Source organism: Mannheimia haemolytica (assembly GCF_004342115.1).
Classification (GTDB): Bacteria; Pseudomonadota; Gammaproteobacteria; order Enterobacterales; family Pasteurellaceae; genus Mannheimia; species Mannheimia haemolytica.
In genome coordinates, this window is sequence record NZ_SMAC01000017.1 from 1 (window position 1) to 57,671 (window position 57,671).

Annotated in this window: 56 protein-coding genes and 4 tRNA genes (1 of these 60 running past the window's edge); 31 read left to right on the forward strand and 29 right to left on the reverse strand. The window is 41.5% G+C overall.

Features of this window, described 5'->3' with window-relative positions:
* Nucleotides 1-141 precede the first annotated feature (141 nt).
* From glyA to EDC41_RS07460, 6 genes are all read right to left on the reverse strand, one after another.
* Complete coding sequence (gene glyA, locus EDC41_RS07435; RefSeq protein WP_006249908.1) at nt 142-1,404, reverse strand: serine hydroxymethyltransferase; 1,263 nt, start codon at nt 1,402-1,404, stop codon at nt 142-144.
* Nucleotides 1,405-1,679: 275 nt separating this feature from the next.
* Nucleotides 1,680-1,901, reverse strand: coding sequence for a hypothetical protein (locus tag EDC41_RS07440; RefSeq protein WP_006249906.1), 222 nt, complete (start codon nt 1,899-1,901; stop codon nt 1,680-1,682).
* 87 nt (nt 1,902-1,988) lie between these two features.
* Entirely contained in the window at nt 1,989-3,020 is a 1,032-nt protein-coding gene (locus EDC41_RS07445; protein WP_006252134.1) for a methionine synthase, read from the reverse strand.
* 87 nt (nt 3,021-3,107) lie between these two features.
* Complete coding sequence (locus EDC41_RS07450) at nt 3,108-4,085, reverse strand: putative oxygenase MesX (protein ID WP_006252133.1); 978 nt, start codon at nt 4,083-4,085, stop codon at nt 3,108-3,110.
* A 138-nt stretch (nt 4,086-4,223) separates the two neighbouring features.
* Nucleotides 4,224-5,108 carry an NAD(+) kinase gene (locus EDC41_RS07455; RefSeq protein ID WP_006252132.1) on the reverse strand — a complete coding sequence of 295 codons (885 nt, stop codon included), beginning with the start codon at nt 5,106-5,108 and terminating at the stop codon, nt 4,224-4,226.
* 9 nt (nt 5,109-5,117) lie between these two features.
* Nucleotides 5,118-6,152, reverse strand: a complete 1,035-nt coding sequence (locus EDC41_RS07460) for a TrmH family RNA methyltransferase (protein ID WP_006252131.1) — start codon at nt 6,150-6,152, stop codon at nt 5,118-5,120.
* A 180-nt stretch (nt 6,153-6,332) separates the two neighbouring features.
* Between EDC41_RS07460 and suhB the strand changes: the two genes are divergently transcribed.
* The 4 genes from suhB (at nt 6,333) to EDC41_RS07480 (ending at nt 11,670) form a co-directional block, all read left to right on the forward strand.
* Nucleotides 6,333-7,145, forward strand: a complete 813-nt coding sequence (suhB, locus tag EDC41_RS07465) for an inositol-1-monophosphatase (RefSeq protein ID WP_006249901.1) — start codon at nt 6,333-6,335, stop codon at nt 7,143-7,145.
* Nucleotides 7,146-7,189: 44 nt separating this feature from the next.
* Nucleotides 7,190-9,043 carry a 1-deoxy-D-xylulose-5-phosphate synthase gene (gene dxs / locus EDC41_RS07470; protein ID WP_115262479.1) on the forward strand — a complete coding sequence of 618 codons (1,854 nt, stop codon included), beginning with the start codon at nt 7,190-7,192 and terminating at the stop codon, nt 9,041-9,043.
* Between the two features lie 185 nt (nt 9,044-9,228).
* Nucleotides 9,229-10,815: a carbon starvation CstA family protein gene (locus EDC41_RS07475; protein ID WP_115262480.1), complete on the forward strand. Its 1,587-nt coding sequence runs from the start codon at nt 9,229-9,231 to the stop codon at nt 10,813-10,815.
* Between the two features lie 60 nt (nt 10,816-10,875).
* The gene (locus tag EDC41_RS07480; protein WP_115262481.1) at nt 10,876-11,670 is read left to right on the forward strand and encodes a TatD family hydrolase; all 795 of its coding nucleotides are present in this window, start codon (nt 10,876-10,878) and stop codon (nt 11,668-11,670) included.
* On the opposite strand, the gene EDC41_RS07485 is transcribed toward EDC41_RS07480, so the two are convergent.
* Complete coding sequence (locus EDC41_RS07485) at nt 11,661-12,419, reverse strand: BPL-N domain-containing protein (RefSeq protein WP_115262482.1); 759 nt, start codon at nt 12,417-12,419, stop codon at nt 11,661-11,663. The two genes, EDC41_RS07480 and EDC41_RS07485, sit on opposite strands and share 10 nt — an antisense overlap.
* Nucleotides 12,420-12,499: 80 nt before the next feature.
* Here EDC41_RS07485 and EDC41_RS07490 point away from each other — a divergent pair, with 80 nt between their 5' ends.
* The 3 genes from EDC41_RS07490 to thrS all read left to right on the forward strand — a co-directional run bounded on the left by EDC41_RS07490 (nt 12,500) and on the right by thrS (nt 16,717).
* Nucleotides 12,500-13,066 (forward strand): biotin transporter BioY, encoded by a 567-nt coding sequence (locus EDC41_RS07490; RefSeq protein WP_006252126.1) that lies wholly within the window; start codon nt 12,500-12,502, stop codon nt 13,064-13,066.
* Nucleotides 13,067-13,269: 203 nt separating this feature from the next.
* A complete protein-coding gene (locus tag EDC41_RS07495) occupies nt 13,270-14,619 on the forward strand; it encodes an MFS transporter (protein WP_020824230.1) in 1,350 nt (449 codons plus the stop codon).
* A gap of 166 nt (nt 14,620-14,785) precedes the next feature.
* Complete coding sequence (gene thrS / locus EDC41_RS07500; RefSeq protein ID WP_006252121.1) at nt 14,786-16,717, forward strand: threonine--tRNA ligase; 1,932 nt, start codon at nt 14,786-14,788, stop codon at nt 16,715-16,717.
* Nucleotides 16,718-16,791: 74 nt separating this feature from the next.
* On the opposite strand, the gene lolE is transcribed toward thrS, so the two are convergent.
* From lolE to EDC41_RS07550, 10 genes are all read right to left on the reverse strand, one after another.
* Nucleotides 16,792-18,057: a lipoprotein-releasing ABC transporter permease subunit LolE gene (lolE, locus tag EDC41_RS07505; protein WP_006252120.1), complete on the reverse strand. Its 1,266-nt coding sequence runs from the start codon at nt 18,055-18,057 to the stop codon at nt 16,792-16,794.
* Entirely contained in the window at nt 18,054-18,737 is a 684-nt protein-coding gene (gene lolD / locus EDC41_RS07510) for a lipoprotein-releasing ABC transporter ATP-binding protein LolD (RefSeq protein ID WP_006252119.1), read from the reverse strand. Before lolD ends, lolE begins: the two co-directional genes overlap by 4 nt.
* A gap of 23 nt (nt 18,738-18,760) precedes the next feature.
* Nucleotides 18,761-19,933, reverse strand: a complete 1,173-nt coding sequence (locus EDC41_RS07515; RefSeq protein ID WP_006252118.1) for a lipoprotein-releasing ABC transporter permease subunit — start codon at nt 19,931-19,933, stop codon at nt 18,761-18,763.
* A gap of 283 nt (nt 19,934-20,216) precedes the next feature.
* Nucleotides 20,217-21,164: a 2-hydroxyacid dehydrogenase gene (locus EDC41_RS07520; protein WP_006252117.1), complete on the reverse strand. Its 948-nt coding sequence runs from the start codon at nt 21,162-21,164 to the stop codon at nt 20,217-20,219.
* A 222-nt stretch (nt 21,165-21,386) separates the two neighbouring features.
* A complete protein-coding gene (kdsA, locus tag EDC41_RS07525; RefSeq protein ID WP_006252116.1) occupies nt 21,387-22,241 on the reverse strand; it encodes a 3-deoxy-8-phosphooctulonate synthase in 855 nt (284 codons plus the stop codon).
* Between the two features lie 90 nt (nt 22,242-22,331).
* Nucleotides 22,332-23,198 (reverse strand): SirB1 family protein, encoded by an 867-nt coding sequence (locus tag EDC41_RS07530; RefSeq protein ID WP_006252115.1) that lies wholly within the window; start codon nt 23,196-23,198, stop codon nt 22,332-22,334.
* Between the two features lie 8 nt (nt 23,199-23,206).
* Nucleotides 23,207-24,460 carry a peptide chain release factor N(5)-glutamine methyltransferase gene (prmC, locus tag EDC41_RS07535; RefSeq protein WP_006252982.1) on the reverse strand — a complete coding sequence of 418 codons (1,254 nt, stop codon included), beginning with the start codon at nt 24,458-24,460 and terminating at the stop codon, nt 23,207-23,209.
* A gap of 87 nt (nt 24,461-24,547) precedes the next feature.
* Nucleotides 24,548-25,630 (reverse strand): peptide chain release factor 1, encoded by a 1,083-nt coding sequence (prfA, locus tag EDC41_RS07540; RefSeq protein WP_006252112.1) that lies wholly within the window; start codon nt 25,628-25,630, stop codon nt 24,548-24,550.
* 96 nt (nt 25,631-25,726) lie between these two features.
* Nucleotides 25,727-26,311: an anthranilate synthase component II gene (locus EDC41_RS07545; RefSeq protein ID WP_006249583.1), complete on the reverse strand. Its 585-nt coding sequence runs from the start codon at nt 26,309-26,311 to the stop codon at nt 25,727-25,729.
* A gap of 138 nt (nt 26,312-26,449) precedes the next feature.
* Nucleotides 26,450-28,069, reverse strand: coding sequence for a DNA recombination protein RmuC (locus EDC41_RS07550; RefSeq protein ID WP_006252111.1), 1,620 nt, complete (start codon nt 28,067-28,069; stop codon nt 26,450-26,452).
* A 97-nt stretch (nt 28,070-28,166) separates the two neighbouring features.
* On the opposite strand from EDC41_RS07550, the gene EDC41_RS07555 reads away from it, so the two are divergent.
* The 12 genes from EDC41_RS07555 to EDC41_RS07610 all read left to right on the forward strand — a co-directional run bounded on the left by EDC41_RS07555 (nt 28,167) and on the right by EDC41_RS07610 (nt 34,268).
* Nucleotides 28,167-29,141, forward strand: a complete 975-nt coding sequence (locus EDC41_RS07555) for an aminodeoxychorismate synthase component I (protein ID WP_032844759.1) — start codon at nt 28,167-28,169, stop codon at nt 29,139-29,141.
* A complete protein-coding gene (locus tag EDC41_RS07560; RefSeq protein ID WP_006249586.1) occupies nt 29,119-29,739 on the forward strand; it encodes an aminotransferase class IV family protein in 621 nt (206 codons plus the stop codon). The genes EDC41_RS07555 and EDC41_RS07560 overlap by 23 nt, the downstream gene beginning before the upstream one ends.
* Nucleotides 29,740-29,839: 100 nt before the next feature.
* Entirely contained in the window at nt 29,840-30,946 is a 1,107-nt protein-coding gene (gene recA, locus EDC41_RS07565; RefSeq protein ID WP_006249587.1) for a recombinase RecA, read from the forward strand.
* Between the two features lie 58 nt (nt 30,947-31,004).
* Nucleotides 31,005-31,481: a recombination regulator RecX gene (recX, locus tag EDC41_RS07570; RefSeq protein ID WP_006249588.1), complete on the forward strand. Its 477-nt coding sequence runs from the start codon at nt 31,005-31,007 to the stop codon at nt 31,479-31,481.
* Complete coding sequence (gene yqfB / locus EDC41_RS07575; RefSeq protein WP_006252109.1) at nt 31,474-31,785, forward strand: N(4)-acetylcytidine aminohydrolase; 312 nt, start codon at nt 31,474-31,476, stop codon at nt 31,783-31,785. The genes recX and yqfB overlap by 8 nt, the downstream gene beginning before the upstream one ends.
* Before the next feature lie 9 nt (nt 31,786-31,794).
* The gene (locus tag EDC41_RS07580) at nt 31,795-32,331 is read left to right on the forward strand and encodes a DNA topoisomerase family protein (RefSeq protein WP_006249590.1); all 537 of its coding nucleotides are present in this window, start codon (nt 31,795-31,797) and stop codon (nt 32,329-32,331) included.
* Nucleotides 32,324-32,878: an L-threonylcarbamoyladenylate synthase type 1 TsaC gene (gene tsaC, locus EDC41_RS07585; RefSeq protein ID WP_006249591.1), complete on the forward strand. Its 555-nt coding sequence runs from the start codon at nt 32,324-32,326 to the stop codon at nt 32,876-32,878. The genes EDC41_RS07580 and tsaC overlap by 8 nt, the downstream gene beginning before the upstream one ends.
* A 6-nt stretch (nt 32,879-32,884) precedes the next feature.
* Complete coding sequence (gene aroE, locus EDC41_RS07590) at nt 32,885-33,709, forward strand: shikimate dehydrogenase (protein ID WP_006252108.1); 825 nt, start codon at nt 32,885-32,887, stop codon at nt 33,707-33,709.
* A 166-nt stretch (nt 33,710-33,875) separates the two neighbouring features.
* Nucleotides 33,876-33,952: transfer RNA gene (locus EDC41_RS07595), tRNA-Met, on the forward strand.
* Between the two features lie 2 nt (nt 33,953-33,954).
* Nucleotides 33,955-34,039: transfer RNA gene (locus tag EDC41_RS07600), tRNA-Leu, on the forward strand.
* Nucleotides 34,040-34,064: 25 nt separating this feature from the next.
* A tRNA-Gln gene (locus tag EDC41_RS07605) sits at nt 34,065-34,139 on the forward strand.
* Nucleotides 34,140-34,193: 54 nt separating this feature from the next.
* A tRNA-Gln gene (locus EDC41_RS07610) sits at nt 34,194-34,268 on the forward strand.
* Between the two features lie 152 nt (nt 34,269-34,420).
* On the opposite strand, the gene uvrD is transcribed toward EDC41_RS07610, so the two are convergent.
* From uvrD to argR, 3 genes are read right to left on the reverse strand one after another with little or no spacing between them, the layout of a single operon-like run.
* Nucleotides 34,421-36,619, reverse strand: coding sequence for a DNA helicase II (uvrD, locus tag EDC41_RS07615; RefSeq protein WP_006252107.1), 2,199 nt, complete (start codon nt 36,617-36,619; stop codon nt 34,421-34,423).
* A gap of 44 nt (nt 36,620-36,663) precedes the next feature.
* Nucleotides 36,664-37,560 carry a TIGR01777 family oxidoreductase gene (locus tag EDC41_RS07620; RefSeq protein WP_006252105.1) on the reverse strand — a complete coding sequence of 299 codons (897 nt, stop codon included), beginning with the start codon at nt 37,558-37,560 and terminating at the stop codon, nt 36,664-36,666.
* 49 nt (nt 37,561-37,609) lie between these two features.
* Nucleotides 37,610-38,071: a transcriptional regulator ArgR gene (argR, locus tag EDC41_RS07625; protein WP_020824233.1), complete on the reverse strand. Its 462-nt coding sequence runs from the start codon at nt 38,069-38,071 to the stop codon at nt 37,610-37,612.
* A 195-nt stretch (nt 38,072-38,266) separates the two neighbouring features.
* Between argR and mdh the strand changes: the two genes are divergently transcribed.
* Together mdh and EDC41_RS07635 are read left to right on the forward strand one after the other, a co-directional pair.
* Entirely contained in the window at nt 38,267-39,235 is a 969-nt protein-coding gene (gene mdh / locus EDC41_RS07630) for a malate dehydrogenase (protein WP_006249596.1), read from the forward strand.
* A 76-nt stretch (nt 39,236-39,311) separates the two neighbouring features.
* On the forward strand, nt 39,312-39,608 hold the full coding sequence (locus EDC41_RS07635) for a hypothetical protein (RefSeq protein ID WP_020824234.1): 297 nt from the start codon (nt 39,312-39,314) through the stop codon (nt 39,606-39,608).
* Between the two features lie 48 nt (nt 39,609-39,656).
* Here the strand turns inward: EDC41_RS07635 and EDC41_RS13520 are convergent, their stop codons facing one another.
* From EDC41_RS13520 to serB, 3 genes are all read right to left on the reverse strand, one after another.
* Nucleotides 39,657-39,833 (reverse strand): DUF5363 domain-containing protein, encoded by a 177-nt coding sequence (locus EDC41_RS13520; protein WP_006252102.1) that lies wholly within the window; start codon nt 39,831-39,833, stop codon nt 39,657-39,659.
* Nucleotides 39,834-39,917: 84 nt separating this feature from the next.
* The gene (locus EDC41_RS07640; RefSeq protein WP_006249599.1) at nt 39,918-40,409 is read right to left on the reverse strand and encodes a YajQ family cyclic di-GMP-binding protein; all 492 of its coding nucleotides are present in this window, start codon (nt 40,407-40,409) and stop codon (nt 39,918-39,920) included.
* A 15-nt stretch (nt 40,410-40,424) separates the two neighbouring features.
* On the reverse strand, nt 40,425-41,288 hold the full coding sequence (gene serB / locus EDC41_RS07645) for a phosphoserine phosphatase SerB (protein ID WP_006252100.1): 864 nt from the start codon (nt 41,286-41,288) through the stop codon (nt 40,425-40,427).
* 85 nt (nt 41,289-41,373) lie between these two features.
* On the opposite strand from serB, the gene EDC41_RS07650 reads away from it, so the two are divergent.
* Together EDC41_RS07650 and infA are read left to right on the forward strand one after the other, a co-directional pair.
* Nucleotides 41,374-42,033: a YtjB family periplasmic protein gene (locus EDC41_RS07650; RefSeq protein ID WP_006249601.1), complete on the forward strand. Its 660-nt coding sequence runs from the start codon at nt 41,374-41,376 to the stop codon at nt 42,031-42,033.
* A gap of 109 nt (nt 42,034-42,142) precedes the next feature.
* On the forward strand, nt 42,143-42,361 hold the full coding sequence (infA, locus tag EDC41_RS07655; protein ID WP_005705342.1) for a translation initiation factor IF-1: 219 nt from the start codon (nt 42,143-42,145) through the stop codon (nt 42,359-42,361).
* Between the two features lie 86 nt (nt 42,362-42,447).
* On the opposite strand, the gene EDC41_RS07660 is transcribed toward infA, so the two are convergent.
* The 4 genes from EDC41_RS07660 to EDC41_RS07675 form a co-directional block, all read right to left on the reverse strand.
* Nucleotides 42,448-43,641: a BaiN/RdsA family NAD(P)/FAD-dependent oxidoreductase gene (locus tag EDC41_RS07660; protein ID WP_006252099.1), complete on the reverse strand. Its 1,194-nt coding sequence runs from the start codon at nt 43,639-43,641 to the stop codon at nt 42,448-42,450.
* Nucleotides 43,641-44,009 carry a DsrE/DsrF/TusD sulfur relay family protein gene (locus EDC41_RS07665; RefSeq protein ID WP_006252985.1) on the reverse strand — a complete coding sequence of 123 codons (369 nt, stop codon included), beginning with the start codon at nt 44,007-44,009 and terminating at the stop codon, nt 43,641-43,643. The genes EDC41_RS07660 and EDC41_RS07665 overlap by 1 nt, the downstream gene beginning before the upstream one ends.
* Before the next feature lie 118 nt (nt 44,010-44,127).
* A complete protein-coding gene (locus EDC41_RS07670; protein WP_020824235.1) occupies nt 44,128-45,423 on the reverse strand; it encodes an NCS2 family permease in 1,296 nt (431 codons plus the stop codon).
* Nucleotides 45,424-45,519: 96 nt separating this feature from the next.
* Nucleotides 45,520-46,506, reverse strand: a complete 987-nt coding sequence (locus EDC41_RS07675; protein ID WP_006252096.1) for an oxidoreductase — start codon at nt 46,504-46,506, stop codon at nt 45,520-45,522.
* Nucleotides 46,507-46,746: 240 nt separating this feature from the next.
* On the opposite strand from EDC41_RS07675, the gene ybfE reads away from it, so the two are divergent.
* The 8 genes from ybfE to dnaN all read left to right on the forward strand — a co-directional run bounded on the left by ybfE (nt 46,747) and on the right by dnaN (nt 55,877).
* A complete protein-coding gene (gene ybfE, locus EDC41_RS07680; RefSeq protein WP_006252095.1) occupies nt 46,747-47,022 on the forward strand; it encodes a LexA regulated protein in 276 nt (91 codons plus the stop codon).
* A gap of 5 nt (nt 47,023-47,027) precedes the next feature.
* Entirely contained in the window at nt 47,028-47,552 is a 525-nt protein-coding gene (fldA, locus tag EDC41_RS07685; protein WP_006250414.1) for a flavodoxin FldA, read from the forward strand.
* Nucleotides 47,553-47,587: 35 nt separating this feature from the next.
* Nucleotides 47,588-48,028 carry a ferric iron uptake transcriptional regulator gene (gene fur / locus EDC41_RS07690; protein WP_006250413.1) on the forward strand — a complete coding sequence of 147 codons (441 nt, stop codon included), beginning with the start codon at nt 47,588-47,590 and terminating at the stop codon, nt 48,026-48,028.
* Nucleotides 48,029-48,110: 82 nt separating this feature from the next.
* Nucleotides 48,111-50,777 (forward strand): PqiB family protein, encoded by a 2,667-nt coding sequence (locus tag EDC41_RS07695; protein ID WP_006252094.1) that lies wholly within the window; start codon nt 48,111-48,113, stop codon nt 50,775-50,777.
* 17 nt (nt 50,778-50,794) lie between these two features.
* Nucleotides 50,795-51,304 carry an S-ribosylhomocysteine lyase gene (gene luxS, locus EDC41_RS07700; RefSeq protein WP_006252093.1) on the forward strand — a complete coding sequence of 170 codons (510 nt, stop codon included), beginning with the start codon at nt 50,795-50,797 and terminating at the stop codon, nt 51,302-51,304.
* Between the two features lie 67 nt (nt 51,305-51,371).
* Nucleotides 51,372-53,219 (forward strand): ABC transporter ATP-binding protein, encoded by a 1,848-nt coding sequence (locus EDC41_RS07705; RefSeq protein WP_032844760.1) that lies wholly within the window; start codon nt 51,372-51,374, stop codon nt 53,217-53,219.
* A gap of 186 nt (nt 53,220-53,405) precedes the next feature.
* Nucleotides 53,406-54,755, forward strand: a complete 1,350-nt coding sequence (gene dnaA / locus EDC41_RS07710; protein WP_006252090.1) for a chromosomal replication initiator protein DnaA — start codon at nt 53,406-53,408, stop codon at nt 54,753-54,755.
* 18 nt (nt 54,756-54,773) lie between these two features.
* Entirely contained in the window at nt 54,774-55,877 is a 1,104-nt protein-coding gene (dnaN, locus tag EDC41_RS07715; RefSeq protein WP_006250407.1) for a DNA polymerase III subunit beta, read from the forward strand.
* A gap of 62 nt (nt 55,878-55,939) precedes the next feature.
* Here dnaN and EDC41_RS07720 read toward each other — a convergent pair whose 3' ends face one another.
* A complete protein-coding gene (locus tag EDC41_RS07720) occupies nt 55,940-56,560 on the reverse strand; it encodes a YfgM family protein (protein WP_006250406.1) in 621 nt (206 codons plus the stop codon).
* A 9-nt stretch (nt 56,561-56,569) separates the two neighbouring features.
* Nucleotides 56,570-57,671 carry the 3' portion of a histidine--tRNA ligase gene (gene hisS / locus EDC41_RS07725; RefSeq protein WP_006252088.1) on the reverse strand. Its footprint extends 176 nt past the window's final position, so 1,102 of the gene's 1,278 nt are visible here — the last part of the coding sequence; its start codon lies beyond the right edge, outside the window — the gene reads right to left on this strand; its stop codon occupies nt 56,570-56,572.

The following is a 57,671-nucleotide window of genomic DNA, read 5'->3' on the forward strand; positions in this document are numbered from 1 at the left end:
GTTTCGGAACATTTTGCATTTTTTCGGAACGTTTACATAAAAATCACTTATAATAGATTGAAAGATAAGTAATTTTTGTTACTCGTTATTACTGATAATATTTCTAAAAATATTACCGCTTGAAAAAGTGTAAAGTTGAGATTATGCGTACACTGGTAAACGTTTACAAATGTCTAAAACTTTCGCTTTAGTCTCTGCAATCACCTGTTCGTGATTATCCTTACCAATGCTATCTAGCACATCGCACATCCAGCCGGCTAATGCTGTCACCTCTGCTTCTTTAAAACCACGGCGGGTCACAGAAGGCGTACCCACACGAATACCTGAAGTCACGAATGGTTTTTGAGGGTCGTTCGGCACCGAGTTTTTATTCACGGTAATGTTCGCAGCTCCTAATGCAGCATCTGCCGCTTTGCCGGTTAAACCTTGTTTTACAAAGCTAACAAGGAATAAATGGTTTTCCGTACCGTTTGAAACCACATCAAAACCACGTTGCTTAAATACCTCAACCATTGCTTTTGCATTTTTTACAACTTGTTGCTGATATGCCTTAAATTCCGGCTCTAAAGCTTCTTTAAAACAAACCGCTTTTGCCGCAATAACGTGCATCAATGGTCCACCTTGACCAGCAGGGAATACGGCAGATTGCAGTTTCTTATACATTTCTTCATCGCCAGATGCAGATAAAATCAAACCACCTCGAGGGCCGGCTAAGGTTTTATGGGTTGTTGTCGTCACGACGTGAGCGTGAGGAAGCGGATTTGGATAAACTCCCGCCGCAATTAAGCCTGCAACGTGAGCCATATCCACAAATAAATATGCCCCAACTTCATCGGCAATCTCACGCATTTTTGCCCAATCCATAACTTGAGAATAAGCAGAGAAACCAGCAACAATCATTTTCGGTTTCACTTCTTGGGCTTGTTTGCGTAATGCTTCATAATCAATTAAGCCTTCATCAGTAATGCCGTATTGTTCTGCTTTATAAATTTTACCAGAGAAGCTAACTGAAGCACCGTGGGTTAAATGCCCGCCGTGCGCTAAACTCATACCTAAAATAGTGTCACCCGGATTAAGCAACGCCATATATACGGCTGCATTCGCTTGTGAGCCTGAATGCGGTTGAACGTTGGCATAATCTGCCCCGAACAATGCTTTCGCACGGTCAATCGCAAGTTGTTCTACAATATCCACATACTCACAACCCCCATAGTAACGTTTACCCGGATAACCTTCTGCATATTTATTGGTTAATTGTGAGCCTTGAGCCTGCATTACACGTGGGCTTGCATAGTTTTCAGATGCAATTAATTCAATATGTTCTTCTTGACGGCGATCTTCATCTTGAATGGCTTGCCATAATACTGCATCGTAATCAGCGATATTCATATCACGTTTTAACATTTTTGGACTCCTAATAAGCTTAAGTAAACGTTTGCGTAAGTTGATTTCACGTTATTTTACGCATTTTTTAGTTTCATAGATAGTATTATTTATATAAAAATTAACTTCGAGTGAAAGAAAAACAAGCGGTCACATTTTGTAAAAAATTTACCAAATATGACCGCTTAGTATTATTCATTGAATTAATGGTTATGATCTTTTAAATGCTTTGCCCATTGGTATGCAGCAAATGAAAATGCAAGCAAAAGAAATAATCCGATTGTCAATCCGTCCATTTACATCTCCTCTGCTGTTTCTCGAAACAATCTTGCCGTTGCTAACAAAAAATAAACTACTGCAAATAAGGTAATTGAGTGTGTAAATTTCATTAGCAGTGAATATTCTCCATAGAGAATAACAGGAATTGCTAAAATTGCAACTTTTGCCACATCGTCCATTAGTTTTGCCCAAGCCTCAAAGGAGCTTTTCTTAATTGGCTTTTTAAATAGATTTAGCATAGTGCCTCCGTCATTTCCTGTTATTTTGGAAGAAAATCTGGAAACGAGCAAAGAGCAAAGTTGATATTTTCGATGCAGGTCGCAAAATTATTTTGCGAATTCCGCACGCAATATCGCTGCCCCTTGGCTGAGTGCCTGTAATTTACCTTGTGCGACTTGGCGTGAAAGTGGCGCCATTCCGCAGTTGGTGCTTGGGTAGAGTTTATCCGCATCAACAAATTGTAATGCTTTGCGTAACGTATCTGCCACTTGTTCCGGTGTTTCGATAATGTTAGTTGCTACATCAATCGCCCCCAGCATCACTTTTTTGCCACGCACTAATTCGATTAAGTCCATTGGCACACGGGAGTTTTGGCACTCTAACGAGATAATATCGATTTTTGATTGTTGCAGTTTCGGGAAACTCTCTTCGTATTGACGCCATTCGTTGCCGAGGGTCTGTTTCCAGTCGGTATTGGCTTTAATACCGTAGCCGTAGCAGATATGCACCGCCGTTTCGCATTTTAAGCCTTCCGCTGCACGCTCTAACGCTGCCACGCCCCAGTCGTTCAGCTCATCGAAGAAGACGTTAAACGCCGGTTCGTCAAATTGAATAATATCGACACCTGCCGCTTCCAACTCTTTGGCTTCTTCGTTGAGGATTTTGGCAAATTCCCACGCCAGTTTTTCACGGCTTTTGTAATGACCGTCATAGAGGGTGTCGATCATCGTCATCGGGCCGGGTAATGCCCATTTAATTGGCTTTTCGGTATGCGCACGCAAGAATTTGGCATCGTCCACAAACACCGATTTCGGACGGGAAACTGCCCCCACCACGCTCGGCACGCTGGCATCGTAACGGTTACGAATGCGCACAATTTCACGCTTGCTAAAATCTACCCCTTCCAAATGCTCGATAAAGGTGGTCACAAAGTGCTGGCGGGTCTGTTCGCCATCACTAACAATATCAATCCCTGCCGCAATTTGTTCGGCAAGGGAAACAAGGAGGGCATCACGTTTGGCTTGAAGTAGTTCCTCGCCTTCAAATTTCCAAGGTGACCACAGTTTTTCCGGCTCGGCAAGCCACGAAGGTTTTGGTAGGCTGCCGGCGGTAGAGGTTGGGAGAAGAATGTTGCTCATTTTGAATTTTCCTATAAAAAGTAGGGTGGGCGTAAGCCCACCATTGGTTATATCTCATTTTATGGTGGGCTTACGCCCACCCTACGTTTATTCCTCCGTCGCCCAAGCCTCTAAAATCGCTTGGTAACGTTTAATAAAATGCTCTTCGGTGTATTTACCCTGTTTGATCGCCAACTGGGTGCGTTCTTCACGGTCATATTCCACTTTGGTGACGGAATAATCTTGGTAAGTCAGGCTGCCTTTATAGACCTGCCCTGCGACCGAATTGGCATTGTAAATTTCCGGACGGTAAATTTTTTGGAACGCTTCCATTGTGGCAATCGTGCTGATTAGCTCTAAGTTAGTGTAATCATTGAGTAAATCTGCACTCTCATCAAAGTAGAACGCATAGGGTGCAACAGATTTTGGCGGCATAAAGTAACGTACTTTTAAGCCCATTTTCGCAAAATAGGCATCAGTTAATGAATAACTATCTTGCAGATATTCCACACCTAAAATTGGGTGAACGTTAGTGGTTCTTGTGTAGGTACGGGTGGTTGCCACGCTTAAACAGATCACCGGTGGTTTTTTATATTTTGCGGTATATTCAGGCGATGCCAATAAATGCTTAAACAGCTTGCCGTGTAACTCGCCATAGCCTTCCGGCACGCTAAATTGCGGTTTGTCTTTATTGTGATCTAACAACAATACGCTGAAATCGTAATCACGCACAAAAGAAGAGAAGTTATTACCGATAATGCCATCAATGGTTTTGCCGGTTTTGTAGTCGATAACATAGGTTTTCAGCCACTCAATCGCAGGGAAAAACTCGCCTTTGCCTTCCACATCAATATCCAGTGAGACAATATCCAATTTCACCGAATAACGATCCGCATTCGGGTTATCCCAGTTCGCTAAATCGTTAAAACGGTTATTGATCATCGCAATCGCATTTTGCAGGTTCTGTTTGCGGTTTTCGCCACGGGCAAGGTTGGCAAAGTTGGTGGTTAAACGGGTGCTTTGCTCCGGTTGGTAATTTTCATTAAATTCAATAGTATGCACTTGGCATTTAAAATTTGTTGTCATTTTATTGTCCCCTTTATTTTTCAGATAGCTTATTGAACCACAAATTTTTATTGAATAAAAATGATATATTTTTGAAATGTATATGAAATCAATTCATATTGCATTTGCAAATTTAATCAGAAAAAACACCGCTTGTGTTTAAAACAACTTACTTGCCCAGCCTAATTTAGAACCTAATACAGTAAAGTAGTTATAATCTTTTAAATGGAGCAGCTGTAATTTATCCGGGCTTTTACGCACCAAGACTCTATCTTCAGGCGTAAAGTGCATATTCACCTGCCCGTCACAAATCACTTCTAAATCAGGGGTATTATATTTGGCAAAACGAAGCGAAATTTGACTATCGCCATCAACCACCAAAGGACGAGACGAAAGAGTGTGAGGGTGCATCGGCACTAATGCCATTGCATTCATATTCGGGGTTAAAATCGGGCCACCAGCAGAAAGTGAATAGGCGGTTGAGCCTGTAGGCGTTGCCACAATCAAGCCATCTGCACGTTGTGAAAAAGCGAATTTTCCGTCAATATAAACTTCAAATTCAATAATTCGAGCCACTTGGGTTGGGTGAACCACAATTTCATTCAAGGCATTATTTGCGGCAATAATTTTACCGTTGCGCTCAATGAAAGCCTCTAACAGGAATCGCTCTTCAATCACATACTCATTTTTGACTAAGCAACTATAAAGCTGTTCAAAAGCCGTTTGAGGTGCGATATCGGTTAAAAAACCCAGATTGCCACGGTTAATGCCTATCAGTGGCACTCGGTATTTAGCCAAAGCTCGGGCGATGCCAAGCATATTACCATCGCCACCTATCACAATCACCAACTCTGCGCGCTGACCAATCTGATCTAAACTGTAGCTTTCCTTAAGCTGTAACTGAGTGGCAACCTCTGTTTCCACTAAAATTTGATAATCACGATCTTTTAACCAATTATAAACGGCAAGATGTGTTTCAAATGCACTGTCGTGGCGAGGTGTGCCAACAATCGCAATCACTTCAAACGGTTTTTGCTGATTCATTTCAATTCCTTAAAGAATGTGGGTTTGATACCATTGATTAAGTAGAATACCTGCGTTTACCGCCACATTTAAACCACTATTTAACGGATTATTAAAGGAAAGCTGTATTGTTGTGTCTTCTGCGTAAGCCACATCACTTGCAGGAATCTCACTTAATACAAAAACCACCTTTTCCGCCAGCTTAATTTTGGTTAAAGAAGGGGCTTGCTTATGGCGTGTGAGGTGGACAATTTGATAACCGGCTTGGCGGAGTTGTACCAAAGCAATATGCTTGTTTTTAGTTTCTAACGCTCGCACAAATTCCAAACCACCCTCTGCGACACGAGCTGCAGAACTGGAGTTTAAGCTATCCACATTTTCAGTAATAATGCCTTTCACACCATAAAAAGCACACGTTCTGATGATTCCCCCCACATTCTGAGCATTGTTTACACCATCTAACAGTACCAAGCAATCTTGTTTTTTCGGCACTTGTAAATAGCCCTCTAGCACAAATGAAGCCGTTTTTTTCACCAATAAGCACATATCGCCGTGATGTTCAGTACCGGTGACTCGCTCCATCTCTTCACGGTCAATAACGTGATAGGCTTTTTTGTGCTGAGCCAAATAGCTCATTAAATCGCCTAATTTTTTTGCCCCCTCCACTGTTGCCCATAAACGTACAATAGATCCAGGACGTTGTTGGAACAAACTGATACAGGCATTTTCGCCATAGACTTTCATCTCTTCCAAGCGATTTTTCTTAATTTTCTCAGGCGCTCTCGGTGAAAGCGGGCCGTTTTTTTTCTCTTTAACTGAGCTATTCCCACCTTTTACCCAAATTTGCACACTACCTTCACCACTGGCTTTTTTGCCTTCTGCTGGATAAATCTGCTCAGAGCGTGAATAAGCCTCGTCACGCTTAAAATGTAGCTTATGCGGTCTGTCACTTTTACCTTCATTTCCTCGCATTTTGCCTTTATCTGAAAAACGGGGGGAACGCTCATCTGAACGGCGTTCTTCTCTGTGTTTAAAACGAGGTTGGTTATTTTCTTTAAATTGCATTTTTAGTACCTAAATGGGTGGCTTGAATGAGAGGTATTATAACGAATCCAAACTCCAAGCGGTTAGAAAAAGCCATTTTTTTGCAAAATTTTTCACAGATTAGACCGCTTGTTGTTTCTTTATTTCGCTACATTCTTTATAATTCGTGCTTTATTATGTTCTTTAAAATCTGGTGGAAATATGAACCCAATGTTAAACATTGCTATTCGTGCGGCACGAAAAGCAGGCAATATTATTGCCAAAGGCTATGAACAATCGCCTCAAGATACACAAGTTTTACAAAAAAATACGAATGATTATGTGACTGAAATCGATAAAGCAGCGGAAGCGGCAATTATTGATGTGATCCGTAAATCTTACCCTGAACACTCGATCGTGACCGAAGAGTCCGGCGTGTTAAACGGTAGCAATGAAAATGTACAATGGGTGATCGATCCATTAGATGGTACAACCAATTTCGTAAAACGCTTACCTCATTTTGCTGTGTCGATTGCCGTGCGTGAAAACGGACGTACAACAGTAGGGGTAGTTTACGATCCTATCCGTAACGAGCTTTTCACTGCGGTGCGTGGCGAAGGGGCTAAATTAAACGAGTTCCGTTTACGCATTGATGCAGAACGCCGTGATTTAAAAGGCACTGTAATTGCAACCGGTTTTCCTTTCAAAGTCATCAGACATCGTGATGCACATTTAAATATGCTTGAAGGCTTAATGAATAACGGAGTAGCTGATTTCCGCCGTACCGGTTCTGCCGCTTTAGATCTTGCCTATGTTGCAGCGGGTCGTGTTGATGGTTTCTTTGAAATCGGCTTAAAACCGTGGGATTTCGCCGCCGGTGAACTTATTGCCCGTGAAGCCGGTGCAATTGTGACTAACTTTGTTGGCGGAACAGATTACTTGAAAACAGGTAATCTGGTTGTTGGTAACGGCCGTGTGGTTAAAGAAATTTTAAATAGCATTCAGCCTACTTTGACCGAAGAACTCAAAGCTTAATTTAATATCATCTATTATTTGATGGTTGTGGGTAATAAAACATTATGGAAAAGAAGTATCCTCTGTTAAGCGAAATCAACTCACCGGAAGATTTACGTTTACTTTCTAAAGACCAGCTTCAAACCGTAGTTGATGAACTGCGAGCCTATTTATTGGAATCAGTCAGTCAAACTAGCGGACATTTAGCCTCTGGCTTAGGGGTAGTAGAGCTTACGGTAGCTTTGCATTATGTTTATCAAACGCCTTTCGACCAATTAATTTGGGACGTTGGTCATCAAGCTTACCCACATAAAATCCTTACTGGGCGCCGAGATCAAATGCACACTATCCGCCAAAAAGATGGTATTCACCCCTTCCCTTGGCGTGAAGAAAGCCCTTACGATGTGTTAAGCGTTGGGCATTCTTCTACTTCGATCAGTGCCGGACTTGGCATTGCGGTGGCAGCAGAAAAAGAAAATGCCGGCCGTAAAACCGTCTGTGTAATCGGTGATGGTGCAATCACTGCCGGAATGGCATTTGAAGCATTAAACCACGCAGGTGCATTGCATACCGATATGTTGGTTATCTTAAATGATAATGAAATGTCAATCTCTGAAAATGTCGGGGCATTAAACAACCACCTTGCCCGCATTTTTTCTGGTTCGCTCTATACTTCAGTGCGTGACGGCAGTAAGAAAATTTTAGATAAAGTGCCTACCATCAAAAACTTTATGAAAAAAAGCGAAGAGCATATGAAAGGGGTGATTTTCTCCCCTGAAAGCACTTTGTTTGAAGAGTTAGGCTTTAATTATATCGGCCCGATTGATGGACATAATATTGACGAGTTAGTCAAAACCTTGAGCAATATGCGTGAGCTGAAAGGCCCTCAATTTCTGCATATTCGCACGAAAAAAGGCAAAGGCTACACACCTGCGGAAAATGATCCGATTGGCTACCATGGCGTTCCGAAATTTGACCCTACCGCAGCCGAGTTACCAAAATCAAAAGCAGCACCTACTTATTCCAATATTTTTGGCGATTGGCTATGTGAAATGGCAGAGCATGATCCGAAAATTATCGGCATTACGCCGGCAATGCGTGAAGGCTCGGGAATGGTAGAATTTTCCAAACGTTTCCCTGAACAATATTTTGATGTGGCGATTGCCGAACAACACGCAGTGACTTTCGGGGCAGGCTTAGCAATCGCAGGTTACAAACCGGTAGTCGCAATTTATTCCAGCTTCTTGCAGCGAGCTTATGACCAATTAATTCACGATGTTGCTATTCAAAACCTGCCGGTGATTTTTGCGATTGACCGAGCCGGAATTGTCGGTGCAGACGGACAAACCCACCAAGGTGCATTTGATTTAAGTTTTATGCGTTGTATTCCCAATATGACCATTATGGCACCGAGCGATGAAAATGAAATGCGACAAATGCTTTATACCGCTTACACGATGAATACGCCAAGTGCCATTCGTTACCCTCGAGGCAATGCTAAAGGAGTAAAACTTGAGCCAATGCAAGGACTTGAAGTAGGTAAAGCAAACATTATTCGTGAAGGTAAAAAAGTTGCGATTTTGAATTTTGGTGCTTTGCTTGATGAAGCCAAAATTGTGGCTGAAAAACATAACTACACCTTGGTAGATATGCGTTTCATTAAACCATTAGATGAAGCATTACTTCAAAAAGTGGCGGATTCTCACGAGTTGTTGGTTACGCTTGAAGAAAATGCTATTCAAGGTGGTGCAGGTAGTTTTGTGAATGAATATTTGCAAAATATCGGCAAAATCAAACCGCTTGTAATGCTTGGTATTCCTGACTTTTTCGTTCCCCAATCTACTCAAGCTGAAGCTTATGCCGATCTTGGATTAGATGCCCAAGGCATTGAAGCAAAAATTCAAAAATTCGATATTTAACTTTAAAAAGTCCCTTTGATTGATACAGAACAAAGGGATTTTTTGATGAACCTCACATTTTCAGTAAATTATTCACACAAATCTAACAATTCGTTTTACTTTATCCTCACTCCTCACTTACAATGGCACGCCTTTAGCAGTTCTGCTAAAAATGATCATTTATCTCAATTTATAGGATTTCTACTATGTTGTGGTTCTTTTTCTGTGTAGCCGTGCTTGTGCTTGGCTATTTCACTTATGGGAAAATCATTGAAAAAATCTTCGTGATTAACCCAAAAAGATCGACACCGGCTTACTCTATGAATGACGGTGTGGATTATATGCCAATGTCTAAAACCAAGATTTGGCTGATTCAATTATTAAATATTGCCGGCACCGGCCCTATTTTCGGCCCGATTCTTGGTGCTTTATACGGACCAGTTGCAATGCTTTGGATTGTGATTGGTTGTATTTTTGCCGGTGCAGTACACGACTACTTCTGTGGTATGTTAAGTATCCGCAACGGTGGCGCAACGATGCCAAATCTGGCAGGGAAATTCTTGGGTCGTCCAGTCAAGTTATTCATCAACGTAATGGCGCTCATCTTGCTTTTATTAGTAGGCGTAGTTTTCGTTGCAAGCCCTGCTCAGTTACTCTCTACCATCACCATGGATATTGCAGGTGCAACCCAAAGTGCAATGGAATTAGGTGATGTTGAAGCAATTAAAGAATCTGTAGCATCAGGTGGCGTAACCGTTTGGGGTATGGATAAAGCAACCGTGATTTCTGTGTGGACGTTAATTATTTTTGCTTACTATATTCTTGCTACATTACTACCTGTTGATAAAATTATCGGTCGAATTTATCCTTTCTTCGGAGCATTATTACTCTTTATGTCTGTAGGTATGGTATATGGTCTAGTCAGCGCTCACTTAAGTGCGACTGATCCTATCGACTTCTTCCGTACAGTGAATGCAAACGGTCAAGGCTTAACGTGGGAAAAATTCACCCAAAACTTCCAAGTGAAAGGTGATGTTCCAATTTGGCCATTACTATTCTTAACTATTTCTTGCGGAGCATTATCCGGTTTCCACGCAACCCAAACCCCATTAATGGCTCGCTGTGCGCAAAATGAGAAAGAAGGTCGTTTTATTTTCTACGGTGCAATGATTACTGAAGGGGTAATTGCATTAGTATGGTGTGCAGTAGGTCTTTCATTCTATGAAAACCCACAAGCCTTACAAGATGCGATCTCTGCCGGTTCACCGTCTAAAGTGGTATATGACAGCTCGTTACACTTCTTAGGGTTTATCGGTGGTATTTTTGCCGTATTAGGCGTTGTAGTATTACCAATCACCTCAGGTGACACTGCATTCCGAGCCGCTCGTTTACAACTAGCGGAAATCTTTGGTTTAGAACAACGTACCTTAGTAAAACGTTTGTATATTGCCGTACCATTATTCGTACTTGGTTTCATTGTCTCAAAAGTTGATTTCAGCGTATTATGGCGTTACTTCACTTGGGCAAACCAAATGACTGCAATGGTTATGTTATGGACTGCCGCAGGTTACTTATACCGCTATAAAAAATTCCACTGGGTATGCTCGATTCCTGCATGGTTTATCACTACCGTGTGTGCAACTTACCTTGCGAACAACAAAATCGGCTTCGGTTTAGATTATGAATTATCAGTTTATATCGGTTTTGCGATTACGGTAGTTTGTGTTATTTGCTTCTTTGCTTTCCTCAAGCCATCTGAGGCTCGTGATGAAGATGCTTATGTAACAAACTAATTGCTTGCGTAAAATGCTAAAAATGGGGACAATCTAGTCCCCGTTTTTATTGGTTTTATTATGCGATTTTTTGACACTCATACTCACCTCGACTATCTCGCAGAAAGCCTGAATTTAAGCATTCCGGAATTGGTTGAGAATGCCGAACAGCATCAGATTGAATGCATTCTTATCGTTGCCGTATTTGCAAAAAATTTTGCAAAAGTGACCGCTTGTGCCAAACAAAAACCGGAAAATTTGGTGTATGGATTAGGGTTGCATCCACTGTATATTCAACAGCACCAACAACAAGATTTAATCTTATTGGAAAATTTGCTAAGCCAACAAGATCCACAGTGTACCGCTATTGCCGAAATCGGTTTGGAAAAAGCGGTAAGTGAAGTTTCTACCCCTGAATTATGGAAAAAGCAATGTGAATTTTTAGAGGCACAACTTTCCCTCGCGAAAAAATTTAATTTACCCGTTAATCTTCATTCACGTAAAAGCCACGATCAACTTTTTGTGTTCCTCAAAAAAGCCCAACTAACCAAAACCGGTGTGGTTCACGGCTTTGCCGGCAGCTATGAACAGGCAAAACGTTTTGTCGATCTCGGTTATAAAATTGGTGTGGGGGGAACTATTACCTATGAACGTGCTAACAAAACCCGTGAGGCTATCCGCAAACTACCTCTTGAAAGTTTACTACTGGAAACCGACTCGCCCGATATGCCGGTGTTTGGCTTTCAAGGCCAGCCGAACCGACCGGAACGGCTTTTAGTGACTTTCAATAGTCTATGTGAATTAAGAACAGAATCACCAAATCTGATTGCAGAAACCATTTGGCAGAATAGCGAAAGGTTATTTTTTTACGCTTGATTTAGTCGTTGCTTTAGATGTTGCCAAATTTGCGAGCCATAATTTACATTAAAATTAGAGCAAATTGCTTCTTCTTGTGTTTTTATGTCAAGATTTTCACAGCAATTTACAATTTTTTGCCAATAAACGACCGCTTGTAATTCAAAATGTACACCCGACAACAGATAATAACCTCGCCCTAGCTCTCCCTCTATCATTGCTACTGAGCCATCAGGATAATAAGCCAACGGGTTGTCAATCACTGTTGTTGAATTTGGTTCAAAACAGCAACCACCGTGATAATAAAACGGCATTTTTCCACCCTCTGCAAGTGTTACTTCAACTATCGCTTTGCTACCAATGTTTTTATCGTAAAGTTGCCCGTTGGTAAACTGCGGCAGACTGCCTTTCGCAATGCCATTAAATAAAGCTAGTTCTCGATTACCATTTACGCTATAGTCACGCCCTACAAAATTCAATTCAGCACAGCCATAATAAGCTCCGGCACAGATACCGAGATAAGCTCCACCTTGTTCAATAAATTGGCGGATTCTACGATTGCCTTCTCCGTTTAATTTTTTGCAGTAAGGTAAATCGGCTCCACCGGGCATGATTAATAAACAGCCATCGGAAAACTTGCTTTGAATAATTTGTTTGGCATTGATGAGATAAGCCGGACGCTGTAAATGCTGTTTTACTGCCAATAACAGTGATTGAACACCAATTTCACTGCTACCTTCATCACAATAAATATAAACTGGTTTTACCATTTTAAATTCACTCTTACCCTAAAAGACATCTTCCTATATAATCGGTTGAGAACATTTTAACCATATTAAAGGAAAGGATTATGTTCACTACGCAATTAATTCAAACTAAACGTTGGCTAGAAGCCAATAGTATAACTACATTTTGGTTGAAAACTTTTATTGGAGCAACACTGCTTGCTATTTTTGCACAAATTTCTGTGCCGATGTACCCTGTACCCATTACAGGGCAAACACTTGCTTTAACTGTGGTTGGTTTTGCAATGGGTCGTAAAGCCGCAACTGCTGCAGTATTACTTTATCTTTTTGAAGGGGCGATTGGTTTACCTGTCTTTGCCGGCGGTGCTTCAGGTTTCCATCATTTCTTTGGTCCAACAGGCGGATACTTATTAGGCTATATTCCAACCGCCTATTTCTTAGGCTATTATAGCGATAAAGGCGTATTAAACTCTTTTTGGAAAAGTTTATTTGTCGCCTTAATTGCAAGTGTGATCACCTTTGCTTTCGGCTTGGCTCAACTTTCTTTCTTTGTACCAGAAGGCACAGTATTACAAGCGGGCTTATATCCATTTATTTTAGGTGGTGTGCTTAAAGCACTCCTAGCAAGTGTTTTGGTTAGCCCAAGCTACAAATTCTTCTCGAAACTCTAATCTTTCTAAAGGCTTTGTTACGGCAAAGCCTTTTTCAATTCTGATTGCTCTATTTTTTACTACATTTCAAAATCCCCTTCATTTGATTTTTTAATCAAAATAGCCAAAAGTTATTTTCTCAACGCTAATAATAACTTTTTTGCCTAAAAGGTATTAAATCGGTACAATGATTTAATACTGGCAGAATGTTTGAAGGAGCATTGATGAATAGCACTAAATTTTACTCCCTTTATTCAGGTATCTTTTTTCTGTTTTTCGGCTACGGTTTATTTCTAAATTCAGCAGGGATCAAACTGGCAGAAATGGGGATAACGGACATCATCATCGGTTTACTTAACGCTGCTTTCTTTATTGGGGCGGCATTAAGCACTATTTTTGCTCACCGCATTGTATCAAGTGTTGGGCATATCCGTTCATTTAGCGTTTTCTGTGCTGTTTTTGCTATCGCCGCTCTCGGTCATATTATGATTGATACTTTGTGGATCTGGGGCGTATTACGAATTATTTTGGGATTCTGTCATTATAGCTTGCTGCTTTTAGTCGAAAGTTGGTTAAGCGAAAAAACCAATGTCGATACCAGAGGCAAAGTGCTTGCCACTTATAACATTATCTTCTATCTCGCCTTTATTTTAGGCGTAAGTTTATTAAGTTTAGAACTTAGTAGCCGAAACATTTTTATCTTATCTACCATTTTGGTTGTGATGTCGATGATCCCAATTGCTTTAACTAAAATGGTTCAGCCTGATATTCCGGCTCGAGAGCGCATTAGTATTCCTAAACTATTTGCGATTTCACCGTTAGCCTTAGCAACCAGCTTTATTAGCGGAATGTTGGTAAACGGCTTTTTTACAATGGCGTCAGTCTTTCTGCTGAAGTTTAGCTTTTCATTAAGTGAAATCTCGCTTTATTTGATGATCTCGATGATCGGTGGTTTTATCAGCCAAATGCCGATGGCGATATTATCGAATCGTATTGGCAGACGTAACGCCATTTTAGCTTGTTCAGTGATTGCCACTTTAACCGCACTTGCCGGATTATTTGCAATTTTCCAAGAAAATTTGACCGCTTGGGGACAGTATATTATCGCCTTTTTCTTTGGCTGTAGTCTGTTTAGCTTATATGCTTTGAGCATTGCCCGTGCCAACGATGAATTGCCGAATAATATGAACACGGTTGAAGTAAGCAGGGGTTTACTGTTTTGCTATGGTGTGGGGGCGTTAGTTGCTCCACCGCTTATCGGTTTTGCGATGAGCCTTTCCGCTGAATATGGCTTTTATGCACTTTTTGGACTGTTCTCACTTAGTTTATTTATTTGTGCTTTCCGCACCAAATCAATTCCGAAAGCGGAACGAGCAGAGATGCAATATGCTACCCCAATTGCAACCGCAAGCCCACTTGAAGAAATTGAAATTGTTGAGGACGCACTTATTCCATTTGATGAAGAAGCGGTACAAGAGTACCAGGCTCAGCTTGAAATACTTGAACAAGATCCACAAACAGAAAATGAAAATATTGAGCTTGATGAAGAGGCCGCTGAAAACAGCAAAGTTTAATTTTTCTTTGTTTTATGCTAGAATTTCAGTGCTTTTATTCCCCACTTGTAAGGGAAATAATAAGCAAATTGCAAAATTTTAATCAAAAAAGACCGCTTGTAGGCGGTTTTTTCATTCAAACAACACAAGTAATCTCTCGTATGGATTACCACTGTAAGGATTTATTATGCCAATTATTACTTTACCGGACGGTTCACAACGTTCATTTGACAACCCAGTTTCTGTAATGGAAGTTGCCCAATCTATCGGGGCAGGTTTAGCGAAAGCCACCATTGCCGGTCGTGTAAACGGTGAACGCCGTGATGCGTCTGATATCATCAGCCAAGACAGCGCACTTGAAATCATTACTGCCAAAGACGAAGATGGTTTAGAGATCATTCGCCACTCAACCGCTCACTTGTTAGGTCACGCCATCAAGCAATTATTCCCAGACGTTAAAATGGCTATCGGCCCGACTATCGAAAACGGTTTCTACTACGATATCGATTTAGACCGCTCTTTGACTCAAGAAGATTTAGACGCTCTTGAAAAGCGTATGTTAGAGCTGGCAAAAACCAACTATGACGTGGTAAAACGCCCGGTAAGCTGGCAAGAAGCTCGAGATACCTTTGAGAAACGTGGTGAGCCATACAAAATGGCGATTTTAGATGAAAATATTGAACGTACGGCAACGCCTGCGTTATATCACCACGAAGAATATATTGATATGTGCCGTGGTCCACACGTACCAAATATGCGTTTCTGCCACCACTTCAAATTACAAAAAGTAGCGGGTGCTTACTGGCGTGGCGACAGCAAAAATAAAATGCTACAACGTATTTACGGTACAGCTTGGGCTGATAAAAAACAATTAGCCGAATATTTACAACGTTTGGAAGAAGCGGCAAAACGTGACCACCGCCGTATCGGTAAAGCGTTAGATTTATACCATATGCAAGAAGAAGCACCGGGTATGGTGTTCTGGCACAATGACGGCTGGACGATTTTCCGTGAACTTGAAACTTTTGTGCGTACCAAATTGAAAGAGTACGATTACCAAGAAGTAAAAGGTCCGTTTATGATGGATCGTGTGCTTTGGGAAAAAACCGGACACTGGCAAAACTACGCAGATTTAATGTTCACTACCCAATCGGAAAACCGTGAATATGCAATTAAGCCGATGAACTGCCCGGGTCACGTTCAAATCTTTAATCAAGGCTTGAAATCTTACCGTGATTTACCGATCCGTATGGCGGAATTTGGTTCGTGTCACCGTAACGAGCCGTCCGGTTCATTACACGGCTTAATGCGTGTGCGTGGTTTTACCCAAGATGATGCACATATTTTCTGTACTGAAGAACAAATCGAGTCAGAAGTAACCAGCTGTATCAAAATGGTGTACGACATTTACAGCACCTTCGGTTTTACTAACATTGCAGTAAAACTTTCAACCCGTCCGGAAAACCGTATCGGTGATGATGCAATGTGGGACAGAGCAGAAGAAGGCTTAGCCAACGCCTTACGCAACAACGGACTTGAATATGAAATTCAAGAAGGCGAAGGTGCATTCTACGGGCCGAAAATTGAGTTTGCATTGCGTGATTGCTTAGGACGTGAATGGCAATGTGGCACGGTGCAACTTGACTTCGCTCTACCGGGTCGTTTAGAAGCCTCTTATGTAGCAGAAGATAATGGTCGCCGCACACCGGTAATGATTCACCGTGCGATTTTAGGCTCGATCGAACGTTTCATCGGGATTATCACCGAAGAATATGCCGGTTTCTTCCCAACTTGGCTTGCCCCAACCCAAGCAGTGGTAATGAACATTACCGACAGCCAAGCAGATTATGTGCAACAAGTGGTGAAACAGCTTTCTGATGCAGGCATTCGTGTGAAAGCAGACTTACGCAACGAAAAAGTCGGCTTCAAAGTGCGTGAGCACACCTTACGCCGTGTGCCTTATATGTTGGTTTGCGGTGATAAAGAAATCGCCGAAGGTAAAGTGTCTGTGCGTACCCGTAAAGGTGCAGACTTAGGTACTTACCTCGTTTCAGACTTAGTTGAAATTCTAAAAAACCAAATTAAGGCTCGTGAGTTGAAATTATTAGGCGAAGAGTAATAACATAAATAAAAGCAGCTACCTTTCTGACATAATCGAGGGGTAGCTGCTTTTTTATTAGAATAGGAAAATGATTAATGCCCACTTAACACTTTTGCCGGTTCTAATTTAGCGGCTCGGTTGGCAGGGTATAAGCTGGCAAAAAGGCTTAGGATAATCGTGGCCGCCAATACATAGACGACATCTTGCCAATGTAATTCACTTGGTAAGAAATCAACAAAATAAACTCCGTCTGAAAGCAATTTCACCTCAAAGAATGCTTCAATCGCTTTGATAATAGCGGTTAAATTTAGCGATAAAATCACACCTAAAATCAGCCCGAATAACGCCCCTTTCATACCTGAAATTAAGCCATACCATAAGAAAATGCGGCGGATAAAACCGTTATTTGCACCAAGTGTTCGTAAAATCGCAATATCGCCCTGTTTGTCTTTCACCGCCATAATCAAGGTGGAAATAATATTAAAACAGGCAACGCCAATTACCAGAACCATTGCAATGTACATCACGGTGCGAATCAGCTGAATATCGTTATACATATAACCGAATTTATCGATCCACGTATTCAAATAAAGCGGTTGGGTATAGCCGTTCAGTTGTGGCATTTCAAGCTGTTGTACATCAAACGGATTGGCAAGGCTGATTTCAAGTCCTGACACTTCATTCGCTTGGTATTCCATCAGCTCTTGAGCTTTATTCAGTGGAATTAAGGCATAACTGTGATCCAGCTGCCCATCTAGCCGCAAAATGCCGGTTACGTTTAGGTTAAAACGCAAGGGCTGGGCTAATTTGCCGTCTTCTGTTGGCTGAGGAATTAAAAGCGTAACTTCGTCTCCTGCCTCAACTTCTAACGCTTTGGCAATACCGGCTCCTAAAATCAAGCCATCTTCATCGGCTTGAAATTGCTGATTGAACGCTTGCCATTGCTCGGGTGGAATAAATTGGCTTAATTGGCTGGCCTGATCTTGCTTTTTAGGATCAACCCCTCGCACCTGGGCGATTTTAAGCTGAGCCCCATTTTCAATTAAGGCGGTAAAGCTCACGAAAGGGGAACTAGCGGTCACATTTTGCGATTTTTTTACCAATGCCTCTAATTTTTTGCTATCAAAAATCGGCTGAGGCTGATTGCCTTGAAACGAAACTAATTCTGCGTGCGGCACAACCGAAAGTACACGATTATTCAGCTCTCGCTCAAAGCCGTTCATTGCACTTAGCCCGATAATTAATACCGCAACCCCAAGGGCAATCCCGATGTTGGAGAAGAGGGCAATTAGTGAAACCAGTCTGTTTTTCTGTTTGCCCCGTTGGTAACGCCAGCTAATGAAAAACGGCGTACTCATAAGCTCCCCTCGCTTAACACGCCATCTCGCATTACAAGACTACGTGAAAGTTTATTCGCTAGATTTAAATCATGCGTTACTAATAAAAACGCAATGTTCTGCTCTTGGTTGAGCTGTTGAATCAGCTCAAAAATGCTTTCAGTGGTTTTTTGGTCTAAATTACCGGTCGGTTCATCGGCAAGTACCAGAGCCGGATTATTAACCAACGCTCGGGCAATCGCCACCCGTTGGCGTTCGCCGCCTGAAAGTGCTGATGGGCGATGTGTCATTCGATGAGCTAATCCGACCGCTTGTAGCATTTTCTCGGCACGATTGACAGCTTCAGTTTTGTTCTGTTTGCCGATCAGCATCGGCATCATCACATTTTCAAGGGCGGTAAAGTCTGCCATTAAGTGATGAAATTGGTACACAAAGCCTAAGTTTTGGTTACGCAATAACGCTAATTTGTCTGAACTGAGCTGTTGCAGAGATTGCCCTCGAATCCAGACTTCACCGGTGCTTGGCTGATCTAGCCCGCCTAATGTGTGCAATAGGGTGCTTTTGCCGGAACCTGAACTACCGACAATCGCCACCAGCTCACCTTCGTTCATCGAAAATGACACCTCTTTTAGCACCTGAACTTTCTGTTCGCCCTCATCGTAAAATTTGCTGATATGTTCACAGCGAAGTAATTCTGTCATTTTATTTCCGTTCTTATTATTTATTATTCATATCTTAATGCCTGTGCCGGCTCAATTTTTGAGGCTCGGTATGCCGGGTAAAGTGTGCAAAGGAGTGAAAGAAGCATCGACACCCCAACAATAACCGCAATTTGCGAGCCTGAAATTAAGGTAGGCAGATGTATGCTCGGGTTTAATTGCTGGATAATCTGATCTAAATTGTAGGCGATCAATACGCCGAGCAAACCACCAATAATCGAGCCAATTACTCCGACAATCGCCCCTTGGAACACAAAAATCTGCATCACTTGTTTTTTGGTTAAGCCTTGGGTTTGTAAAATTGCAATTTCGCCCTGTTTGTCTACCACCATCAAACTGAGTGAAGTCACAATGTTGGAAATTGCAACCACAATAATCAGGCTGATGAGTAAGCCCATCATATTTTTTTCCATTTTCACCGCTTGGAAAAATTCGCCTTTTTGCTCACGCCAATCACTGATTTGGTAGCGTTCTGCATCGAAATATTGGCTAAGTTCGGTAACTTGGAAAGGATCTTGCAAATATAAACGTACGCCTTGTACTTGATCTTCGCTGATGCGAAGCAAACGCCCGACATCAGCTAAATTAGCAAAGAGGGTAAATTCGCTCGCTTCACGATTAGATTGATAAACGCCCGAAATTTCAAACAAACGCTGTACCGGCACTCGCCCAAGTGGCGTATATTGGCTGTTTTCAGTGATCATTAAGCGGAGCTTATCGCCTACCGTAACGTTCAATTTATTGGCTAAACGAGAGCCAATTACTACCTTAAATTCACCGCTAGGCAATAATGCGGGGATATTTTCCGCCACTAACAACGGATCGTCTGTGGCATTTTCCACGCCGATTAACTGACCGGCGTTAATGCCTTGTGAACTTTGGATAATCACATTCGCACGGTTAATCACCACACTTTGCTTGGCAAATTCAGGTAGAGCCAGTTTTTCACCTTTGGCAAAATGCCCCTCTTGAGGGGTGATGATAGCGTGCGGCAAGGTGGATAGCAGATTGGTTTTCTGCATATTTTCCAAACCGTTCATAACCGACAGCACAATCACCAATGCCATTACGCCCAGCACAATGCCAAGGCTGGCAAGATTGGTGACTAACCGCCCGAAACGGTCAGCACTTTTCGATCTAAAATAGCGAAAAGCAATAAAAAAAGGGGTTAAATTCATCTGTTTCTTTTAAAAATAATAGATACTACGGGTGGATATATCGGTCCGTCCCTATGGAGTTTACCACTATCTCCCCTTGTGGGAGAGAGACCGAAAAATATTTCGTTCAGAAATATTTTTCAGAGAGAGGGGGTATTTGCAAAATTCTGATGAAAAATACCCGCTTGTTCCCTCTCCCTGATTTTTCTTCTGAATGAAGAAAAATCGTCCCTCTCCCATAAGGGGAGAGGGTTGTTCGAAACGGTAAATTGAAATCTAAACAATATCTTATGGTATCTACAAATTATTTACCTGTTTCTACAAACTCTTCCATATTTTGTGTTACTTTGTTCACTAGCGTTGTGACCGCAGAGTCGCTTGCCCACGCAACGTGTGGTGTAATCAGTAAATTTGGTAAACGTTTTGCTGCTAACATTAAAGGGTTGTCTTTTTCAGGCGGCTCTTTCACTAAAACATCTAACGCAGCGCCGGCAATCTTGCCTTGCTCTAATGCCTCAAGCAATGCCTGTTCATCAATCAGTGGGCCTCGACCCGTATTGATAATATAAGCGGTCGGCTTCATTAAGGCTAAGGTTTCTGCATTAATCAGGTTTTGAGTCTGCTCGGTTAAAGGGCAGTGTAGTGAAATAATATCTGCTTGTTTGAATACCTCTTCAAAGGCGGTGTAGCCTTCTCGAATTTCAGTTGCGCCTTGATGTTCTGCAAAAATAACCTGCATTCCGACCGCTTGTGCCAGCCGTGCCACTTCAGCCCCGATGTTCCCTTTACCGAAAATGCCTAAGGTTGAGCCACGAACATCGTGAATCGGGTAATCTACATAGCAAAATTGCCCACAGGTTGCCCAGCGATCTGATGTAATTAAATCACGATGGTAATCGGCTAAGCGGTGTTTCAGGGAATAAATCATACCAATGACGTGTTCCGGCACGGTGACGGTGGAATAGCCGGTCACATTTTTAACTGCAATCCCTAACTCTTTTGCTGCTGCTAAGTCCACATTGTTCGTGCCGGTTGCTGTGATCGCAATTAATTTCAGCTTGGGTAATTTAGCCAGTAAATCACGTTGGAGCAGCACTTTGCTGGTGATGATAATATCCGCCTCTTTTACCCGCTCAAAAGTTTGGTCGGCAGAGGTGGTAGCATATTCTGTCCAAGTATGCGGAAAATTCGGGCGAGGAATCTCGTGAGTAGCAGGAATACCGGTACGGTCAAGAAAAACAATATTTAACATTATTTTCTCCTATTCTGTCTTTTTACATTTCTTACATCCCTTCTGAGCTACCTGAGCGTGTTTGAATGGGTAGGAAAATTTACTCTGAGCGAAGCGAATGTAAATTTTTCGTTAAACCCATTCACACTAAGCGAAGAAAAGTAGCGAAGTAGGGTCGCCTTTCTTTGCCTACTTTCTTTGGCGAAGCAAAGAAAGTAGGAAAGGATTTAATGCGGAGAAAGTTTATTTGGAAGTATCAATTTCTTCAAAGCTCTTAACCAACTCATCAATCGCTTTCATCTGTGAAACAAAGGCTTCTAATTTTGACAGCGGTAATGCAGATGGACCATCACATTTCGCCGAGTTTGGATCCGGGTGAGCTTCTAAGAACAAGCCGGCTACACCAATCGCCATACCGGAGCGTGCCAGTTCGGTTACTTGATCTCTGCGACCACCGGAAGCCGCACCGAATGGATCACGGCATTGTAATGAGTGAGTCACATCAAAAATCACCGGGCAACCTTTCGACACTTTTTTCATAATGCCGAAACCAAGCATATCCACAACTAGATTATCGTAACCAAAGTTTGTGCCACGGTCGCACAAAATCACTTTATCATTGCCACATTCAGCAATCTTTTCTACGATGTTCCCCATTTGCCCAGGGCTTAAAAATTGTGGTTTTTTGACATTAATAACCGCACCGGTACGGGCCATTGCTTCCACTAAATCGGTTTGTCGGGCCAAAAAAGCAGGAAGTTGAATCACATCAACCACTTCTGCCACAGGTTTACATTGGTAAATTTCGTGTACATCGGTAATGATGTTCACGCCAAAGGTTTGTTTTAATTCTTGGAAAATCTTTAAGCCTTCTTCCATTCCCGGCCCACGGTAAGAGTGGATTGAAGAACGGTTTGCTTTGTCAAAGGAGGCTTTAAATACATAAGGAACGTTTAGTTTTTGCGTGACTTCAACATATTGCTCACACACTCTCAGTGCCATATCTCGGCTTTCCAGCACGTTCATGCCACCAAAAAGGGTAAACGGCTTGTGATTCGCCACTTCAATATTGCCAACTTTTACAATTTTATCTGTCATAGGGAGTCCTTGTTTCTTATTTTACTGCCTAGCACGGCAAAGCCGTACTAGGTTAATCATAGCTCAGCCCCTTTGGGGCAGCTTCTCAGCTTAATGCACCAAACTTTCTTGGCTTTTTTGTTGTAGTCCTTTCACTTCCATTTTTAAAATTTCGGCAGAAGGATCTTCAGGGCATTGGTCAATGAAATAATTAATATCTTCTAATGCTGCTTGGTAGCAATCCATACTTGCCAGTACCATTCCTCGGTCTCTGATTTCGTACGGATCTTCCGGGCTAAATGCCAAGCGGTATTCAATCAAGCGTAAGGTTTCTTCATATTTGCCTTCACGGGTAAGTGCCATTTTAAACACAGTTTCGACCCTCTCCAGCAACTCTTGTGGTTCTGCCCGTCTTAATAAATCAGGGGTGACTTCGACCCCAAAGCCCATTTCACCCTCCAGCCATTTATTCAGCATTTCGATAGTGAGAAATTCACCGTTCCAGGGGTTGATAAAACGCACTTTAGTGGCTCCGTTCGGCTGGCGCATTTCAGCCCGTAGCACAAGTTGAGTCGGAAAATTAACCGGGTAAATCGGTAAATCTAATACCGCAGCTAAATAAAGCACCACCGCCCCAAGTGAAACCGGCATTCCACGCCGTTTGCGAATCACTTGATTTAGCAATAAATTTTCGGTGTGGAAATAGTCTTCATAGTAGCAATGAAAGCCCCATTCACGATAGACTAAATCAAGTAATTGGTTAATTCTCTCTTCATCGCCTTCGCCATTCACGTTATAGCGAGCTTTTTTCACCAACGCAGACATCTGACCAAACACTTGTTGCTCACTTACATTCCTATCAATGAGCGTAGTTAATCGTAAAATTTCACGATAAAGAAACTTTTTCAGCTCGGTTTCGCTGATGGTTACTTTCGGATCTTTCAACTCTTTTAACAATTCTTCAATAATATCGTCCATTTTCTGCCTTATTTTAAAATCGCTTTGGTTACTCGGTCATTGCCGGCATAATCTTGAGCAGTTTCCACCTGTTCCCACAAGTTTAAATCAAATAAATCACGAACCGCATTCCCCTGTTGCCAGCTGTGTTCGAGCATTAACGCCCCTTGTGGCTTTAAGTAAAGCGGTGCATTTTGAATAATTTTTTGCAAATCGCTCAATCCCTTATTATCGGCAACTAAGGCGGTTAAAGGTTCAAAACGTACGTCTCCCACCGTCAAATTTTCGTCTGCTTCATCAATGTAGGGCGGATTTGAGACAATTAAATCAAATTGTTGATTTGCCAGTGAACTGAACCAATCGCTTTGTAAAAATGTAACCTGATTTAAGCCCAAGTGTTGGCGATTTTCTTCTGCCAGTTGCACCGCCTCATTTTGGAAATCCACGCCGATAATTTGCGCTTTCTCACCTAATTCACTCGCCAGTGCCAACGCAATCGCCCCTGTGCCAGTACCGAGATCCAGAATTTGCAACATTTTCTGATTTTCTAACCGCTTGTTAGCATATTCCAACGCCAACTCAACCAATCGTTCCGTATCAGGGCGAGGAATGAGTGTTGCCGGTGAAACTTTTAACGGCAACGACCAAAATTCCCGATAGCCTAAAATATATGCCATCGGCTCACCTTTGGCACGTCGAGCTAATTTTTCCGCTAATTCCACCAGCTCACGTTCAGAAAGCACTGTTTCGGAAAAAGCAAAAATGGCCGATTTTGAGCGTTTTGTGACTGCTTGCAGCAACAAATTAGCATCAAATTTGGCGTTTAAAAACGGATCTTGCTCGGCATTTTCAAGGAGAGTCTGCTCAGCAAACCGAAACCATTGGGCATACGTTTTTGAAAAAATGTTTACCGTATGAAACTGTTCACAAACGAGTTCAAACTGCTCATCAATCGCCCGTTCAAGCTGTGCGTTAAAAAAATTTCGGTGCGTCCTTTCCCACTCACTGAAGGAATCCGCCCCCTCTAAAAGTGCAAACTTTTCATCAATTTCGAACCACTTTTTTCGCTCTATACAAGTTAATTCAATCATCACAACAGGACAATTTTGGCTGTCTAACACTATGTGTCGCTCACCTTTTTGCGGAAGAGGCTCATTGTCTAACTTATAAAAGCAATATCCAGAACAAGTAGCCGTCTTTATGCCAGCAAGCACAAGGTTGGCTAGGGTATTTGGTTTCTCCCCAAATTGCCATTCAGATAAAGTAACGTTATCAGTTTGCATGATATTTCAGTATTATCAGGATTCCTCTAAGATATAAACAAGCAGTCTAATTTTACAAAAAATTGGCAAAACCTAACCGCTTGTGACTTAATTTTGATCAGACAACGCCGCCAATTGATCCGCTTGATATTCAGTGATAATCGGTTGGATCAGCTCGTCAATTTTGCCGTTCATCACTTCGTCTAAACGATAAACCGTGAGGTTAATACGGTGGTCGGTCACACGCCCTTGCGGGTAGTTGTAGGTGCGGATTTTATCCGAACGGTCGCCTGAACCGAGTAAGTTACGGCGGGTATCCGCTTGCTCCGCGGCTTGGCGTTCCTGCTCGACTTGTACAATACGAGAGGCTAACACCGCCAACGCTTTAGCTTTATTTTTGTGTTGTGAACGCTCGTCTTGGCACTCGACCACAATCCCGGTCGGGATATGGGTAATCCGCACCGCAGAGTCGGTGGTATTAACGTGCTGACCGCCTGCACCCGATGAGCGGTAGGTGTCAATTCGCAGATCAGATGGATTGATTTCCGGCATTTCGCTTTCCGGCAACTCCGGCATTACCGCTACCGTGCAAGCAGAGGTGTGAATACGCCCTTGTGATTCGGTTTTCGGCACACGTTGTACACGGTGTCCGCCCGATTCAAATTTAAGCTGACCGTAAACGCCTTCGCCTGAAATTTTCACGATGATCTCTTTATATCCGCCTTGTTCGCTCTCATTTGCCGACATTTCTTCAATCCGCCAGCGTTTGCTTTCGCAATAACGGCTGTACATACGGTATAAATCACCGGCAAAAATACCAGCCTCGTCACCGCCCGTTCCGGCACGGATTTCAAGGAAGGCGTTGTATTCATCATTCGGATCTTTCGGCAATAATAAAATTTGTAAATGTTGCTCAAGATTCTCGATTTCGGCTTTATTTTCCGCAATTTCTTCCGCTGCCATATCCTTCATATCAGGATCATCGAGTAATAATTGAGCCTCTTCAATATCATTGTTCAGCTTTTTCCAGCGGTTAAAGGTGCCAACCACTTCTTCTAATTGCGAATATTCTTTGGAATAAGCACGGAATTTGTCTTGATCGGAAATAATTGAGGCATCGCCAAGTAACGCCTGTAGTTCTTCGTGGCGTTCACTTAAACTTTCTAATTTATTGATAATCGAATCTTTCATTTAAATTATCTCTTGCATATTAAGTAAGGCGAAAAATTTTTCGCCCCTACAGATTTTAAAAGGGTAAATAACTGACGGATTATAGCGGATTTCACGCTAAAAATCTTGTGTAATCTCAAGCCAATTTGCCAACATTTGTTGACCAAATTCAGTGATAAAAGATTCCGGGTGAAACTGCACGCCAAAAATCGGCAAATGTTGGTGTTTAAACGCCATTAACACATTTTGATCGCAAACTGCGGTTGGTACAAGCGGTGTATTTTGCAACGAATTTTGCAAAATGCCCCAAGAGTGATACAACCCAACTTTCAACTGCTTAGGCAAACCTTTAAATATGGGGTTAGGCTCAATTTGAGTGAGCGTGCGTTGCTGCCCGTGTCTAACATCGTTTAGGTTATACAACTTGCCGCCAAAAAACTCGCAAATCGTTTGATGCCCCAAGCAAACGCCTAGAATTGATTTGGTTTGATGATAACGCTCCAACATCGCAAAGGTTTGTAGATAGGCTCTCGGCACATCAGGGCCGGGCGAAATCAAAATATGGCTAAAATGCTCCACCTCATTGAGGTCAAGCTCTTCAACCAGCACCACTTTCGCCGGCACATCAAGCTTACGGAGTAAATCCACCAAGTTGAAGGTAAAAGAGTCGTGGTTGTCGATGATTAATAGTTTTTTTAGCATTTTATTATTTTCTTTAGTATTTCAAATCACCCCATATTTTTGTAGGGGCGGTTCCTGTGCCCGCCCGAAAAATATTGTTTGAAATATCGGGCGGGCACAGGACCCGCCCCTACAATTTTAGGGAATAAAGAGATTTGACTATTCTTCCAATAATTCTCTCGATACCATTTCCAATTTAATAGTATCCACCTCATTTTCAATCAGCTCAACCTGCGGCACAATTTGGCTTGCTTTGCTTGAAAGATGTTGGAATCGTTCCACTTTGCCCAGTAAGCCTTGCCGTCCCACTAACGAGGTAACGGTTTGATTGTATTGATTATTTGCGGTATTTAGCGTGTTACCTAATTTAGCTAACCGATCGGCAACCGCACACACTTGGTTGTAAATTTCGCCGGCTTTTTCGCTGATTTCACGAGCCTCGCTGTTGCCTCGTTCAATCCGCCATAAATTGGCGACCGTGCGTAAAATCGGCATTAAGGTGGTGTGAGAAACCAAAATCACATTGCGTTCATAGCCAAAGTTAAACAGTTGCGGATCGTGCTTCATCGCTTCAATATAAGCCGGTTCTATCGGAATAAACATCAGTACAAAATCCGGGCTTTTAATGCCTAATAATGCACTGTAGTTCTTCTTAGACAATCCCTCAATATGATTGCGTAGCGAACGGCAATGTTCGTCTAAGGCTTGAGAAATTGCAAAATTTTCTTCTGATCTGACCGCTTGATCGTACGCTACTAACGAGACTTTACTGTCAATAATCAGATGTTTTTGATCCGGCAAATGCACCACAAAATCGGGGGCAAAACGTCGCCCCTCTTCATCACGAAAACTCTCTTGGGCTTGGTAATGCTCGCCTGCGAGTAAACCGGCAGATTGTAAGGCACTTTCAAGCTGTACTTCGCCCCAGTTGCCGGCAATTTTATTATTGCCTTTTAATGCCGTTGCCAGATTTTGTGCCTCTTCCGACATTGAAACGCCAATTTGTAGCACCCGCTTAATTTCAGCCTCTAAATTTGCCGAGCCTTTGAGCGACTCACTATGTACCTCATTCACCCGTTTTTGAAAGCCTTCAATTTGCTCTTTGAACGGCTTCAGTAGAGCTTCTAACGAGCTTTGATTGGTTTCGCTAAAACGCTTGCTTTTTTCGTCAAGAATTTGTTGTGCCAAATGTTGAAATTCCACATTAAGCTGTTGTTTTACCTCAATAAAATTGCGTTGTTGTGCTTCAAAATTTGCCTGTTTTTCCGAAAGCGTAGTACGCAGTTCGGTCAGCTCGTTTTGTACCTCGTTTAAACGGCTAAATAACGCTTGATTTTCCCGCTCTTTAGTTGAGAGTGAACTTTGGCTAAATTGTAGCTGTTCTTCCAAACTTTCTGCCTTTGCTTGGGAAGAACCCACACGTTCTTTTAGCTCATTAATATAGCGTTCCAGCTGGTTTTCTTGCTGTTCGGCAAGTTCGATTTTTTGTTGGAATCGTTGCAATTGCCCATCTCGCTCGTTTAAACGTTCACTCACTGCTTCATATTTGGTCTGTTGTTGAATTGCCCACTGCTCAAGCTGATTTTTTTCTTGAGCCAACACCTCATATTTTTGCTGAATTTGTTCAAAATTTTCGGTGATTTTGCCAAGATCTTGGCTTAATTCGTAGGCATCTCGCTGATAACGGGATTTCAAGAAAAAGAGATAAACGCCTACCAGCACACAAACGGCAAGGGCGATGTAGATCCCAATTTCTTGAAAATGAATGGTGTTGTTCATCGGTAAAACCTTTTTTAAAAAATGCTTTTCAAATCTATTGCTTTGCATTATAACAGAGCTTTTGATGATTCAGCCAATTTCAGCCATTGTGTTTTCTATGCAAGATTTTATTCACCAAGCCAATCACTACGGGCAAGCAAAACGCCCTTTTTTCTTTTTAATTGATTTTGAGCAGAAAAAGCCACTTATTTTTCCGCTAGAACAGGCTCACGCAAGCGGTCTTTTTTTTGAATTTTTTTGCAAATCGAATCTCGAAAAGCCGGTTAAAAAACCGACTAAAGCTTTTGAATTATCGGCAAATCCGATTCCGTTTAGCGAATACCAAACCGGGTTTGAATTAGTGAAAAAGGAAATTCAAGCCGGCAATAGCTACTTGCTGAATTTGAGCTACCCGACTGCCATTGAAACCAATTATTCATTGGCGGAAATTTTTGCCGCCAGCAAAGCAAAATATAAATGTTATTTGCAAGGCAGGTTCGTCTGTTTTTCCCCTGAATGCTTTGTGCGAATTGAAAATAACCGCATTTTTTCCTACCCGATGAAAGGCACAATTAATGCAAATGAGGAGAATGCCGAGCAGAAATTAATGGCTTCGGAAAAAGAGTTTACCGAACATAATACCATTGTGGATTTGATCCGAAATGACTTGGCGTTGGTGGCGAAAAATATTGAAGTGACTAAATACCGTTATGTGGAAAAAGTAGAAACCCATCGAGGGGCAATTTTGCAGACAAGTTCCGAGATCTGTGGCGAATTAGGTGAAAATTGGCAAGAAAATATCGGTTCGATATTGGCAAAATTACTACCTGCCGGCTCCATTAGCGGTGCACCGAAAGAGAAAACGGTTTCGATTATTCAGCAAGCAGAATTAGGAAAACGGGGTTACTACACCGGTATTTTTGGTTATTTTGATGGCGAGAGCTTAGAAAGTGCGGTGGCAATTCGTTACATTGCTCAAACCTCAAACGGGCTTGTGTTTCATAGTGGTGGTGGCATTACCTCACAAAGTGTGTTAACTGATGAATATAATGAACTGTTAGAGAAAGTCTATGTGCCGATTTCCGCTATTTGAAACCCTTTCGATTATTGACGGCAAAGTTCAGAACTTACAGTATCATCAACAACGTTTTGAGCAAGCAACACAAGAATATTTTGGCTGTGAACCTCGTTTTAGCCTTGCTGATATTTTAGTTGTGCCAGAGGCTTCTCAACGGGGCAAAGTACGTTGCCGAATAGATTACAACGCAACAGAATTTGAGCTGAAATTTTTTATCTATTCGCCCAAAAAAGTAGAACGTTTTCGCTTGGTTGAGGTGGAAAATTGGGATTATCACCTCAAATTTAGCGACCGCAAGCGGTTTGATTTGCTCCCTATTTTACAAAATGAAGAGGTGATTATTCTCAATAATGGCTACGTCAGTGATTGCTCCATCGGCAATTTACTGTTCCTAAAACAAGGAATCTGGTATAGCCCGCAACATTATTTGCTCAAAGGCACTCAGCTTAGTAAATTGCTTGATGAAGGGAAAGTCGTTTTAGCCAAAATAGCCAAGCAAGATTTGCATCAATATGAAAAAATTATGTTGATTAATGCTCTTAATCCCTTTGAGGAACCAAGGGCATTGCCTTGCTCGCAAATTTATTTTTGTGATCTTGATCGAAAATCCTAAAAAAATGCTTGCAACTGGATAAGTAAATACTATAATAATATACAGTTATTTTGCAGCAACAAGCGGTTGCTTTTAGATAAAAGTTTACAAAGGATAGAATATGGCAGAGAAAAAAAGTCAAAAGAACACTCCGGTTAAACAGATTGATCCGGAACAAAAAGAAAAAGCGTTGGCAGCCGCATTAGCTCAAATTGAAAAGCAATTTGGCAAAGGCTCAATTATGAAGTTAGGCGATACTCAAGCCCTTGATATTGAAGCAGTTTCAACCGGTTCTCTTGGTTTAGACTCAGCATTAGGCATTGGTGGTTTACCAATGGGTCGTATTGTGGAAATTTATGGACCGGAGTCTTCAGGTAAAACTACATTAACTTTATCTGTGGTGGCTCAAGCCCAAAAAAATGGTAAAACTTGTGCCTTTATTGATGCCGAACACGCACTTGATCCTATTTACGCCCGTAAGTTAGGGGTAGATACAGATGGATTATTAATTTCACAACCGGATAATGGCGAACAAGCATTAGAAATTTGTGATGCGTTAGTTCGTTCCGGTGCGGTTGATGTCATTATTGTGGACTCTGTTGCGGCACTTACACCAAAAGCAGAGATTGAAGGCGATATGGGTGATTCCCATATGGGCTTACAAGCTCGTTTAATGTCACAAGCATTGCGTAAATTAACCGCAAATATCAAAGCGACCAACTGCTTGGTGATTTTCATTAACCAAATTCGTATGAAAATTGGGGTAATGTTCGGTAACCCTGAAACCACAACTGGTGGTAATGCCCTTAAATTCTATGCTTCAGTACGTTTAGATATTCGTCGTTCAGGCGTAGTAAAAGACGGTGATGAGGTTATCGGTAGCGAAACAAAAGTGAAAATTGTGAAAAACAAGGTTGCTCCACCGTTCCGTGAAGTCCAATTTGATATTATGTACGGTGAGGGCATTGCCCGTATGAATGAATTACTCATTTTAGCGGAATCTCACGGCTTCATTAATAAAGCAGGGGCTTGGTTCTCTTATGAAGGGGAGAAAATCGGTCAGGGTAAAAATAATGCCATCAAATGGTTAAAAGAACACCCTGAAGTGGCGAGTAAAATTGAGCAAGATATTCGAAATCTACTCATTTCAAACCCAACTTTTACGGCTACTCCAGATTCTGAAAATGCAGACAATGCAGATGATGAATTTAGTGAAGAAGAACTCTAATTAAATTTATGCGGTTTTCGCTCAACGTGAAAATCGCATTTTTATTTATAACCGATAAATGACAACATCTACTACTAAAACAAATAAATACACAGCGGTTAATTATCTGCTATATTTACTTTCAAAGCGTGATTACAGCGAGCAAGAGCTTCGGCAAAAACTAAAGCAAAAAGAGTATGAACTCACGGAGATTGATGCAGCGATTGAAAAAGCTCAAGCGAATCAGTGGCAAAGTGATGAACGCTTTTGTACCACTTTTATCCGTTATCGTTCAATGCAAGGCATTGGGCCTCGCCGTTTAAAGCAAGAGCTAAAACTTAAAGGGGTAAAAGATTGGTTAATTAACCAAGAATTAGAAAACGCCGAAGTGGATTGGTTTGAATTAGCTGAGCAAATTTTTGAGAAAAAACGACCGCTTGTATGGGATCTGAAAGCAAAGCAGAAAATGTGGCGATTTATGGTTAGCCGTGGTTTTTATAACGATCATTTTAGTCATTTAATGGCTCTGGATTACAGTAGCGATGAATATGAATAGAGAGAAAATTACCTTTTTCAGCCGATTTGAAGCCGATATTTTAAGCGGTAAAAAAACAATTACGATTCGAGACAAGTCAGAATCTTATTTTCAACCAAACCAAGAATTAGCGGTTTTTACTAATGAAACCGATAGATTTTTCGCCAATATTAAAGTACTATCGGTAACACCTATAGTGTTTGATGAATTAAACGAGCAACACGCTAAACAAGAAAATATGAGCTTAGCCGAATTGAAACAAGTTATTCGGGAGATTTATCCGAATGACAATGCGTTTTTTGTGATTGAATTTACGCTTATTTAGCAAATCAATATGGTACTTTTCAAATCAACCAAACAGACCGAAACTTGCCCACAATGTGGCTCGCCGTTGCAAATTAAGCAGGGCAAAAAAGGGTTATTTTTGGGTTGTTCAGCTTACCCTGAATGTGATTATATTAAGCCATTACATCAAGCCGGTCATATTATTAAGCAATTAGATGAACTTTGCCCTGAATGTGGCGGAAACCTCCAATTAAAACAAGGCAATTATGGTATTTTTATCGGCTGTAGCCATTACCCTGAATGCCACTTCATCGTACACGAAGAAGCTGAGGTTGAAGAAGAGTTTGATTGCCCTGAATGCAAGCAACATAAACTGATTGCTAGAAAAGGGCGTTCAGGCAAAATATTTTATGGTTGTATAGGCTTCCCTAATTGCAAATTTACATTAGCAACTCGACCGATTAACCACTTGTGTGAAAAATGTGGTTGTGAACTCGCTACAATCAAAAAAATTAAGGGCAAGCAATTCACCATTTGTGCTAACAAAAGTTGCCAGCACCAAACAGAATTAAAACCGAATGAATAATTTTTTAGAAATAGTTAATCAATTAAAGCAAGAAGAAGTTGTAGCTTACCCAACCGAAGCGGTTTTTGGCTTAGGCTGCAATCCACAAAGTGAAAAAGCGGTAAGGAAATTACTCGTATTAAAACAACGCCCTGAGGAAAAAGGGCTAATTTTACTGGCTTCTGATTTAAAGTATCTTCTTCCCTATATTGATGAAGCTCGAATGACGGAACAGGCTTGGCAACGCCTAAGCCATATTGGCGAGCAGGCAATTACTTGGATCGTACCGGTTAAAAATACTGTGCCAAGTTACCTCACTGGCAAATTTGATTCTATTGCCGTACGTTTATGTAATGTGCCGGCGGTGGTTCAGTTGTGTGAGGCAAGCGGCGTTGCGTTGACCTCTACCAGTGCCAATTTGAGCGGAGAACCACCTTGCCGCAATGCAAAAGAAGTCATCGATCAGTTTGGTCAAGATTTTCCTGTATTACACGCAGACACGCTAGGTAGAGAAAACCCTTCCGAAATTCGAGATATTTTCAGCCAACAGATTTTTAGACAAGGATAAGCCGAAATGAACCGATATGCCGTGTGGGGCAACCCGATTGCTCAAAGTAAATCCCCCCGTATTCATCAACTCTTTGCTTTACAAACCCAACGCAACATTGAATATATCGCTAACTTAGGAGATGAAACGGCTTTTGAGCAACAATTAGCCGATTTTTTCGCTTCTGGAGCAAAAGGTTGCAACATCACCGCCCCTTTTAAAGAAAGAGCCTTTAAATTGGCAGATGAATTTAGCGAAACCGCTTTGTTGGCACAGGCGTGTAATACGCTTAAACGCTTAGAAGATGGACGGTTATATGCCGATAATACCGACGGGGCCGGTTTAGTTTCTGATTTGGAACGGCTAGGTTGGTTACAAAAAGGGCATAAAACCTTAATTCTTGGAGCAGGTGGAGCAACCAAAGGCGTATTACTTCCGTTACTTAAAGCGGGGTTAGAGATTACTCTATATAACCGCACGCAGGAGAAAGCGGTCGTTTTAGCCGAAAAATTTGCAAAATTTGGCAAAATTCAGACCGCTTGTTTAAGCGATTTGGCAAACCAACGGTTTAATTTAATCGTCAATGCCACCTCTCTCGGTCTGCAAGGCAAATATGTTGAATTGCCTGAATCTGTTATAGCATCGGCGAATATTTACGATATGCAATATGCCCCCAATATGCAAACTCCTTTTCTCAATTATGCAAGGCGTTGTGGAGCAACAGCGTGCCAAGACGGATTAGGAATGTTGGTTGGACAGGCAGCGTTTGCGTTTTCTTTGTGGGAAGGGCAATTCCCCGATGTTGAGCCTGTACTGGCTCAATTAAAATTAGAAATGCAAACGGTGAAATAGCAGAATATAAGCTATTATTTTATAAACAAAAAATGCTAGATTTAAGCCAAAACGACGAATAACTATACAAGCGAATCAAAAATTCAAATTTTTTAAAAAAAGTATTTGACGGAAAGCCCTAAAATCAGCATAATGCACTCCGTTGACCGATATGGTGAACGCAAATGGCTACATAGCTCAGCTGGTTAGAGCACAACACTCATAATGTTGGGGTCGCAAGTTCGAATCTCGCTGTAGCCACCATTGCGGGACTGGCGAAATTGGTAGACGCACCAGATTTAGGTTCTGGCGCCGCGAGGTGTGTGGGTTCAAGTCCCTCGTCCCGCACCATTTATCGATTAACAAAAATTAGTGTTGGGGTATCGCCAAGCGGTAAGGCACCGGGTTTTGATCTCGGCATCCCTAGGTTCGAATCCTAGTACCCCAGCCACTTAATTTCAAACATTCAAATCTATATAAGCTAACGTAAGTTAGTTTTTTCTTTTGGGGTATCGCCAAGCGGTAAGGCACCGGGTTTTGATCTCGGCATCCCTAGGTTCGAATCCTAGTACCCCAGCCATCTATTCTTTATCTTAAATTAATATCTTATTTCTGATACTTTACATTATATCTAGCTTGCATTATTTAATTTTATTTACCCTTAGTTTAAGGTTAAGGGGCAATATATCTCGCCCCTTATATCTATATTCCTGCAAAAAACTTTTTATTCGCCTAAATCCTCTCTAAATTTGCCATTTTGGCAATCAGCCATTTAATGCCGTTGCCGACAAAGGCAACTTGCAAACGGGTGGCTTCACCTGAGCCCTCCACATTAATAATCGTGCCTTGTCCAAATTTAGCGTGGTTCACTTTCTGCCCCATTTTCCAAGTATCATCGTTTAAAAAGGAAGCGGTCGTTTTTGTCGGATTTTTTGCAAATGAATTAGCTTGGTTAAAACTTGCCGCTCGGTTAATTGAGCCTCTCAATCTCACTTCTCGAATATGCTCTTCAGGTAATTCAGCAATAAAGCGAGACGGAACGTGGCGTTCTTCTTTACCATAAAGCCGTCTTGATTCGGCATAGCTAATCGTCAGTTTTTTCTTAGCTCGGGTTATGCCGACATAAGCCAAACGGCGTTCTTCTTGCAACCTGCCTTCATCAAAGCTCATTCCGCTTGGGAAAATCCCTTCTTCCACGCCCACAATAAACACACGGGGAAACTCCAATCCTTTGGCGGAATGTAGCGTCATCAGTTCGACATAATCTTCGTGTTGCGAGGCTTGGGCTTCTCCAGCCTCAAGTGAGGCGTGGGTTAAAAATGCGGTAAGATCGGTCAGCTCTTCCGCTTCGTCAGGTTTCACAAACTGCTTAGTTGCGGTAACTAACTCTTCTAAGTTTTCAATCCGAACTTCGCCCTTTTCGCCTTTTTCTTGCTTATACATTTCATATAAACCCGATTTTTTAATCACAAAATCGGTTTGTTCGGCAAGCGACATCTGCTCGGTTTCTTGATCAAGAGCATTAATCAGCTCTACAAAACGCAATAAGGAAGAAGTGGCACGCCCTGAAAGTTGTTCTTCTTGCACCGCCACTTGAATTGCTTGCCACAGCGTAATTTGGCGACCACGGGTAATTTGACGGAGTGTGTCTAAGGTACGATCGCCAATGCCTCTGGTTGGCGTGTTGATCACCCGTTCAAACGCCGCATCGTCTTGACGATTGGCGATTAAGCGTAAATAAGCCAGAGCATCTTTAATTTCTTGGCGTTCAAAGAATCGCATTCCACCGTAAATGCGATAAGGAATATTCGCTTGAATTAAAGCTTCCTCAATCACACGAGATTGGCTGTTGCTGCGATACAACACCGCACATTCCGCCAAATCACCCTCGTCTTCTTTCCATTGCTTGATTTGCGAGGCAACAAAGCGAGCTTCATCAAGTTCGTTGAAGGCACAGTAAATATCCACAGGCTCGCCATCACCGCTATCTGTCCATAAATTTTTGCCTAAGCGGTTATCGTTATTGGCAATTAATTCATTGGCACAGCTTAAAATGTTGCCGGTAGAGCGGTAATTTTGCTCTAAGCGAATGGTTTGAGCGTTGTCATAATCATTTAAGAAACGTTGGATATTCTCAACCTGTGCCCCACGCCAACCATAAATAGACTGATCATCATCGCCGACAATCATCACTTTGCCGACATCGCCGGCAAGCAAACGAATTAAGTCGTACTGAATATTGTTGGTGTCTTGAAACTCATCAATCAAAATTTGCTGAAAACGTTGTTGATAACGTTGCAAAATGGTTGGTTTGGTTTTGAATAGTTCATAAGCCCGAATCAACAGCTCGGCAAAATCTAACAAACCGGCTCGGTCGCAGGCATCTTGATAGATTTGGTAAATCTCCACCAATTTTTTTTCATTCGGATCGTTATGGTGATCAATATCTTTTGCCCGTTTGCCTTTATCTTTTTGGGCGTTGATATACCACGCAACGTGTTTTGGCGGAAAATGTTTCTCATCAATATTATGCAGTTTCAGTAAACGTTTGAGTAAACGTTGCTGATCTTCGGTATCCATAATTTGGAAATCTTGCGGTAAATCCGCATCTAAATAGTGGGAACGAAGTAAGCGGTTGGCAATGCTGTGGAAAGTACCAACCCACATTCCGAACAATCGATTATCGCCCGATTGGGAAAGAGTGTACTCAATCCGATGTCGCATTTCCGCCGCCGCTTTATTGGTAAAGGTAACAGCCAAAATATTGGATTCCGGCACATTTTCCACCCCAATCAGCCACGCAATGCGATGGGTTAAAACCCGAGTTTTGCCCGAACCCGCCCCGGCTAACACTAAATAATTACCAATCGGGGCAGCAACCGCCTCCCTCTGCTTGTCATTTAAACCGTCTAATAATAATGAGAAATCCATAATCACCTTTTAATCTGTGCTTTTATACAGCATTATAGCCTAAATTATGGGTTTAAGAAAACGTTCTCGGTTAAAATCGGATCTTGGAATACAAAACTGGCTGCGAGTAGTTTTTCCGGAATGAGCTGTTGATTATCTAAGACTAAACAAGCTCGTTCGCCTAAGCCTAATTTCAAGGCAAATTCAGGCACAGTAAAGAATGCCGGGCGATTAACAGCATTCGCTAAAATACGATTAAATTCTTCATTTCTCACCGGATTTGGTGCAACAAAATTATAAGCACCCGAACAATTTGCATTTTTGAGCAGAAAAATGACCGCTTGTACGTGATCCCGGCGGCTGATCCACGCCCAATATTGTTTGCCTGAACCAAGTTTTCCGCCTAATCCGCATCGATAAAGCGGTAAAATTTTCTTTAATGCTCCGCCTTCGGGCGAAAATACCGTGCCGGTACGAATTAAACACACTCGGGTTTTATCACTTGCGGCTTTTAGTGCAGCGGCTTCCCACTGTTGGCAAAGCCGGTTGGTAAAGCAATCTTGATAACAAGCAGTCGATTCTGTATAAAAATTTGCAGAAGGAGGCAAATCGCCATAAATCCCGATTGCCGAACCGGAGAGAAAAGTATGCGGAGGGTTAGAGCTTGCATTCATTAATTGACTGAGCTTATTCGTTAGGTTAACCCGGCTTTCAATCAATTTCTGTTTTTGTTCGTCTGTCCAACGTTTATCAAAAATCGGCTCACCGGCAAGGTTAATTACTGCATCAAAATCATTTAAATCAACAAGTTCATCAAGTGAATAGCAATAATTAATCTGTAAATCACCACTTTTCGCTTCTGTATCTCTAGTAAGAAGTGTAAAGTGGTGATTTTCAGATTTTAATTGCTGGATTAATTCACGCCCAATAAAACCCGTACCACCTGTTATAAAAATGTGCATAATAATCTCCTAAAAAATAAGGAGAACATTAAGTCCTCCTTTACTTATTCTATAATGATGTTTCAAATAACTGTGTCACATTCTTCACCAATTTTTCAATTTGCATATTGCGTACCGGCGTTATAAAAATCGTATCATCGCCAGCAATAGTGCCTAAAATACCTTCGGCTTTACCCATTGAATCGAGCAAACGTGCAATCAGTTGAGCCGCACCGGGGCTGGTTTTGACCACAATTAACGCATCATTATGATCAATATCTACCACCAAATTTTTAAGTGGGCTGGAGGTAGTCGGTACACTTAATTCGACTGGTAGCTGATACACCATTTCCATTTTAGGATTACGGGTTCTGACTGCACCAAATTTTGATAACATTCGAGAAACTTTGGATTGGTTGATATTATCAAAGCCCATCTCTTGTAGTGCGGCAACAATTTCACTTTGCGAGCCGAATTTTTCTTCCTTTAACAGCGATTTAAACGCTTCTGATAAACTATCTATCTTGTCCACTTTCACACTCTTATTCACAAAAACTTAAAAATATTCATAATTCTTGCTTATTTATGCAAATAAATCAATAAAACCCATAAAAATCAGCTAAAAATTTGCTCTATGTCTCAAAAATGAGATTTGCCGTTTGAATCGCCCAAAAAATTGGCTTAGACTAAATTGGTCTAAACTTCCATAACATTTAGGAGAAATTTTATGTGTCAAAGTAAAAAAGTTGCCCTTTTAGGTGCTGCAGGTGGAATCGGTCAATCACTCGCCTTATTATTAAAACTCAATTTACCGGCTAAATCTGAATTATCTCTTTACGATATTTCCCCTGTTACTCCAGGAATTGCAGTGGATTTAAGCCATATTCCAACTGATGTAAAAGTAACCGGTTTTGCAGGTGAAGATCCGACTGAGGCACTAAAAGATGCCGATGTGGTCGTTATTTCTGCTGGTGTTGCCCGTAAGCCGGGGATGACACGTGCCGATTTATTCAATACGAATGCCACTATCGTGCATAACTTAGTCGAAAAAGCAGCGAAAGTTTGCCCTAAAGCTTGCATTGCAATTATTACTAACCCGGTAAACACCATTATTCCGATTGCGGCAGAAGTATTGAAAAAAGCCGGTGTGTATGACAAAAATAAACTTTTCGGTGTTACAACATTAGATGTTATTCGAGCGAATACCTTTGTGGCTGAAGCGAAAGACGTGAATGTGAAATATGTAAGAGTGCCTGTGATTGGCGGACATTCCGGCACAACTATTCTTCCACTGCTTTCACAAGCAACAGTAAATGGCTTAAAACTTGAGTTCACTCAAGAACAAATCGAGCAATTAACTCATCGTATCCAAAACGCCGGTACTGAAGTGGTTGAGGCAAAAGCAGGTGGTGGCTCAGCAACCTTATCTATGGCTCAAGCAGGAGCAGAATTTGCACTTGGTTTAGTGAGAGCCTTAATCGGGGAAGATGTCATTCGTTATGCTTATGTAGATAATGCCAATGGCGAAACCTCTCCGGCATTCTTTGCTTACCCGATTCGTTTAGGTACAAATGGTGTGGAAAAAGTTCTACCTATCGGCAATCTCAGCGAATTTGAAAAAGATCAACTAGAGCAGTTAATTCCTGTATTAAATGATGAAATTCAGTTAGGACAAACTTTTAATAAAAATGCTTAAGGCATAACTTTAAGGGTTGAGAAATCAGCCCTTTTTAACATTCTCTCAATTAAAAATATAAAAACGGAAATTACCCATGAAAAAACACAATATCATTATACTTACATTGGCTTCAGCATCGGTTGTAGCTTGCAGATCGAACACCCCCGTTCAAGTCGTAAATGGCGACAAAAATATAGACTATTCTCAACCTAAAACGATCTATATTAGTGAAACCAATACTCAACCGCCAGCCCTAACTAAACAGGAAAAGATTAAACCATCGAATGCTACTGCTCTTTGTTTTAACGGTAGTTACTCTACTGATATTCAGAATCCCTGCAAGAAAGATGGCGGAGTTAAGCAATATTTTGCCCATCATCACGCCAATTAAAAACCCCATAAAAAAATGCACAATGTATCTTCCCATTGTGCATTTTTTCTATGTTTTATTTTCTGATTTTTCTGGCTGCTCTTTTTCCGGTTCAGGGTCAAACTTCACCACAGGGACACAACCTCGGCAAGCACCTTGATTTACCCCTAGCTCATCGCAAAAGGCATCATATTTCTCAAGTGCTTTTTTAAACCAGCCTTTCTTTTCTGTTTGCTCGCTCATCATCTCTTCCTTTTATGTTGAATTATTAATGCAAGCGGTCAAATTTTGCTGAATTTTTCCACTTGTCATCATTAATTGCAGGAATTGCTAATCACGGAAATTATTAAATTGGAATGGCTGCCCTAAATCTGCCCCTTTCACTAGCTGAATTGCGGCTTGTAAATCATCTCTGGATTTACCGGTCACACGCACTTGTTCACCCTGAATTTGGGCTTGAACCTTGATTTTAGAATCCTTAATCAGCTTGGTAATTTTCTTCGCCATATCTGACTCAATCCCTTGCTTGAGCTTAATTTCTTTGGAATAGAGTTTACCGTGATGCTCACTTTCTGTAGGGATATCTAATGAACTATGCTCGATCCCACGTTTTACGCAAGAGCCGATTAAAATCTCAATTAACTGCTCTAATTGGAAATCCGATTCGGTCGTGAGCTTAATGCTTTCATTTTTTTCATTTAACTCAATAACGGCTTCCACCCCACGGAAATCGTAGCGGGTGCTTAATACACGATTGGCATTTTCTACCGCATTACGCACTTCGTGCATCGTGATTTCAGATACAATATCAAATGATGGCATTGTTGTTCCTCTCAATTAATGTTGAAATAAATGATTGGCATTAAGTAATAAACATAATGCCGTTAAGTCCCCGAAGTTTACCACAAAATCAGCTTGTGCTTGCACTTTTGGTTTAGCGTGCAAAGCAACGCCTAAACTGGCGGTTTTTAACATTGGCAGATCGTTTGCCCCATCGCCTACTGCAACCCATTGATTTTGTGGAATATTAAAGGTTGTTGCCAAATTTTTTAAGGTATCGGCTTTATGTTGAGCATCCACTACTTTGCCTAACACCTTGCCGGTTAATTTACCGTCAATAATTTCCAGTTGGTTAGAGACCGCAAAATCCAACCCGTATTTTTGTTTTAAGTAATCGGCGAAGTAATCAAATCCACCGGACGCAATCGCTAATTTCCAGCCGTGTTCCTTAAGAATAGCAACCATCTGCTCAAAGCCGTCCATAAGCGGTAGATTTTCCCGCACTTTTTGCAAAATGCTTTCCGATGCATTTTCCAGCGTGCCGACTCGCTTGCGTAAACTTTGCTCGAAATCCAGCTCGCCCCGCATTGCACTGGCAGTAATGGCGGACACCACCTCGCCGGTGCCGGCAAGTTTGGCAATCTCATCAATACATTCAATTTTAATAGCGGTGGAATCCATATCCATTAATAGCAAACCGCCTTGGTTTAAGGTTGGAATAATAGTGAGATCGCTAATATCCGCATTGATTTTCTGTGCCGTTTCACGCAGCTCGCAAGCGGTTAAATTTGTGGAAAAAAATGCAATTTTGTAGTCTAAATAGACCGCTTGTTTCAGCAAAATTGCTGCCGTTTGTTGTGAAAACTGTTCAATTTCACGCTCGTTTAAGGTTTTTGAATAGATAAAAATTGTGTTTGTCATTGTCTTATTTTAGGTTGTTTAAATTTACTGCACTAATCTAACAGAAAAGCGTGCTACAATCACGCATCATTTTGAGGGAATTTCAATGTACATTAGTCGTGAAAAAATAACGAAAACGCTTTTGCTGGCAGGGATTACGCTACTCTGCTGTGGGATCGTGGCTGTTATTTTAATGGGCGTAAACCAATTTAAGCTAGGCTCACAATTAGCCAGCATTAATCAAGTATCAAACCTTTCACACCTATTGGTTCGCCAGCAAGCGAATATTTTTTCGTTTTTGTTAGTTAAAAATGCCAAAACCGATGAGCTGGTTGATGCGTTGGATAGTTTTGCCAAAGAAGATTTTATTATTGATGCCAATATCTATTCACCAAATGGCGTGCTACTGGCTCAAAGCCAAAATGCGAAAGATTTAAAAGTATTGCTCGATTCAGAGCAATCTGCCAAAACTCAGCAAATTGTTGAGCCAATATTTTCTCAACAGGCGTTGGTTGGCTTTTTACGCGTCACGTTTGATGCAGAATATGGGCAAACTACTAAAGCACGAGTAGAGCAACAATTTCATCAACTTTATGGGGAAATAATTATTTTGCTACTCACAGGTATATTGTTGGCAAGTAGCATTAACTACTATTTTCGTCGTAAAATTCATCATGTACAGATAAGCCCAAAACCACTTATGAGTCAAGTAAAAACCCAAACCCAGCGTTTTCACTCACGTCGCCGTTGGATTAAGCGTAAATAGTTTACACTCAAATGGATAAACGATTGTAATTTGAGCGAATAAGCGTATAATATCCGCCGTTTTTCGCCGAATGGCATCATATAAAAATTAAAACTTTAAAGAGGAATAAATGGCTAAAGAAGATTGCATTGAGATGCAAGGTACGATTTTAGAAACCTTACCAAATACAATGTTCCGTGTGGAATTAGAAAACGGTCATATTGTTACCGCACATATTTCAGGCAAAATGCGTAAAAACTACATTCGTATTTTAACCGGTGATAAAGTAACGGTTGAAATGACTCCATACGATTTAAGCAAAGCACGCATTATTTTCCGTGCAAGATAATTCAGCATAAAATAAGGCGAACAATTGTGTTCGCCTTTTTGTTTGGTTTTTTAGTTATTTGCTTTTTTAGTTATTTGCTTTTTTAGTTATTTGCTTTTTTCAATAATCCCTTCTGCACAGGCAAAAGCAGATGACCACGCCCATTGGAAATTATAACCACCAAGCCAGCCGGTAACATCCAGCACTTCGCCGATAAAATAAAGCCCTGCTGTATTTTTCGCTTCCATCGTTTTAGATGAAATATAGTCGGTATCAACACCGCCTTTGGTTACTTCCGCTGTACGATAGCCTTCCGTGCCGTTTGGCAAGAAATGCCAATGGTGGATAAATTGCTCTAATAAGGTCAGATCTTTTTTACTCAAATCGGCAATCACTTTATCGGTCAGCAATTTCTGTTCCAGCCAAACTTCAACCAATTTTTTAGGTAAATAACGAGATAATACGGTTTTTAGCTGTAATTTCGGCGAAGATTGGCGTAGTTCGCTCAATATATCGGTAATGGACTGCGAAGGTAGCAGATCAATCTCTACCGTTTCCCCCAATTCCCAATAATTGGAAATCTGCAAAATTGCCGGGCCGGATAAGCCTCTGTGCGTAAACAACATCTGATTGCTAAAACTTTTGCCATTGGCGGAAACAGTAATCGGCAGTGCAATGCCGGAAAGCTCGGCAAAATATTTATCGCTCTCTTTCCAAGTAAAAGGCACAAGGCTTGCACGTGGTGGCACAACAGGAATACCAAACTGCTCGGCAAGTTGATAGCCAAAAGGGCTTGCCCCGAGAGCCGGCATTGAAAGCCCTCCGGTTGTAATCACTAAGTGTTCGGATTGGAACTTGCCACAAGCGGTCGAAATTTCAAAAAAATTTGCAACTTTTTCCACAGAAATGACCGCTTGCCGTAACAGAATCTCAACCTTGCCTTTGTTGCATTCTGCTTGTAGTAAATCGACAATTTGTTGCGAGCTTTCATCACAAAACAACTGCCCTAGCTCTTTTTCGTGATAGCTAATGCCATAGTGGCTGACAAGCGAAATAAAATCCCATTGGGTATAACGTGAAAGGGCGGATTTCACAAAATGGCGGTTTTGGCTAAGGTAATTTCCGGCACTTACGTCTAAATTCGTAAAATTGCAAAAACCACCGCCAGACATTAAAATTTTACGTCCGACTTTCTTACCGCTGTCTAACACCACCACTTTTTTGCCAGCTTGCCCCAGTTGGGCAGCACAAAACAGCCCTGCCGCACCGGCACCAATCACCACAACATCAATATTTTGCATTAAAAATTCAGTACCTTATCTGCTTGAATTGTCCAATCTGCCAGTTCAATTAATGTGCCAATCTCTACCCCATCGGCTAAAGGCAAATCTGTAATCCCTCGAGCATTAGTACAGGTTTTGCATAATTTTACGTTTGCCCCTTGGGCGGTTAAAATTTCCAGCATTTGCTGAATATGATAACCCTCTGCCGGATTTTGCTTTGCCAGCCCTGCGGTGACTGCATCCGACATTAAGAAAAGTTTAATTTCCGTATTGGCTTTATGTTGTTCTTGAATTTGTAATGCCAAACGCAACGCACTGAAAAACGTTTCATTGCCGTAAGGAGCAGAATTGATGATAAAAAGAAGTTTTTGAACTGAATTAGACATTGTTTTACCTCGGAATACACGAAACACATAGATAATGAATCAAATACCCTCTCCCCTTTGTGGGAGAGGGATAGATTTTTCTTCGTTTAGAAGAAAAATCAGGGAGAGGGGGTAGAGCTTAACCCACCCACACAAATTTAGCAATAAAGAGAAGTGAAACCACTAAAACAGAAAGGTTGATTTCTTTCCAACGCCCTGTAAAGGCTTTCATTACGCAGTAGCTGATAAAGCCGAATGCAATCCCTTCAGTGATGGAGTAAGTAAACGGCATCATTGCGGTAGTAATAAATGCCGGCGTAGCTTCAGTTAAATCGTCCCATTTTACTTCAATTAAGCTAGATGCCATTAAAATTCCTACAAATACCAATGCCCCCGCAGTTGCATAGGCAGGTACTAACCCTGCAAGTGGTGAGAAGAAAATGGTTAATAGGAATAAGATCCCAACTAACACCGCAGTTAAGCCGGTACGACCGCCAACTGAAACGCCGGAGCCACTTTCAATATAGGTAGAAATCGCTGAAGTTCCCATATAAGAGCCTGCCATTGCAGCGGTACTATCTACTAGCAGAGCTTGTTTCATTTTCGGGAAACGCCCTTGTTCATCCGCAAAGCCTGCTTTGGTAGTCACCGCAATTAAGGTGCCGGAAGAGTCAAACAGGTTTACCAACATAAAGGAGAAAATGATCCCGAGTAAGGCAACATCAAAAGCACCGGCAATATCAACCTGCCCCACAACTGCCCCAAGGCTTGGTGGCATAGACATTATGCCGTTAAAGCTCACCGCCGGGTCAAAGGCTAAGGCAAGAGCGGTAACAATCACAATTGAAATTAACACGCCTGAGTGAATACCTTTCGCCGCTAATACAACAATGATGAAAAAGCCTAAAATCCCCATTAACACTTTCGGGTCGTGCAAATCACCTAGTGCCACAAGCGTTGCCGGATTTGGCACCACCAAGCCCATATTTTTAAAACCGATTAGGGCAATGAATAAACCGATACCGGCACCAATACCTACACGTAAACCAAGTGGAATCGCAGACATAAACCAGTAACGAACTTGTAATACAGTTAATAGGAATAAGCCAACAGAGCCTAAGAAAATCGCCCCTATACCCACTTGCCACGAGTAACCTAATTTTTGCACCACTACGAATGCAAAAAAGGCATTTAAGCCCATTGCCGGTGCAAGAGCAATCGGTAAATTACTGAATAACCCCATTGCGATAGTACCAAAAGCGGCAATTAAACAAGTAGTCACGAACACTACTTGGGTGTCCATTCCCGCCACGCCTAAAATAGACGGATTGACGAAAACAATATAAACCATTGTGAAAAAGGTAGTAATACCGGCGATAATTTCGGTTTTTACATTACTGCCTTTTGCTTTGAGCTGAAATAATTTTTCTAACATAAAACCTTCGGTGTTTAAACAAAATGACAACGCCCAAGCAATCGGTTGCTCGGGCGTTGACGATTTTTATCACGGAATAAATACTTTTGCAAGCACTTAATACGCTAAAACTAATTTTAGTAATTTCGCCGCTAAAAATGCCAGACTGAAACGCTGTTCATCGGCGACCGTCCAGAACTGCACTTCCTGTTCGGATTTCGCCAATAACTGACTGATTTCTAACGCATTTTGCTCTTCGTTTTCGCCATTTTTCACCGCTGTAATCACTGAATTTTCATTAAAATTCAGCCAATTTTCGGCTTTCCAAGCTTCACTTAACACATTAGCATCTAACTGATATTCAGACTGCACCGACACCATTTGGGAAACCCCATAAAAGACCGGCACTTGCACGCTGTGGAAGGTAGTACAAGCGGTCAAATTTGGTAAAACTTTTGCAATTTGCAGTTCAAAGGCTTTTGAGAACGGCAGACTTTTCTCTTCTCCTTGCACATTAGCCGGCACAACATCAAAGGCAATGCGTTCCGCATTTTCATCAAACGGAATGCCGTTTAACAAACGGGCAGTTTGTCCGGCAAGCTCCTTGACTTTTTCATCGCCAAAATAGGCAGACGGTAAAAGTGAGGTTACCCACACCTGTTTTAACGGCTCGTTCAACAATGGCTTTAAGGCTAACGCCAGTTGTGAAATTTGCGGATTGGCTAAAGCAACGATATTTCGCTCACGCAAATTTGCGACATTTTCATCATTTACACTTGGCACAACTACCGGTACATCGCCGATGAGTGCGGTAATGCCGTATAAATCTAAAATCACACAGCCGGCTTTCACCGCTTCTGCCAACACTTCCGCTTGTGCCATTTTGCCGGCAAATAGAACATGGCTAAATTCCGCCCAATTTACTTCATCTAACGCATATTGTGCGACTGCTTTTGCCCCAAAGCGTAAATTCTGCTCTTCACCAAACGGCTCAAGCTCAACGGCTGAAATATTTTCAATCCCTAAATCTTGATTTGCTAATGCTTCAAGTAATTTTTCTGCCAGCGTAAAATCAGCGGCAATCGCTAAATGGATATTCGACACACTATCTCCTTTTTCATAACGTTATTCGGTTTCATTATAAGCTAATTTCACGCTTCAGAAAAATCATAACTCATAATGTGTAATTTATGATTTTTGCAAATTTTAAACCTAAAAACACCGCTTGTTTTGCCTGTAATTTACTTTTCAAATGATTGAACTTTTGATATAGTTCACACTTTAAAAGTAGCTTATCATTCTCATTAAAACTGAGGATTAGCTAAAGCCCAATAGTAAAACAAAATGGCAAAACAAGATTCAGATTGTATAACCTTAGATCTGTTTGCGACTGTACCAAAAGTTGGGCGTCCTCGTACAAATCCTCTTGATAGAGAACAACAACTTCGAATCAATAAACGTAACCAACTAAAACGAGATAAATCTTCCGGTTTAAAACGGGTAGAATTAAAACTGCATTCGGATTTAGTAAAGTTATTAGAGGAACAGGCGTCTGAACAAGGTGTTTCACGCGGGCAGTTAATTGAAACAATTCTAAATAATTATCTCACAAATAGGTAGTAGCAATGGCAGTTGTAGGTTTATTTTACGGTAGCGATACAGGCAATACAGAAAATATTTCAAAAATGATTCAGAAAAAATTAGGGGCTGAATTAATTGATATTCGAGACATTGCCAAAAGCACAAAAGAAGACATTGAAGCATACGATTTTCTGATGTTTGGGATCCCAACTTGGTATTATGGTGAATCGCAAGCCGATTGGGACGATTTTATGCCTACCCTAAAAGAGATTGATTTTAACGGCAAAGTCGTTGCAATTTTTGGTTGCGGTGATCAGGAAGATTATGCAGAATATTTCTGTGATGCAATGGGTACTGTGCGTGATGTGGTAGAGCCAAATGGTGGTGTGATTGTTGGTCATTGGCCAACTGCCGGTTACACTTTCGAGGTTTCTCAGGCCTTAGTTGATGATGATACTTTTGTCGGCTTATGTATTGATGAAGATCGTCAGCCTGAATTAACCACTGAACGTGTTAATAAATGGTGTGAGCAGTTGAAAGAAGAAATGTGCTTAGACCAACTCGCATAATAACTATTTTGGATAAAGATAAATAGGTGGCATATATGTCTGAAGCAAATATTAAACGTTTAAAAGAGGTAGGCTTAAAAGTAACCGAGCCTCGTTTGACTATCCTTGCATTAATGCAAGATATTCGTGATGAAATGCAACATTTTGCAGCAGAAGATATTTATAAGATTCTGTTAGAAAAAGGCTCAGACATTGGTTTAGCAACGGTTTATCGTGTCTTAAACCAATTTGAAGAAGCCGGCATTTTAACCCGCCATAATTTCGATGCGAATAAAGCAGTATTCGAATTAAATATGAACCACGAACACGACCATATTATTTGTATGGATTGTGGTAAGGTGTTCGAATTTAAAGATCCTGATATGGAGCGTCGCCAACGTGAAATCAGTGAAAAACACGGAATGGAATTGACTAACCACAGTTTATATCTGTATGGTAAATGCAGTAATTTAACCAACTGTGATGAGAAAAAATAATATTTCTTATTTTGACTTATTTCTATTACCGAAGTCCCTTTGGGTCTTCGGTATTGTTCTATATAGGTTTCCCTAATTTAAAATGACGATGGAAGAAAATACCCACACTGTTGTAGATGCCCAAATCCGGCAGCCTCGCAAAATTTCTCCTTTTTGGCTGTTACCAATAGTTGCTTTTATTATTGGTGCTTTGCTATTTTTCCAAATTTTAAAAGAGCAAGGTGAAACAATCACGATTCGATTTAGTAAAGGTGATGGCATTACTGCCGGAAAAACCGCTATTCGTTACCAAGGCTTGCAGATTGGTCAGGTTAAGCGTGTTTATTTTGTCGATAATTTAAAAGAAGTGGAAGTGCAAGCAGAAATAAACCCTGAAGCCAAAAGTATTTTACGCAAACAGACTAAATTTTGGTTAGTGCAACCAAGTGCTTCTTTGGCTGGCGTTTCAGGCTTAGATGCGATTGTTTCTGGTAACTATATTACCCTACTTCCCGGTGAAGGCGATTTCGTTGATGAATTTATTGCAGAAGAAGATCCTCCGGCTATTACCGTGAGCGATGGCGATTTACTGATCCGTTTAATCTCTGATGACATAGGCTCTATTACTGTCGGAGCGAGTGTTTATTTCCGTAAAGTGCCAGTGGGTAATATTGCCGATTATCGTTTTACCAAAGACCAGAAAAAAATCGAAATTGATGTCGTCATTAATCAAAAATACGCTCATTTAGTGAAAAAAGAGAGCCGATTTTGGAATATTAGCGGTATTAGCGCTGATGTAAATTTACAAGGTATTAAAATCAATATGGACAGCCTTGCCTCGGTAGTACAAGGTGCGGTTGCTTTTGATTCGCCTGATAATATGGAAATTGCCGAGCAAGGACAGAAATTTGAGCTATATCCGGATTTGAAATCAGCTAAACGTGGAATTGAAATCAACGTAAAACTACCGCTTACACATAATTTAAAAATTAATGAGACTGGTGTTTTTCACCAAAATGTGCAAATTGGTATGCTTTCGCAGCTAAAATTACCGCAAGTAAAAGACAACGGTGTGCCACAGCAAGAATCAGGGCAGCATAAACAGATTGATGGGGTTTTATTAATTGACCCAAGTTATGAAAATTTACTACGCTCCCAAACTAAAATCTTGCTCAAAGAGCCGAAATTCTCCTTAAACACAGAGCAGCTGACGAAAGTAGGTGAGCTGCTGCGTGGTGTCTATTTTGAGGTTCACCCGGGGGAAGGAGAACCTCAATCGGAATTTGTGGTACAAAACGAAGCCGATTATCTATTAAGTTTACCGAATTTACTTAGCTTTAGCTTAATTGCTCCTCAAGCCTATGGGGTAGATACCAATCAGGGGATTTACTATAGCGATGTGCAAATCGGAGAAATCGTCAAACGTAGCCTAGAGTTAGACAAAGTACGTTTTGATGTCATTATTTATCCGCCTTATCGCAACCTGATTGGGAGTAACAGCAAATTTGTTGCGATATCCAACATTGATATGTCGGTGGGGCTAGATGGGTTAAGAGTTCACGCCGGTTCACCATCTGAATGGTTAAAAGGCGGTGTTCGCTTAATTAACGGTAAAAATGACGGTAGCCCGAAAAAACAATATGCACTTTATAAAGATATAGAAAGTGCGGAATCAGGCATGGCTACCTTAGATAAAAAAGCCACCACTACCCTTTCGGCAGATTCATTATCTGGTATCAGCGAAGGCTCTTTGGTGCTATATCGTGATTTTCAGGTCGGCGAGGTGTTAAAAATAACCCCGAAACAACAAAAATTTGAGGTTGAGCTATTTATCCAGCCAAATTATCGTCATCTATTAACCGAGAAAAGCCGTTTCTGGATTGAGCCGGCAACGAGTGTTGATGTGTCACTCAAAGGCGTGAATATCACTACAGCTCCATTAATGCGTACCTTAAAAGGGGCGATCAGCTTTGATAATGGCGGTTCAAAAGGCAATAAAACGCTTTATGCAAGTAAGGAGAAAGCCACTTCGGGCAATACTTATCTCACGCTGATTGCAAAAGATGCGAGTAAGTTAAGCGAAGGAATGGACATTAAATATATGGGCTTAACCGTAGGTCAAATTGAAAAACTTGAGCTACAAAATGCAAAAAAACAGATAAAAGCGACCGCTTACATTCAAAGGAAATACTATCCGTTAATTGCAAAAGCCGGCAGTAAATTTAATGTTATCTCGCCTGAAATCAGTACCTCCGGCTTTAAAAATTTAGATGCAGCACTGCAAAATTACATTACGGTTGATGTCGGTTCAGGGCAAGCTCAAAACCAATTTGTTCTTGCAGATACCGATACGGTAAAAACCACCTATGCCAACGGTTTCCCGATTATTGTTGAAACCACTAATGCCAATGGTATTCAGCCAGAAGCACCTGTGCTTTATCGTGGAATGCAGGTGGGGATTGTCAGCCATTTAAGCCTCAGCGAAGTAAATGATAGAGTTTTAATTCACCTGAAAATTAATAGCAAATATCAGCACTTAGTCAGAACCAATACCCAATTCTGGCAAGCTTCAGGTTACACGATGGACGTGAGCCTGCAAGGTGTAAGTATGAACTCAGGCACAATGTCGCAGTTATTAAACGGCGGTATTGAGTTCTCTACCCCTTACACTAAAGTGGTGAAGCCTCAAGCTCAGCCAAACAGACGATTTTTCTTACAACGCAAACTACCTGATGAAGCCCCTGCTTGGGATCAAGGAATTGCGGAATAATATTGATGGAGTAAAAAATGCCTTTATTAGATAGTTTTAAAGTAGATCACACCAAAATGAACGCCCCAGCCGTGCGTGTTGCAAAAACAATGACCACACCGAAAGGCGATACCATTACCGTGTTCGATCTCCGTTTCTGCCGCCCGAATATTGATATTCTACCGGTGCGTGGGATTCACACAATGGAACATCTTTTTGCCGGCTTTATGCGTGACCACCTCAATAGCGAACAAGTGGAGATCATTGATATTTCGCCAATGGGCTGCCGTACCGGTTTTTATATGTCGCTCATCGGCACGCCTTCAGCAGAAGAGGTTGTCAAAGCGTGGACGGCTTCAATGGAAGATGCGTTAGATAAAATCCCTGATGTATCGGCAATTCCTGAGCTGAACGAATATCAATGTGGCTCTTACAAAGAGCATTCTTTAGAAGAAGCTCACCAAATTGCTCGTAATGTGTTAGCTGCCGGCATCGGTGTAAATCGCAACGAAGATTTAGCCTTAGACGAAAAATTACTTAATCCATAATTTTTTAACATCTTTTCGGGGGCAAATGGTTATTTGCCCCCGCATTTTATTCGGAAATCACAAATTTATGTTTGAAAAACTGTTTCAATGGTTTGAGGCAAGGGTGGAAACTTACCCAAATGAAACGCCAAGAACCCCAAAATCAGGTCTCATTCCTTTTATTTACGATGCCACTAAAGGAATGCGGTTTTATATCTTACTACTGACCGTATTAGTTGCAGCTGTCGGTATTATCGAAGCGGTTCTGTTTCGCTTTATGGGCGATTTAGTCGATTGGGTCAATAAATACTCGCCAACAGAACTTTGGGCAGAAAAAGGCTGGACGATTATCGGTATGTTTTTTATTGCCCTACTTGCAGTGGTGTTTGTTTACCTTGCCAGCAGCATTCGCTTTCAATCTCTGCAAGGGGTATTCCCAATGCGTTTGCGTTGGAACTTCCACCGCTTAATGCTTGGGCAAAGTTTAGGTTTCTATCAAGACGAATTTGCAGGAAGAGTGTCTGCAAAAGTAATGCAAACCGCCCTTTCCGTGCGTGATGTGATTATGACTTGTGCCGATATGTTGGTGTATGTGCTGGTTTACTTCACCACCTCCAGCGTGATTTTATTACAACTTGACGGCTGGTTATTCGTGCCGTTTATTTTATGGGTCATCTCATTAGCGGCAACCATTATCTACTTTGTCCCGAAATTAGCCCAAGCTGCTCAAGAGCAATCGGATGCCAGAAGTTTAATGACCGGTCGAATTACCGATGCTTACGCTAACATTGCCACCGTCAAACTCTTCTCGCACGGCAACCGTGAATCTGCCTATGCGAAAGAGTCGATGGAAGAATTTATGGTGACAGTGCATAAACAGATGCGTTTAGTGACTGTAATTGAAACCGTAACTAATCTAACCTCGATGGCATTAATAATTTCAACTGCGGGTATCGGTTTATGGCTTTGGGGTTCAAGCGTAGTAACTGCAGGGGCGATTGCCACCTCAACCGCTTTGGCTTTACGCATTAAAGGCTTATCACAATGGATTATGTGGGAATTTGCTCGTCTATTTGAAAATTTAGGTACGGTACAAGACGGTATGATTACGCTTTCCAAACCACACAATGTGGTAGATAAAATCGATGCGAAACCGTTAAATGTAACCAAAGGCGAAATTAAATTTGAGAATGTGGATTTTGCCTACGATCCAAAAAAACCGCTACTGAAAGATTTTGACCTCACTATAAAACCGGGGGAAAAAGTCGGTTTAGTCGGGCGTAGTGGTGCAGGTAAATCAACGCTCACCAATTTATTATTGCGTTTTTACGATATTCAAGACGGTTCAATCACGATTGACGGGCAAAATATCCGTGATATTACCCAAGAAAGCCTTCGCTCACAAATTGGTTTGGTGACTCAAGACACCTCGCTGTTACATCGCTCTGTGCGTGAAAACTTGATGTACGGTCGCCCGAACGCCACCGAAGAAGAGATGATCAAAGCCGTTGAACAAGCTGCCGCTAGCGAATTTATTCCAAACCTGCAAGATGCCAAAGGCAGAACCGGTTTTGATGCACACGTTGGCGAACGAGGGGTAAAACTTTCCGGCGGACAACGCCAACGGATTGCGATTGCCCGAGTGATGCTAAAAGATGCTCCGATTTTATTACTCGATGAGGCAACCAGTGCGTTAGACTCTGAAGTAGAAGTGGCAATTCAAGAAAATCTCACGCAATTAATGGAAGGTAAAACCGTGGTTGCGATTGCCCACCGCCTCTCTACCATTATGGCAATGGACAGACTTATCGTGTTAGATAAAGGCGAAATCGTTGAACAAGGCACGCACGAAGAATTGCTTGCTCAAAACGGTGTTTACGCCAGACTTTGGGCTCACCAAAGCGGGGGGTTCTTACCGGAGAATACGGATATTTAATCAACTCCATCACACATCATACTAAGCAAGCGGTCATTTTTTGTTAGCAATTTGCAAGATTTCAACAAAAAACGACCGCTTGTTCGCCAATTAAAACCGCTTCCAAACACCAATAAAATCTATCAAAAATTTGCAAGATTTCTCCCCTTTTTTCAGGTATCATTATGACCTTTAATAACAATAATTTTGGAGCAAATTGTGTCTTCCCTTTGGTCTGATTGCCTTAATCACTTACAAACGAAAGTCTCACCAACCGATTACAGCACTTGGCTGCGTCCTCTGCAAGCGAGTTCTGAGAATGGGGAACTCACACTTTATGCACAAAATCAATTTGTTGAAAACTGGGTAAAAGATAAATTTTTATCGGAGATTACCGAGCTTGCCCGTTTTTTGGCGAAAAATGATAATTTGGTGGTGACGTTAAAAGTTGGGATTAAACCGACAGAACAGCCAAAGGTCAGCCCAAATCTAAAAAACGAGAGTTCAGAATTTAGCAATACCGGCTTTAAAACCGGGCTAAACCCAAATCAAACCTTTGATAATTTTGTACAAGGCCGCTCAAACCAATTAGCTAAATTAGTGGCTCAACAAGTGGTGGATAATTTAGGCGAAAGCCATTGCAACCCACTCTCGTTTTATGCCGGCACCGGTTTAGGCAAAACCCACTTATTGCACGCTATCGGCAATGAATTAGTTAAACGCACACCGGGTACTCGGGTGCTATATATTCACTTGGAACGTTTTTATCGTGATATTATTAAGGCGATCAACAGTTCCAATAACGATGCGGAAAAAATCAAAAAATTCTACCGCTCGCTTGATGTGTTAATGATTGACGATATTCAATTTCTTGCCAATAAACCGAAAGTACAAGAAGAATTTTTACATCTGTTAAATTCGCTGTTTGAACAACGCAAACAGATTATTTTAACCTCCGATGTGTTGCCGAAAAATATTGATAAAATTGACACGGCGATTAAATCCCGTTTAAGCGGCGGTATTAGTGCGACCATTGAGCCACCTGAATTGGAAACCCGAGTGGCAATTCTTCGCCAAAAAGCCTTAGAACGTGGAGCAGATTTGCAAGAAGATGCCGCCTATTTAATGGGGCAAAAACTCCGAACCAATGTGCGTGAATTGGAGGGAGCATTAAACCGTGTGATTGCGTGGCAAAAATTGACCCTTCGCCCGATTACGGTTGATGCGGTGCGTGAAACCTTGCAAGATCTGTTTGCCTCTTTTGATTACTTGATTACGATTGAAAATATTCAACGCATTGTGGCCGAATATTACGGCATAAAAGTTGCCGATATTAAATCGAAAAGTCGGGCAAGAAGCATTGCCCGTCCTCGCCAAATGGCAATGGCACTGGCAAAAGAGCTAACCAACCACAGCTTGCCGGAAATTGGTCGGGAATTTGGCGGTCGGGATCATACTACCGTGATGCACGCCTGCAAAACCATTAATGAATTACGCGATACCGAAAGCGGTATCCAAGAAGATTATATCCATTTAACACGCAAATTATCATCTTAGCCCGATGAAGGAATGATTATGCAAATTACCATTACCAGAGAACAATTACTTAAGCCTTTACAACAGGTGTGTGGCGTATTAAGTAGCCGTCCGACTTTGCCTGTTATTAACAATCTTTTATTAGAAATTGAAGGTAATCGTCTATCTTTAACCGGTACCGATTTAGAAGTGGAATTAACCACCCAAGCACAACTGCTACAAGCGGTCGATTTTGCCGGAAAATTTACCATTCCAGCTAAAAAATTCCTAGATATCAGTAAAAGCCTACCTGATGACAGCGTGATTTCGGTACAATTTGAAGAAGATAAAGCCATTATCAAAGCAGGACGTAGTAAATTTAGTTTAGCTACATTACCGGCAAGTGATTACCCGAATTTGATGGATTGGAAACCGGAAGTGGATTTCTCGATTGATCAATCTACCCTTGCCCGTCTGATTGATGCCACCCAATTCTCAATGGCAAACCAAGACGCCCGTTATTTCTTAAACGGAATGAAATTTGAAACCGAAGGCAATTTATTACGCACCGTTGCCACAGATGGGCACCGTTTAGCGGTTTGCACAATGGTGCTAAATCAAGAGCTTTTGACTCATTCGGTTATCGTGCCACGCAAAGCCGTACTTGAGCTTTCCCGCTTGGTTGCCAGCAACGATGAAACCGTGCGTTTGGAAATCGGTTCAAGCAATATCCGTATTACAATGAACGGCATTGTATTTACCTCTAAACTGATTGATGGCAGATTCCCGGATTACCGCCGAGTTCTGCCTCGCAATGCAGATCGCATTCTAGAAGCGGAAACCGAAACCCTTAAACGGGCATTAATGCGTGCAGCGATTCTTTCTAATGAGAAATTTAGAGGGGTGCGTTTAACCTTAAGCAATAATTTACTCAAAATTACCGCAAACAATCCGGAGCAAGAAGAGGCGGAAGAGATCATTGATGTTGCCTACGACAGCCCGGAAATGGAAGTCGGCTTTAACGTTAGCTATGTATTAGATGTGTTAAACACCTTAAAATGCCAACGTGTGCGTTTTAGCTTAGTTGATTCAAGTTCTAGTTGCTTAATTGAAGATTGCGACAACAGCTCTGCCGAATATGTGATTATGCCAATGCGTTTATAATTCACAGCAACACTAAACCAACAAAAAAGCCTGATTGATTTTATTTCAATCAGGCTTTGTTTTTATAAGTTATTCAAACGTACATCAATTAAGGTTTGTTCCTGAGGATTTGCGGTCGTTTTAGCTTGCTCATAAGCACTTTTCGCCGCAGGAATATCGCCTTTTGCTGCAAGAATATCGCCTGTTAGAATTTGCTTACGCAATTCCCACGCTTTATCTTGAATTTGAGCCAGACTTGCCAGTGCTTCATCGTAAGATTTTAGTTGGAAGTCAATTTGAGCCAAACGAAAACGAGCGATAGATTGTAAGGTTGAATCCGAATAAGTCAAAACTGACTGTAACGCTGTTTTTGCCGCAGAAAAATTCCCTTTTTCGACCGCTTGTTTAGCTACTTCAAATTGGGCAAAAGCGGCATAGCTTGAATCTTTATTATCGGCAATAAATTTCTCAACAAGCGGTTGATTTTTGCTTGGATTTTGCAAATAACTCTCCATCACGCTTTGGTATGAAGCGGATGTTTTTTGTGCCGTTTCAAGCTGGTGATTTTTCCAAAAATTCCAGCCGGCAGTTGCCGCACAAGCTAAAATAATCGCCACCAAAATCGGTGTCCCGTTCTCTTTAAACCAATTTTTGGCATCTTCAAATTGCTGCTCTTCGGTTTTATTTAAATATTCGTTACTCATCTTTTTCTCCTAAAATCGTTTAGATAGCTCAGCAATCAGCTCTGATTGAGCAATCGTGATTTGTTCTGCTCCTGAACGTAAATCTTTGATAACAACTTGCTTTTCAGCCACTTCGCTTTCGCCAATCACTAACGCAATTTGCGCTTCTACTTTATCTGCACGCTTAAATTGTTTTTGGAATTTACCGCCGGAACAGTGTGTCATTACGCCAACGTGTGGCAATTCGCTACGAATCTGCTCTGCAAGTTGGAAGGCATTTAGTGTTGCCCCTTCACCGGAGAATACGATATACACATCCACCGTTTTTGGTAAATCAATCTCTTTATTCACCTCTTGTACCAACAGCACTAAACGCTCTAAGCCCATTGCAAAGCCAACGCCTTGGGTTGCGTGTCCACCGAGTTGTTCGACTAAGCCGTCATAACGCCCACCGCCACATACGGTGCCTTGTGAGCCTAAGGCTAAGGCTGAAGTGACCCATTCAAACACGGTTTTATTGTAATAGTCTAAACCACGCACCAATTTTGGATTGACTTCGTAACGGATTCCCATTGCATCAAGTAAGGCACAAAGTTGGGTAAAATGTTCACGGCTGTCATCATCTAAATAATCGAGCAGTTTTGGGGCATCGTTTAATACATTTTGTAGTGCTTCGTTTTTGGTATCTAAAATCCGTAGCGGGTTTTTCACCAAACGCTCTTTCTCTTCTTCGTTCATTAAAGCGGTGTGATTTTCTAAAAATTTTACTAATGCTGAGCGATAATTTGCACGAGCTTCTAACGAGCCGATAGAGTTAAGTTGCAAAGAAACATGTTGATCGATGCCTAACTCTTTCCATAGGCGTGCGGTGAGAATAATCAACTCCGCATCAATTTCCGGATTTGCAATGCCAAACACTTCAACACCGGCTTGGTGGAATTGGCGGTAACGCCCTTTCTGTGGACGTTCGTGGCGGAACATCGGCCCCATATACCATAAGCGTTGCTCATTATTGTAGATCCAACCACGCTCAATCGCTGCACGCACACAACCGGCTGTACCTTCCGGGCGGAGCGTTAATTGCTCATCGTTATCCCAGAACGTGTACATCTCTTTCGACACCACATCGGTT

Bases quoted from the DNA above. Each gene is read 5' to 3' on its own strand.
- glyA (WP_006249908.1), bottom strand. From the start codon at position 1,404: ATGTTAAAACGTGATATGAATATCGCTGATTACGATGCAGTATTATGG.
- EDC41_RS07440 (WP_006249906.1), bottom strand. From the start codon at position 1,901: ATGCTAAATCTATTTAAAAAGCCAATTAAGAAAAGCTCCTTTGAGGCT.
- EDC41_RS07445 (WP_006252134.1), bottom strand. From the start codon at position 3,020: ATGAGCAACATTCTTCTCCCAACCTCTACCGCCGGCAGCCTACCAAAA.
- EDC41_RS07450 (WP_006252133.1), bottom strand. From the start codon at position 4,085: ATGACAACAAATTTTAAATGCCAAGTGCATACTATTGAATTTAATGAA.
- EDC41_RS07455 (WP_006252132.1), bottom strand. From the start codon at position 5,108: ATGAATCAGCAAAAACCGTTTGAAGTGATTGCGATTGTTGGCACACCT.
- EDC41_RS07460 (WP_006252131.1), bottom strand. From the start codon at position 6,152: ATGCAATTTAAAGAAAATAACCAACCTCGTTTTAAACACAGAGAAGAA.
- suhB (WP_006249901.1), top strand. From the start codon at position 6,333: ATGAACCCAATGTTAAACATTGCTATTCGTGCGGCACGAAAAGCAGGC.
- dxs (WP_115262479.1), top strand. From the start codon at position 7,190: ATGGAAAAGAAGTATCCTCTGTTAAGCGAAATCAACTCACCGGAAGAT.
- EDC41_RS07475 (WP_115262480.1), top strand. From the start codon at position 9,229: ATGTTGTGGTTCTTTTTCTGTGTAGCCGTGCTTGTGCTTGGCTATTTC.
- EDC41_RS07480 (WP_115262481.1), top strand. From the start codon at position 10,876: ATGCGATTTTTTGACACTCATACTCACCTCGACTATCTCGCAGAAAGC.
- EDC41_RS07485 (WP_115262482.1), bottom strand. From the start codon at position 12,419: ATGGTAAAACCAGTTTATATTTATTGTGATGAAGGTAGCAGTGAAATT.
- EDC41_RS07490 (WP_006252126.1), top strand. From the start codon at position 12,500: ATGTTCACTACGCAATTAATTCAAACTAAACGTTGGCTAGAAGCCAAT.
- EDC41_RS07495 (WP_020824230.1), top strand. From the start codon at position 13,270: ATGAATAGCACTAAATTTTACTCCCTTTATTCAGGTATCTTTTTTCTG.
- thrS (WP_006252121.1), top strand. From the start codon at position 14,786: ATGCCAATTATTACTTTACCGGACGGTTCACAACGTTCATTTGACAAC.
- lolE (WP_006252120.1), bottom strand. From the start codon at position 18,057: ATGAGTACGCCGTTTTTCATTAGCTGGCGTTACCAACGGGGCAAACAG.
- lolD (WP_006252119.1), bottom strand. From the start codon at position 18,737: ATGACAGAATTACTTCGCTGTGAACATATCAGCAAATTTTACGATGAG.
- EDC41_RS07515 (WP_006252118.1), bottom strand. From the start codon at position 19,933: ATGAATTTAACCCCTTTTTTTATTGCTTTTCGCTATTTTAGATCGAAA.
- EDC41_RS07520 (WP_006252117.1), bottom strand. From the start codon at position 21,164: ATGTTAAATATTGTTTTTCTTGACCGTACCGGTATTCCTGCTACTCAC.
- kdsA (WP_006252116.1), bottom strand. From the start codon at position 22,241: ATGACAGATAAAATTGTAAAAGTTGGCAATATTGAAGTGGCGAATCAC.
- EDC41_RS07530 (WP_006252115.1), bottom strand. From the start codon at position 23,198: ATGGACGATATTATTGAAGAATTGTTAAAAGAGTTGAAAGATCCGAAA.
- prmC (WP_006252982.1), bottom strand. From the start codon at position 24,460: ATGCAAACTGATAACGTTACTTTATCTGAATGGCAATTTGGGGAGAAA.
- prfA (WP_006252112.1), bottom strand. From the start codon at position 25,630: ATGAAAGATTCGATTATCAATAAATTAGAAAGTTTAAGTGAACGCCAC.
- EDC41_RS07545 (WP_006249583.1), bottom strand. From the start codon at position 26,311: ATGCTAAAAAAACTATTAATCATCGACAACCACGACTCTTTTACCTTC.
- EDC41_RS07550 (WP_006252111.1), bottom strand. From the start codon at position 28,069: ATGAACAACACCATTCATTTTCAAGAAATTGGGATCTACATCGCCCTT.
- EDC41_RS07555 (WP_032844759.1), top strand. From the start codon at position 28,167: ATGCAAGATTTTATTCACCAAGCCAATCACTACGGGCAAGCAAAACGC.
- EDC41_RS07560 (WP_006249586.1), top strand. From the start codon at position 29,119: ATGTGCCGATTTCCGCTATTTGAAACCCTTTCGATTATTGACGGCAAA.
- recA (WP_006249587.1), top strand. From the start codon at position 29,840: ATGGCAGAGAAAAAAAGTCAAAAGAACACTCCGGTTAAACAGATTGAT.
- recX (WP_006249588.1), top strand. From the start codon at position 31,005: ATGACAACATCTACTACTAAAACAAATAAATACACAGCGGTTAATTAT.
- yqfB (WP_006252109.1), top strand. From the start codon at position 31,474: ATGAATAGAGAGAAAATTACCTTTTTCAGCCGATTTGAAGCCGATATT.
- EDC41_RS07580 (WP_006249590.1), top strand. From the start codon at position 31,795: ATGGTACTTTTCAAATCAACCAAACAGACCGAAACTTGCCCACAATGT.
- tsaC (WP_006249591.1), top strand. From the start codon at position 32,324: ATGAATAATTTTTTAGAAATAGTTAATCAATTAAAGCAAGAAGAAGTT.
- aroE (WP_006252108.1), top strand. From the start codon at position 32,885: ATGAACCGATATGCCGTGTGGGGCAACCCGATTGCTCAAAGTAAATCC.
- uvrD (WP_006252107.1), bottom strand. From the start codon at position 36,619: ATGGATTTCTCATTATTATTAGACGGTTTAAATGACAAGCAGAGGGAG.
- EDC41_RS07620 (WP_006252105.1), bottom strand. From the start codon at position 37,560: ATGCACATTTTTATAACAGGTGGTACGGGTTTTATTGGGCGTGAATTA.
- mdh (WP_006249596.1), top strand. From the start codon at position 38,267: ATGTGTCAAAGTAAAAAAGTTGCCCTTTTAGGTGCTGCAGGTGGAATC.
- EDC41_RS07635 (WP_020824234.1), top strand. From the start codon at position 39,312: ATGAAAAAACACAATATCATTATACTTACATTGGCTTCAGCATCGGTT.
- EDC41_RS13520 (WP_006252102.1), bottom strand. From the start codon at position 39,833: ATGATGAGCGAGCAAACAGAAAAGAAAGGCTGGTTTAAAAAAGCACTT.
- EDC41_RS07640 (WP_006249599.1), bottom strand. From the start codon at position 40,409: ATGCCATCATTTGATATTGTATCTGAAATCACGATGCACGAAGTGCGT.
- serB (WP_006252100.1), bottom strand. From the start codon at position 41,288: ATGACAAACACAATTTTTATCTATTCAAAAACCTTAAACGAGCGTGAA.
- EDC41_RS07650 (WP_006249601.1), top strand. From the start codon at position 41,374: ATGTACATTAGTCGTGAAAAAATAACGAAAACGCTTTTGCTGGCAGGG.
- infA (WP_005705342.1), top strand. From the start codon at position 42,143: ATGGCTAAAGAAGATTGCATTGAGATGCAAGGTACGATTTTAGAAACC.
- EDC41_RS07660 (WP_006252099.1), bottom strand. From the start codon at position 43,641: ATGCAAAATATTGATGTTGTGGTGATTGGTGCCGGTGCGGCAGGGCTG.
- EDC41_RS07665 (WP_006252985.1), bottom strand. From the start codon at position 44,009: ATGTCTAATTCAGTTCAAAAACTTCTTTTTATCATCAATTCTGCTCCT.
- EDC41_RS07670 (WP_020824235.1), bottom strand. From the start codon at position 45,423: ATGTTAGAAAAATTATTTCAGCTCAAAGCAAAAGGCAGTAATGTAAAA.
- ybfE (WP_006252095.1), top strand. From the start codon at position 46,747: ATGGCAAAACAAGATTCAGATTGTATAACCTTAGATCTGTTTGCGACT.
- fldA (WP_006250414.1), top strand. From the start codon at position 47,028: ATGGCAGTTGTAGGTTTATTTTACGGTAGCGATACAGGCAATACAGAA.
- fur (WP_006250413.1), top strand. From the start codon at position 47,588: ATGTCTGAAGCAAATATTAAACGTTTAAAAGAGGTAGGCTTAAAAGTA.
- EDC41_RS07695 (WP_006252094.1), top strand. From the start codon at position 48,111: ATGACGATGGAAGAAAATACCCACACTGTTGTAGATGCCCAAATCCGG.
- luxS (WP_006252093.1), top strand. From the start codon at position 50,795: ATGCCTTTATTAGATAGTTTTAAAGTAGATCACACCAAAATGAACGCC.
- EDC41_RS07705 (WP_032844760.1), top strand. From the start codon at position 51,372: ATGTTTGAAAAACTGTTTCAATGGTTTGAGGCAAGGGTGGAAACTTAC.
- dnaN (WP_006250407.1), top strand. From the start codon at position 54,774: ATGCAAATTACCATTACCAGAGAACAATTACTTAAGCCTTTACAACAG.
- EDC41_RS07720 (WP_006250406.1), bottom strand. From the start codon at position 56,560: ATGAGTAACGAATATTTAAATAAAACCGAAGAGCAGCAATTTGAAGAT.